Genomic DNA, 57671 nt, shown 5'->3' on the forward strand with positions numbered 1-57671 from the left:
GAGCAGCTGCAGCGCAACATCATTGCCGGCCTGCCGGGCAGTGAAGAGAGCTTTACGCTGGCGCAGTTTCAGCAGGCCCTGGATGCCTACCGGGGCATCGATGCGGCCCAACTGCGCGCGCACCTGATTCTGTTTTTGCAGGCGGTGGTGCCCGTGGCCGAGGAAGTGGGCCTCCACCTGGCCATTCACCCCGACGACCCGCCGTATGCCATCCTGGGCCTGCCCCGGGTGGTGAGCACCGCGTCTGACGTGGCGGCCCTGGCCGAAGCCGTGCCCTCGCGCCACAACGGCCTGTGCTTTTGCACCGGCTCGTTCGGCGTGCGCCCCGACAACGACCTGCCCGCCATGGTGCGCCAGTTTGCCGACCGCATCCATTTCATTCACTTGCGCAGCACCCAGCGCGATGCCGACGGCAACTTCTACGAAGCCAACCACCTGGAAGGCGACGTGGACATGTACGCCGTCATGCGCGAGCTGGTGCAGGTGATGCGCCAGCGCCAGGTAAGCCTGCCCATGCGCCCCGACCACGGCCACCAAATGCTCGACGACCTGCACAAGCGCACCAACCCGGGCTATTCCGCCATCGGCCGCCTGCGGGGCTTGGCGGAGCTGCGCGGCCTGGAGTTAGGGATTTCGCGAGCTTTAGCCGAGCTAGTGTAAATAAGCTAAGCATGCCGGCTGCAGGATAGCAGAGGTAGCTAATAACGGTAAAGCTGGCTGGTTCCTTGTCTTGATATCAAGATTCCCAGGTTCACAAATAGTTGGTTAAACCTTGTCCGCTACTCGGTCCTGTTCACCCCAGACACGTGCAAAATCTGTCAGTAGCCTATCTGACGTCACCTGGATGTAGCGGCGAAAGGATTTGAAGTCTTTGTGCCCGGTGGCTTTCATAACATGAGCTAGCAGTTGAAACTGACGTGACGGTAGCCACTCGCACGGATTGGGTACAGCCTGGGGTACAAACATTCCGTAAAGCACACACGTGACTTCCGCATAGCAACAGGCGTCAGTACCAATAAAAGGCGTGTTTTTGATGGAATAGCAGGTGTTCTATAAGTTTTTTCTATAGTTGGATACGGTATTAGGTACTTGCGTCTCTGTTACAATAAAAAAGCCTCCTACATGGGAGGCTTTTTTATTTAAGTCGTGCGCTGAGCTGAAATCCCAGCTGCTGCGCCCAGCCCCGATTTGAATAGTACCACCAGCGCAGCTACCGGTAGCGGGCTTACGATAAAGTCCAGCAGGTGGCGGCTGAGGCGGTAGGCCCAGGCCGCGTTGCCGGTCAGCTTATTTAGCAGCACCATGGCCACATACATGGCCAGGGCGCCGGCATAGAGCCGTAGTGCCAGCCGCCACTGAGCCGGTGCGGGGAGCAGCAGGCGCAATAGCAGCAGGCAAATGCTGAGGTACAGAACTGCGTAGGTCGCCACCGCGGGCAGGAAGCGTTTCAGAATGCCACCATTTATTCCCTGCTGCAGGGCCTGGGCCTGGCGTTGCAAGCCCACGGCGGCCAGTGCTTTTTGCCAAAACAAGGTGAGTAGCTGCAGTATAGGCTCGTCGTAAATACCTATCAGAAACAACAGGATTACCAGTGCGCCCACGCTAGCCCAATAAGCGGTGCGCGCGGGTTTGGTTGGGCTAAAGCCAAGTTGTTCAAGCACGTGATTTTAGCTTTGGTTACACGTTAGAAAGCTGTGGGGCAGTGGGAACGGCCACCCGCTTGGCCCACAGCATCCACAAGCCAAAGATGAAGCCGTACACGATAAAGGTGAACGTGTAGTGGTGGTTGAAGTCTACCGACTGCTGGGCATAGTGATGATTGATGGCCAGGGCCGCCACCCGCAGCACGTTCAGGCACCAGATAAGCACCATGCCGGCGGGAATAAACCAAAGCTTGCGCTGCCAGGGGCCCGAAAAAGCAGCTACAAATCCACCAAACAGCGCATATAGCACCAAGCCGTTGCAGGGCGCGCCGATTATTACGGCCGGTTGCCCGCTCATCATCACCAGAGAGGCGTTCTGGGGGCTCACTGCCGCTTCAAAACCCAGCAGCCGTAGCAGCGCCACCCCGGCCGCTGTAATCTGATTGCACAAGGCTGCATCGAGCCGGCCGTCGGGGGCCAGCCATTGTTCGTAGCCAAAAAACCAAGCCAGAAATAAGGCTGCCGCAATCAGCAGGAACCGGTACAGGAGCCGGTTACCGGTCGGAGCGGGGCTGGCGGATGCAGTTGTGGGCATAAACTCCAAGGTAAGGGGACTGCAATTTCCAACAAAAAGCGGCTCCTCCTTCCGGAAGAGCCGCTCCTGGTCTGCATATTTATTGGGCTAAACTTTGCGCCGACGGTCGCGCAGGCGCTTTACGCCATAAGCCATACCGCTGGCCAGCAGCAGCGAGATGCCCCCATCAATTGGCACGGCCGTGGGGTCGGGAGGGGTGGCAGGTGTTGGGCCGCCTGTTGGTGGCTCACCTTGAGCTAATGCTAGTGCAGTAGTTGCCAAGACCAGCAATAGGCTCGGCAGCAGAGTTTTTAGAAAAAATGATTTCATACAAGAACGCTAAGGGTGCTAACTGAGGAGGCTGGTATAGCAAATATAGAAACAAAGATAGCCCGTAAATCCGGCTGGATTAGGTGCTTATTCTATATATAAGCAGGCTGGATACTCGACAACTACGCATACAGCGGGGAAGTAGTTTTGGCAGCGCCGCTGGACCGTAAATAAGTGCCGGAATAAAGCCCCGGCAAGGTAGTTGTGGCTGGTTTTAAAATGATGGTTGTGCCGGGTAAGGCCAAGGAAGTAGTGAAACCAGGCTGGGTGCTATGGTTGCTGCACCAAGCACGGCCTTGCTCAAGGCAAGCGTTGGGCAGAGAATGTCTTAGGGTGGGTTTCCGGTTTAGCCCAAGCAGGGCTGCTGCGTGGACATCGGGGCCAGCACGGCGGGTACAGCGGGCTTGTGCCTACCTTGCACATGTCGTTTTGCCCTGCCTATCCATGAATCCCGCTTCTGACGTACCGGTTCCGTCGGCCGGCCCCGCCGACTACCATCCCCTCATTCGCCAGGTTTTTGCCGAGATGGGCAAGGTGGTGGTAGGCCAGCAGCCGCTGCTCACGCGCCTGCTCATCGGCTTGTTTACCGGTGGGCACATCCTGCTCGAAGGCGTGCCGGGACTGGCCAAAACCCTCACCATCTCCACGCTGGCCAAGGTGCTGCACCTGAATTTCCAGCGCGTGCAGTTTACACCTGACCTGCTGCCGTCGGACCTTGTTGGAACCATGATTTACAACCAGAACCAGTCGGTGTTTGAGGTCAAGAAAGGACCGATTTTCGCCAACCTCGTGCTGGCCGATGAAATCAACCGCTCGCCGGCCAAGGTGCAGAGCGCCCTGCTCGAAGCCATGCAGGAAAAGCAGGTCACCATCGGCGAGACCACCTATCCGCTCGACCTGCCGTTTCTGGTGCTGGCCACCCAAAACCCCGTGGAGCAGGAGGGCACCTACCCGCTGCCCGAGGCCCAGGTTGACCGGTTTATGCTGAAGGTGCACGTCGATTACCTCAAGAAGGCCGACGAGTTGGAGGTGATGCGCCGCATGGCCAACCTCAGCTTTGTGGAAGACGTGCAGCCTGTGCTCACGGAAGCCGATATTTTCGGCATCCGGCAGCAAATCAACCAAGTACAGATTTCGGAAACGCTGGAGAAGTACCTGATTGAGCTGGTGTTTGCCACCCGCCGTCCGGCCGACTACGACCTGCCCGAGTTTGCGCAGGCCGTGCAGTTTGGGGCCAGCCCCCGGGCCAGCATTGCCCTGCACCGTGCCTCCAAGGCCGTGGCCTACCTCGAAGGCCGCGACTACGTGCTGCCCGAAGACATCAAAGAAGTAGCCGCCGACGTCCTCAACCACCGCATTCTGCTCACCTACGAAGCCGAAGCCGATGGCATCCGCACGCAGGATTTAATTGAAGCCATTTTACGCAAAGTGCCTATTAGCTAGGCAGGCGGCGGGTTCGTTTCTGCATTCTCATAAAAAAGGGCTAACCGTATGGTCAGCCCTTTTTCAATGAGGAAAATGCCAGGGGTTTTATTCTACCACCACGCGCTTTACCACCAAGTCGGAACCGGTGCTGAGCTGCAGCGAGTACACGCCGGGTGCCAGGCGGCTCACGTCAAAGTCGGCGGCGCCGTTGGCCGGGGAGAGGTTGAGCTGGCGCGTCTGCACCACCTGGCCCAAGGCATTGAGCAGCGTAGCCGAGGCCGCGCGCAGGCTACCAGCGGGCACGTTCAGGGTGAAGCGTTGGTGCGCCGGGTTGGGGTACACGGACACGGTAGCGGCCAGGGCCTCGTTGCGGGTGGCCGTTGCCACGCCGAGGGTTACATCAATTGCCAGCCGCGAATTGAGCGTGGAGGTGTTGATGTCCGTCCAGGTGGTGCCGGTGGTGGTGAAGAAGAACGTGCCGGCCCGCAGCGGCTCTTCCAGCTGGTAGGCCAGCCCAATATTTTCAGCTCCCACGGTTTTGATGCCTACGAAGAAGGGCCCGTTTACCGCAATGTTGGGCACCGTTACTACGTCAGTCACAACGGCGCCGGTGGCTGCCGAGGGGCGGGGCCGGGCCGGCGACGTGTACAGCACGGTGCCAGGCTGGCCGTTGGCGGCCGAATACACAAGCACCTGATACGTGGAGCCAGTCGTGGCCGCCCCCACGAACGTAGGCGTGACCGAAGTGACGGCCGCAGCTCCCGCGCTCCGGTAGCCTACTGCGATTACGCTGCCGGCGGAAGTTACGCCCGCCCCGCCGTCAAACGTCGTCCCGGAAATGTAGCTCAGCGAAGCTGTCGAAATGGTCTGGGTGAAGGTTTGGGAGTTGTTGGAGGCCAGGTCGTCGGCCGGAACCGTTACGGTGAGGGTATTGGTGCCGCTGGCGCCGGCCACGGGGTACGTGAAAGCCACGGTGGTCGAGGCGCCGGCGGCCAGCGTGGCCACGGTCTGCGTGTTGGTGTATGTGGTAGCGCCGCTCACCGTCAGGGTTACCGGCACGTTGGTCAGGGTAGCGGAGCCGGCGTTGGTTATCACGGCCTGCGCCGTCACGGGCGAGCCAAAGCTGCTCGATACCTTGCCCAGCGTGTACAGAACGGTTATGGCCGCGTCTTTGGGTGGCAGGTTCAGGATGCTGGCACAAATGGTAAAGGCGCCTTGCGTATCGCTGGAGCCAACCCCCGACACGAATACATAATACGTGGTGGCCGACGCCAGGCCCCGCAACTCCAAGGGTGGGGCGACGGCATTATTGGCTTGGCCCGACGAGCACCCCACCGATACAAACGGCCCGGCTGCGCCGCCCGTGCTGGAAAACACCCGCACCTGCCCCGCGGGGGCACCGGTAACGGTGATGGTGACGGCGGTGCTGCCTTGCTGGCCGCTCGCGGCAGTGGTGAACTTATACCACACGTCCTTGGGGTTGATGGCCACGCCGCAGCCCGGGTTGCTATACCCCGCGGGGTTCGTGGTGGTGGCGCCCACGTTGGTCCCGTTGGTGGGGGTGCAAGTGGCAGCCAGCGGCAGCGCAATGGCGCCGGCTGGGTCGTCGTTGGCAGGGGGAGGCGCAATGCCGCCGAGCGTAAAGCGGTAGGTGCGCCCGGCGTCTGGCAGGCCGTCTTTGCTTATGTTGTGCGCCTGTTGGCCGTAGTTCTGGTTGATGAAGGTGGTGCTGCTCCACGGGTCGGAGGGCACGCCTTTCAGCGCCAGCGTGACTTGGTTGGCGGCGGTGCTGCTGCCTTTCAGTCCCACGTTAGGAAAGCGGGTGCCCGCTGGGCTTGCCGAAGGCGTGGCCGTGCCGTACACAAACTCAATGTTGCTGTTCTCATACAGCTTGGCCTGGAAGCTGAAGTTGGCATACTGCGACGCCGCCCCGTTGGACACGCCGGCGGGGTCCGATTTGTCGCTCACGTTTTTCCACTGAATCGTGCACACCCGGTTGGGCGCCGTGCCCGTGGTTTGGACCCGATATTCAGCCGCGCTGGTGCCCGCCTGCAAATCGAAGTTGAAGGGCATTATCAAGTTGATGTCGGCCGCCCCAGCGGCGCCCCCGAGGGGGTCGACCCCGACACCGCCGCCAAAATTCTCGTAGTACAGCGCCGCCGTAGAAGGCGGGGTGCTGCCGAGCTTAATCAATCCATTAGTGTTGAGGATGAACTGCGTAAAGGCCGTGCCGTTGTAGTTAAACGTGAAGCCGATATTCTGGGCCGTGGAGTTGGCATCGTCGGCATTGGCCGTGGCGATAATGGTGCCATTGGTCCCCAGGTCTGTGTACGTCCCGGCCACATTCACGGCATTGGCCGCGCCATAGTTCAGGTTTTGGGCGTGCGCCGCAAAGGGCAGCAAGGCCAGCGGCAGCCACCGACTGGCTTTTTTCAGCCGGGCGAGTAAAGGTGTAAACATGAAAAGGAGGAAAAGTGGAGAATAGAAAGACCAGTGAACAGCAGTGAATAACCGATAAGCCCAGCCGCACCGCCGTGCGAAGGGCTGGTTCAAAGCCGTAAGCAAATTACTACATTAAAAGCCAAAGGCATAGCTGTACTATACCGTTATAAGGCGCTAGAAGCGAGAGCTAACGGGCCACGGCGGCTATCGACTGCAGCAAGGTGGCGGCATTTTCGGCCGGGTTGCAGTCGGCTACCGGCACGAACGTGCGGTCGGGCTCGCCGGGCCGTTGGGCTAGCCCATAGGTGTAGGTCTTGTCGTAGTAATCGAGCACCAGCTCCACCATTTGGGCGAAATCGCCGGCCTCGACCGCTGCCAAGGCTTGCTGGGTAGCCAGGCCACCCAGGCGTTTGTGCAGCCGCTCGATGGCCGCGGCCAGTTCCACCGGGTTTTCGGCGCCGTACTCGGCGGCCAGTTTGGCTACGCGGGCGGCGCGGGGCACCTCCAGCACCCAGCGCGGAGCCGTGCGCAGCTGCGCAAACAAGGCGGGCGGAATGGTGAGCCGGCCAATTTGCCGGCTTTCGTCTTCCACCCAGATGGGGGCATCGGTGGGCAGCGCCGCCAGGGCCGCCGCCAAGTTGTTCTCAAACTGCTCCTGGGTGGGCTGGACGGGCTGCCCAATGGCGCCAAAAGCCGAGCCCTTGTGGCTGGCAAGGCCTTCGAGGTCGAGCACCGGCTGGGTGGCCGAGGTGGCCGCCAGGGCGTGCAGCACGTCGGTTTTGCCGCTGCCGGTGAGGCCGCCCAGCACGCGCCACTGGCGCGGCGTGTCGAACGAAGCCAGTACTTCGCGGCGGTACTCCTTGTAGCCCTTGTCCAGCAGGTGCACCTTGAAGCCGGCCAGCTCCAGCAGCCACATCACCGCCCCGCTGCGCATGCCGCCGCGCCAGCAGTGCAGGCGCACTTCCTTGCCCTGAGCCAGCTTCTGGGCTTGTTTGGCCATCGCCGACATCTTCGGCCCAAAGAATTCCAGGCCCAGGTGCACGGCCCGCTCCTGGCTCACCTGCTTGTAGGTGGTGCCAATGCGGGCCCGTTCCTCATCGGTGAATAGCGGCAGGTTGAGCGCGCCCGGCACGTGGCCCTGCGCAAACTCAATGGGGGCCCGCACGTCGAGAATGGGGTAGGGCAGGGCCTGGAACTCGGCCAAAGAAAGACGGGGCATGGTTATAGGAAATGGTTAACAGTGAGCAATTGACAGTGAGTAGATGCAGTGGTCACTGTTAACTGCTCACCGTCAACTGATAACTGATTTAAGCTGACGCTTGTAAAGTTGAACGGTGTTTTCGAGGCCCAGGTAAATGGCATCGCACACCAGCGCATGGCCGATGCTTACTTCGGCCAGCTCGGGCAGTTGCTGCTTGAGCCAGGCCAGGTTGTCGAGGTCGAGGTCGTGGCCGGCGTTCACGCCCAGCCCAAGCTGGCCGGCGTGGGCGGCGGCGGCGCGGTAGGGCGCCACGGCCTGCTCCCGGTCGGTGAGGTATTGCCGGGCATATGCTTCAGTGTACAGCTCAATGCGGTCGGTGCCGGTTGTGGCGGCCGCTTCTACCAAGGCCAGGTCCGGGTCGAGGAAGATGCTGACGCGGCAGCCCAACGCCTTGAGCTCAGCCACAATATCTTGGAGGTAGTCCTGGTGCTTGATGACATCCCAGCCCGCGTTGGACGTGATGGCATCGGGGGCGTCGGGCACCAGCGTCACCTGCTCGGGGCGCACTTCGCGCACTAGGTCCAGGAAATCGGGTGTGGGGTTGCCTTCCACGTTCAGCTCCGTGGTCACGATGGCCTTCAGGTCGCGGACGTCCTGGTAGCGGATGTGGCGCTCGTCGGGCCGCGGGTGCACGGTGATGCCTTCGGCGCCAAACTGCTCAATGTCACGCGCTGCCTGCAGGATATCTGGCCGGTTGTGGCCCCGGGCGTTGCGCAGGGTGGCCAGTTTGTTGATGTTGACGCTGAGCTTGGTCACGGGTGGTTCGGGTATGGAGTGGGAGGAGAGGGCAAAAGCACAACAGTTCAGAAAGGTCCGCTGGTTTTAACTTCCGCGGTGCTGGGCTTACGCTTGCGGGCCGGCTGCCGTAGCTTCGGGGCGAAATTACGCCCACCACGGCCCCCGCTCCGAAGCGCTGCGCGCCGTGGGCCCGTATACCTTGGCCAACCTCAGCAATTTGCCGCTGCGGCTGGCCTGCTGCCACATTCTTTCCCGCACTAACCCGCCAACCCACCACCTTATGCTAAAAGACACCATCGACGCCGCCATCAAGCAAGCCATGCTGGCCAAAGACAAAGTGCGCCTCACCACCCTGCGCAGCATCAAATCGCAGATTATGCTGGCCGAAACCGCCGAAGGAGCCCACGGCGCCGCCCTCACCCCCGAGGCCGAGCTCAAACTGCTCAACAAAGCCGCCAAGCAGCGCCGCGATGCCGCCGCCATTTACAAGGAGCAGTTCCGCTCCGAGCTGGAAGAAAACGAGCTGGCCGAGCTGGCCATCATCGAAGAATTCCTGCCCCAGCAGCTCTCCGAAGCCGATTTGGTGGAGCGCCTCGTGCACATCATCCAGCGCGTAGGCGCCCAGGGCCCTTCCGACTTGGGCAAGGTGATGGGCGTAGCCGCCCGCGAACTCTCGGGCCAGGCCGACGGCAAGCGCATTTCCGATGTGCTCAGCCATTTGCTCAACAATACCAACCTGTAATAAATGAGGAATTGGGAATAAGGAATGAAAAATTAGTCATTGGGCTAATTCGTCATTCCTCATTCCCAATTCCTCATTCAACAATATGACTGCCCTCGATATTCTGCTCCTGCTTCCCTTGGGCATTGGGGCTGTGAAGGGCTACCGGCGCGGACTGGTGCTGGAGGTGGTGTCGCTGTTGGCATTCGTGCTGGCCGTGGTAGGCGGGCTGAGTTTGCTGTCGGCCGCCGTGCCGCTGGTGCGGCACTACGTGGGCAGCGCCTTTGGCATGCTGCCGCTGGTGTCGTTTGCGCTGGTGTTTGTGGCCATTATGTGGGGCGTGCACTTGCTGGGCGGCCTGCTCAAAACGGCGGTGCACCTCACCCCGCTGGGCGTACTCGACAACTTGCTGGGCGCCGCCGCCGGGGTCATCAAATGGGTGGTGGGGCTGAGCTTGCTGCTGCACGGCACCGGGCTGGCGGGGCTGCACTTGTTGTCGCCGGGCCTCGTGGCCGGCTCCCAGGTGTTACCCATTGTGCAGCAGGCCACTCCGCTGGCGCTGCAGCTCACCGGCTACGTGCTGCCCTTCGCCCAGGATTTGCTGGTGCGAATGCGCTCGGCGTTTGTAAAAAGCTAAGCGCTAAAGTTGGGCTAAAAAGAACTCCGGGCGCGAGTGCTTTTTAGCCCAACTTTCGTTTCCCGTTGTGATATGCGTTTGCTGCTGCTCGACAATTTTGATTCCTTCACCTTCACCCTGGCCGACTACCTGCGTCAGCTGGGCGCCGAGGTGCTGGTGCGCCGCAACGACGTGCCGTTAGTTGAGCTGGAGCGGATTGAGTTCGATGGCATCGTGCTTTCGCCGGGGCCCGGCACGCCGGCCCAGGCGGGGGTGATGCCCGCGGTGATACAAGCCTTTTACCAGCGCCTGCCCATGCTGGGCGTGTGCCTGGGCCACCAGGCGTTGGGCCAGTTCTTTGGGGCCCGCGTGGTGCGGGCGGCGCGGCCCATGCACGGCAAAGTAGCCCAGATGCTTTGCGATACTACCGAGCCGCTTTTTGCCGGGTTGCCGGCCACGCAGTGGGTCACGCGCTACCACTCGCTCATTGTCAGCGAGCCGCTGCCGGCCGAGCTTTTGGCCCTGGCCCATACCACCGGCCCCACTCCCGAACTCATGGCCTTGCGCCACCGCACGTTACCGCTTTACGGCGTCCAGTTTCACCCCGAGGCCCTGCTTACTCCCCACGGGTTGGCAATTTTGGCCAATTGGCTCCATTGTTGTATCATTGCCAAAACGCCGGGATTTGACGAGAAACGAGATGGAATTGCGCCGCCAGCACCAGCAAGGGTATGAATACGTAGACGAAGGCCACGGCCCGGTGCTGCTGTTGCTCCATGGCCTGTTTGGTGCCCTGAGCAACTGGCAGGAAGTGGTGCGCGAGTTCGCGCCCGACCACCGCGTCCTCATCCCGCTGCTGCCTGTGTATGACATGCCGTTGAGCCAAGCCGGCGTGCCCGGTCTGGTAAAGTATGTCGAAGGCTTCGTAGCCGCCCTCGGCCTGCCGTCAGACTTCACCGTGCTCGGCAATTCCCTGGGCGGGCACGTGGCGCTGGTATACACCCTTACCAACGCCCAGCGCGTCAACCGCTTGGTGCTCACGGGCAGCAGCGGGCTGTTTGAAAACAGCATGGGGGCTTCGTTTCCCAAGCGCGGCAACTACGCTTACGTGCAGGAGCGGGTCGGCTTTACCTTCTACGACCCTACCGTCGCGACCCAGGAATTGGTGGATGAGGTGTTCAACGTCACCAACTCCAATTCCAAATGCCTCCGCATCATTGCCATTGCCCGCTCTGCGCAACGCCATAATCTGAGCAAGGAGCTGGCCAAAATCACGGTGCCCGTGCTGCTAGTGTGGGGCCTGAACGATACGATTACGCCGCCGCCCGTGGCCCACGAGTTTGCCCGCTTGTTGCCGCACGCCGAATTGCGTTTTCTCGACCACTGCTGCCACGCGCCCATGATGGAGCGCCCCGCCGGCTTCAATGCCTATCTGCGGCGGTTTTTGCGTACAACCGAAACGGCCCCCGCCGTCGCTGCCTAGAAAGCCGGTTATCATTCTGCCGACTCCGCTGTTGTTCTCTACTATCCTGCCACTCCCGCGTGGTCTTTATGCCTTTCCACTATCCTTTCCACCAAGCCCGCTGCTATCTCTTCGACATTCATAATCAATAAGAATATGCCCGCCCTGCTCGCCGAAGACTTACTCAACGAAATGATTCCGCCTCTGAAGGGCACCGATTCGGCGGGCAAAGCAGCGCGCTGGCTCGATGAGTTTCACGTGGCCCAACTGCCCGTGCTCGACAACCGCCACTACCGTGGCCTCGTCACCGAAGCCGACCTGGCGGACTACGAAGACCCCGAAACTCTGCTCTCCGAGCTGCAGCTGGGCTATGCCGACGCGTATGTGCGCCCCGACCAGCACTTTTACCGGGTGATGGAGCTGGCCATTGAAAATAAAATCCAACTGGTGCCCGTTGTGGATGAGCGCCAGGAATACGCCGGGGTCGTGACCATCGCCGATGCGCTCGCCGCCTTTGGGCAGCAGCCGGCCGGTGGCCAGGGCGGCATCATTGTGCTCAGCATGGAGGAACGGGATTATTCCCTCACCCAAATCAGCCGCTACGTAGAGGAAAACAACGCCAAAATCGTCAGTGCCCTCGTGGCTCAGGACGAAGTGGACCCCTACCGCATTCGGCTCACCCTCAAGCTCAACACCGACAACCTTTCCCGCATCACGGCTACGCTGGAGCGGTTTGGCTACGTTGTAACGGCTCAATTTAACGGCACGGCCGTGGCCAACGAAGATGAGCAGGAACGCTACGACGCCCTCCTGCGGTACCTGAGCGTCTAATATCGGGTGCTGGGAATTCTCTTGTCACTAGGGGTGCTGTTGGCCAGTGTGGGCGTTGGGCTGGCTCCGCCCGATACCTTGCCCAAGGCGCTGCGCCCGGTAGTGGCCCCGGCCGATACCTTGGTGCGCATCGTGCCCTGCCCGGGAATAGCGCGCGCGGTGGTTGGTACCATTCTTTTTGGGGGCAATGCCGTTACCAAAGAGCGCATCCTGCGAGCTGAGCTGGATTTTCACGAAGGCGATACCCTTGACCTAGCCGACCTACCCGCCCGCCTCGAGGCCAACCGTAGCCGGTTGTTCAACCTGCAACTGTTTCACGCCGTGGTGGTGCAATCCAGTTGCGCGGGTAGTCGGCTCATTATCGTGTTCGGCGTGCAGGAGCGGTGGTACACCTTCCCGGTGCCCATCCTCTCGCTGGCCGACCGCAACCTGCGCTCCTGGAGCGAGCGCACTGACCGCTGGCGCCGCGTCGACTACGGCGTACACGTAGTGCGCAATAACTTCAGGGGGCGCAACGAGCAGGTTATCGCCAACCTCCAGCTGGGCTTCAACCGCAAGTATGAGCTATTCTATGAAGCCCCGGGCTTGGGCACCCACCGTCGCATCGGCCTTGGGGTAGGGGCGTCCTTCTACCAGAGCCGCACCGTCGATTACATCACGCGGGCCGACCGCCTGGTGCCGTTAGCTTCCGACGACGGCTTTCCGATTCAACGATTTTACGCCACGGCCGGGCTGCGCTTTCGCCATACAGTTCAGTTTCTCACCGCCTTCGATGCTTCTTATCATCGCGAGCGCATCGCGGATTCCATCAACTATTACAACCCCAACTATTACCAAGGCCGCACCCAGCGCGAGTTCCTCGACCTAACCCTTACCAGCACCCGCAACCAGCGCAACACCTTTGCCTACCCGCTCACCGGGCAGTATGCCCAGGCTCGCCTCACGCACCGTGTTTTTTTGGATGGTGCCACGCCCAGCCTCACCACCCTGCGCCTGAGCTACGCCCGTTACCTGGCGCTGGGCCACGGGTTTTACTACACCGCCGGCCTCAGCGGTCAGGCCCGCCTCACCCGCCGCCTTGCCTATGCCGACACCCGGGCGCTGGGCTACGAGGACCTGGTGCGGGGCTACGATGAGTACGTCATCGACGGGCGGCACTACGGGTTGCTGCAGCAAGGCCTGTCTTACCGGCTGTTTCATCCCGAGCCCATTCGGGTGCAGTCCCTCGGCAACCCTAAAATCAATACCATCCCGTTAGCGCTCTACTTGAATATCTTTGCTGATGCCGGCTACGTTGCCGCGCCCAGCACTTTACTCCAAAACCGCTTGCCCAACCATCTGCTCAGCGCTATTGGCCTCGGGCTTCACTTAGTTACTTACTACGACCGGGTGTTTACCGCCGAATATACCTTGAACGGGTTGGGCCAAACCGGCTACTTTTTTCGAGCGGAGTTCCCGATTTAACGCTTTTGGCGGGCATTGACGGTTATTTATTTGTTACGTATTCCTATCCCAGGTGACGTAATTCGCTTCCCTTATCCGCATGAAAATCGCCATTCTCGGCAAGCCGTTCGACGACGAAGCCGCCCCGGCCATTCAGGCATTGCTCGACGACTTGGCCGCGCGCCGGGCCGAAGTGCGCATTGGCGAAGCCTTCCGCACCTTCCTCGACAACCGCCTGCGCCTGCCCGAGGGCACCACCGAATTCCGCCGGGGCGATTCGCTACGCGGGGTCCAGTTCGTCCTGAGCATTGGCGGCGACGGCACCCTGCTCGACACCGTCACCTACGTCGGGAGCCTTCAAATCCCGATTCTGGGCATTCATACCGGGCGGCTGGGCTTCCTCGCCACCATCACGCCCGACCGCATTGCCCAGGCCATCGATGCCTTGTATAAAGGCCATTTCAATATCGAGGAGCGTAGCCTGATACGCGTGGATACCGACCCCGACGTTTTTGGTCAGCTCAACTTTGGCCTGAACGAATTCAGCGTTCTTAAGCGCGACACTTCGTCCATGATTGTCGTTCATACGTACATCGACGGCGAATATCTCAATTCGTATTGGGCTGATGGGCTCGTAGTAGCCACTCCCACAGGCTCTACCGGTTACTCGCTCAGCTGTGGAGGTCCGGTTATGCTGCCCCAGACCAACAATTTTATCATAGCTCCCGTATGTCCCCACAATTTGAACGTGCGTCCTCTTGTGGTGTCAGACCGAAGCGTGATTTCCTTTGAGATTGAAGGCCGTAGCACCAGCTACATGCTTTCGCTCGATTCCCGCTCCCTGCCTGTAGAGGCCTCCGTCCAGATTGCCGTTCGCCGCGAAGCCTTCAATGCCCGCCTTGTAAAACTCAACCATGTAAACTTCCTCAGTACCTTGCGCAGCAAGCTAAACTGGGGCCTTGACCGCCGTAATCCCTCTGGAATTCAATTGTAATTCGGCAATTTCTTATTGAAAAGATATTAGAAAGTTTTTTTAGTTCCTGTTAACGCCTACTTTTGTCACTGTCTGAAACTGCGCACTTTCTGCGCTGCTTACAATACCCGAACTTCGCATCATCATTTTAGCTGCCTTATGAAAAATATTTTCACGTATTCTACGGCCTTTGTGCTCGGTTTGGCCTTGGTGGCTACACCGGATGCCGATGCCCAGCAGTTTAGTAAGCGGAAGCAGTATAACTCCGTGGGCTTCAGCCTTAACGCTGTGAACTATTTCGGCGATGTAACGCCTACCACGAGCTTCACCAGCCTCCGCTTTGGCGCGACGCGCGTAGGTGCTGGTGTTTCTATCACCCGTCGTTTTTACCCGCGTCTTTCAGGCCGGTTCGGCCTTAGCTACGGCCGCATCACAGGCGATGATAACCTGGCCGCTGATGAGCAAGGTTCGGATTCCAGATTCCGCTACAACCGGAACATGAGCTTTCGCAACGATTTGTTTGAAGCTTCTGCAGTTGCAATTTTTGACCTGATCGAAAACCGCAACAACTACCTCAAGCGCCCGGACTTTGTGCCGTATGTATTCGCAGGCGTTGCCGGCTTCTACAACAATCCGAAAGGACTGGTGGGAAAAAACACCTTGGGCCTGTCCGAGGGCCAATACATTGCCTTGGCAGACTTGAAGACCGAAGGGCAAGCTTCCGCTTATAGCAAAACCCAAATTTCGATTCCCTTTGGTGGTGGTATTCGCTACCGCATCAACCGGAACTTTGACGCCAGCTTGGAAATCGGATGGCGCAAAACGTTTACCGACTACATCGATGACGTAGGTGGTAAATTTGCTCCTGTGTCGGCTTTGTCTACACCTGCTGCTCAATACTTTGGGCACTTTATCACCAGAGACCGTACCAATTTCCCCGGCTTTGACGCTCCTGGTGAGATACGTGGCGACAAAGGCAATAAGACCGACTGGTACATCGTTACCGGTGTGACGTTGAACTACATTTTGACGCCCCGCATCAAGAACCCCAAGTTCCGCTAGCCTACCTTGCTGGCTGATTTTTTACTCTACAGTCAGTTTGAATGACGAAGTCAGTTTTCCAAAGCGCACTCCTCGTTTGCCTCATGCAAGCGGGGAGTGCGTTTTTTTGTGCAGATGCTACCGCTCAAAGCACGAGTGAGTTAGGGATAGGAATTGGCGCTACCAATTACCGTGGGGAAATTTCTCCTAACTATCAATTGAAGAATAATCGGCCTGCATTTACGGCCTTCTATCGGCGGGATGTATCGGTGCCCATTACCCTGCGTGGGGCTTTTACAGCGGGCTTACTGCGCGCGGCCGACGACAACGTCACCGGTGTGAATGGCGGCGTGCCGCCGTTGCAGAATTACCGGCAGGCAAATACGAAGGGAAGCCTGTTGGAGGCATCGGCGGTGATGGAGTATAACTTCATGGACTATCACCTCCGCACGAACAAGATTCATTTTACGCCTTACTTGTTCGTGGGGGTTGCCGCATTTTATGCCAATACCACCACGGTAACCAATAATGCGTTGCTCGGCGAAGCGTTCAATCGGAAGGGCTCAATGTTGGGTTTTGCCATACCGGCAGGGGCAGGAATCAAGTATGCGCTTTCACAACACATCAATCTTGGTTTGGAGGCGGGTGTCCGCAAAGCATTCACGGACAATCTGGACCATCTGTCTGACCAAGACCCGCTCTTGGTAAATCCTCATGACCAAGACTGGTACTATTACAGCGGGGTAAGCTTGTCTTATACTTTCTATAAAATCCTCTGCCCCGACCAATATAAAAACAACGAACACCTACTGAAGTAGTAGGCGTCTTGGAGTAATGGCAGGTGAACAGGGGAGAATGGCCCAATCCTGTGGTTTGTTCTCTCCTCTTCCTCGGCTGCTAAATGCAACCATTTCCGTAACTTGCGGGCTCTTTTAGCGAAACCGCAAGAATGACCGGCAAGGCCGAAATAGATACTCATAATATTCCTGCCCACGTGGCTGTTATCATGGATGGTAACGGGCGCTGGGCCAAGCAGCGGGGCGGCTTGCGCGTGTTTGGGCATCAAAGCGCCATCACCGCCGTGCGCGAGACTGTGGAAGAAGCGGCCGAACTCGGCGTGCGCTACCTGACGCTTTATGCCTTCTCGACGGAAAACTGGAACCGGCCTGCCTTGGAGGTAATGGCCTTGATGCAGTTGCTGGTGCATACTATCCGCCAGGAAACGGCTACGTTGCTCAAAAACAGCATTCGTTTAGAAGCCATTGGCGATATCAGCACCCTGCCTAGTAACTGCCAGCGGGAGTTGGCCGAAGCCATGGAGCTGACCAAAGACGGTACCCGCATGACCCTGGTGCTAGCCTTGAGCTACAGCGGTCGTTGGGACTTGACCCAAGCGGCCAAGCGGATGGCCATCGATGTGGCCAGCGGCCAGCTCAAGCCCGCCGATGTAACGGAAGCTACCGTGGCAAGCTACTTGGTAACAGCCAAAATGCCCGACCCGGAACTGCTGATTCGTACTAGTGGTGAGCAGCGCATTAGTAACTTCTTGCTCTGGCAATTAGCTTACACAGAGCTTTATATCACCGATTTGTTGTGGCCGGACTTCCGGAAACAGCATTTTCAGGAGGCCATTCGGGCCTATCAGCGCCGGGAGCGGCGATTTGGCAAAACCAGTGAGCAAATCGCTGTATCTTAATTTTTTGTAATGATAGTTGTGCGTAATTTTTTTGTAAAATGTGTGCTGACGCTGGTGGTGCTAGGAGGCTTGTTGGCCCGCCCGGTGCTGGCACAGCAAGCTACTCCCGGTGGAGCTGGGGAACCCAAACGGTATGAGCTGGGGGGCATCACCGTAAGTGGCGCCCGCTATCTCGACCCCAATACCCTTATCGGACTGACCGGTTTACGCGTGGGGGATGCTATTACGGTGCCAGGCGAAGAAATTGGCAAATCTATCCGGAAGCTGTGGGCTCAAGGTATTCTGGGCGATGTAAGCGTGACCATCGCGCGCATCGAGGGCAACAAAATTTTCCTCGACTACAATCTGAAGGAGCGTCCCCGCTTGTCAAAATTTACTTTTACCGGAATTAAGAAAAGCCAGACGGAGGACCTCACCAAAAAGATTACCCTGATTCGGGGTAAAGTGGTGACGGACGCTTTGCTGAATAACACGCGGACTCAGGTACGCAAGTTCTTCGTAAACAAGGGCTACCTAGATGCTAAGGTGAATATCCTACAAGTGGCCGACTCGTCCTTGTCGAACAGTGTGGCACTGCGCATTGATGTGGATAAGGGGTCAAAAGTGCGCATCCATGATATTGCGTTTGAGGGTAATACTGCGTTTACTGACCGTAAGCTGAAAGGCAAGCTGAAAAAGACCAAAGAACGGAAACCGTATAAATTCCTGACTGCGGGCAAATTCCAGCGTAGCGAATACGAAGAGGATAAAAAGAAGCTGCTTGAATTTTATAATGCTGAGGGATATCGGGATGCCACCATTGTGTCTGACACACTGGTGCGCGATAATGAAGGATTGGCCCTGCGTATTCGGGTTGATGAAGGCCCGAAATACTATTTCCGGCACATCACTTGGAGCGGTAACTACCTCTACGACGATAAGACGCTTGCTAATGTGCTAGGCATCAAGCCCGGCAGCCCGTACAGCAAGGAGATTCTGGATAAGCGGTTGAACTACAACCCAACCGGACAGGATATTTCCTCACTGTACCTTAATGACGGCTATCTGTTCTTCACCATCGACCCGGTAGAGACTAAGGTAGAAGGCGACTCCATCGATATTGAGATGCGCCTGAGCGAAGGCGTGCAAGCGCACATCAAGGATATTAACATTGCGGGCAATACCAAGACCAGCGACCACGTGCTGCGCCGCACTTTGCGCACGCTGCCCGGCGATAAATTCAACCGGGAACTGCTTATCCGTTCGCAGCGGGAGATAGCCACTTTGGGCTATTTTGACCCGGAAAAAATTGGCATCAACCCCGTGCCAAACCCGGTGGATGGCACCGTTGATATTAACTACACTGTCGTTGAAAAGCCTTCCGACCAGGTAACCCTGTCGGGCGGATGGGGCGGCTACGCGGGCTTTATTGGTACGGTAGGCCTGGTTTTCAATAACTTCTCTCTGCGGAAAGCCGGCACGCTGCGCAACTGGACGCCGGTGCCCTCGGGCGACGGCCAACGGTTGGCTCTCAACCTGCAGGCCAACGGCGTGCAGTATCAGGCCTATTCGCTCTCGTTCACGGAGCCCTGGTTGGGCGGACGGCGGCCGAACTCCTTCTCGTTTAGCCTGAACCACAGCATCCAGCGTGCCGGTACCAGTCTGGACGCTTCGACCAGCAGCTTCATTAAGGTAAACAGTGCTACTGTGGGCCTGGGCCGCCAGCTGCGCGTGCCAGATGACTACTTCACGCTCAGCAATTCGCTATCGCTGAGCCAGTACCAGACGCAGAACTATGCGCTACTTCCCGGTTTTGCAACGGGCTATGCCACGAACATTACCTTCAATACCACGCTGGCCCGTAATAGCATCGACAACCCGACTTATACACGGCGCGGCTCTTCTTTGAGCTTGAGCGTTAACCTGACCCCGCCGTATTCGCTGCTCAATCCCAACCATCCCAATACTAGCCAGCTGATTGAATTCCACAAATGGATTTTTGATGCTTCGTGGTTTACGCCCATCGTGGGCAAGCTGGTGCTGAATACCCGCGCCCACTTTGGCTACCTTGGCAACTACAATTCTAACCGCACTATTGGGCCGTTCGAACGGTTTAAGATGGGCGGCGCGGGCCTGGGCTACAACGGCGGCGGCAACTTCCTGGTGGGCACCGACTACGTGGGCTTGCGTGGTTACGATGACCCCAACAGCACGTTCGCCATTCCCACGGCCCAGAACAACCAGTCGGGTGGCATTGCCTTCAACAAGTACGTGCTGGAAATGCGCTACCCAGTTAGCCTTAACCCCGCTGCGACGGTCTATGTACTTGCGTTTGCTGAAGCAGGCAACTCATATGACTCTTATGCCAACTACAACCCCTACAAGCTGTACCGCTCGGCTGGCGTAGGCGCCCGCATCTTCATGTCGGCATTTGGTTTGCTAGGCTTTGACTTTGGCCATGGCTTTGACTCTGTGGTGCCCCCGGTCGGCACTGCTGTGGGCACCAAGCAGGACCCCAACCACTTCCACTTTATTATTGGGCAGCAAATTCGCTAGTTAGGCACTACGCGGGCATCATTTCACGTTTCCTCTCTATGAAGAACCTTCGTTATCTGCTGCTGGCCTTATTGTTGCTTACTGTCGCGTCTGGTGTCCGGGCGCAAAAATTCGGTTGGGTTGATTCGGAGTACATCATGGCCAAAATGCCGGAGTACGCCAAGGCCCAGGCTGAATTGAACACCATCTCAGAAACTTGGCAAAAGGAAATCGAGGCCCAGAAAAAGGACCTTGACAAACTGTACCACAACTACCAGGCAGAAGAAGTGGTGCTGACCGAGCCCATGAAGAAGAAGCGGCAGGACGAAATCCTGAAGAAGGAACAAGACATCAAAGCCTACCAAAACAAGCAGTTTGGCTACGAAGGGCAGCTTTTTAAGAAGCGGCAGGAGCTCAATAAACCTGTCCAGGACAAGGTTTTTGAGGCTGTGGAAAAAGTGGCTAAGAAGAAGCAGTTGGCGGTCGTCTTCGACAAGGCAAGTGATTTGACCATGCTTTATACCAACCCTGCTCACGACTACACCGAATTTGTGCTGGAGGAATTGGGCCTGGGCGCCGAAGACCGCAACCAGCCCGGCCCAAAAGGTGCCGTGAAAACCGTAGCGCCGCCTAAAACTCCGGTGGACCCCAATTTTGAGTCCGATTCGGGTACGCCGGAACCGGCCTCCGGAAACAAGCCAGCACCCAAGCCTACGCGTTCGACCAAGAAGAGCCCGAAGTAATTACCTTTGTCCCAACATTTTTCTGACCTTTTTTCTTTTGATGAACCTCGTGAAAATCTTTCGTCTGACGCTCGCCGCCGCTCTGCTGACCGCCGGAACCCTGGCTGCCACTTCTGCGCAGGCCCAGGCCCCCTTGAAAATTGGCTATACCGACGTGCAGTACGTGTTGGCCCAGATGCCCGAAAGCAAGCAAATTGAATCGGAACTCAAGACGTACAACGACCAGCTTGCGGCTCAGCTGAAAAGCAAAAGCGGCGAATTTGAAACCAAGCTGAAGGCTTACCAGCAGGGTGGTTCTACCATGACGGATGTAGTCAAAGCAGACAAAGAGAAGGAACTGCAGGGCCTGCAACAGTCCATCCAGGAGTTCCAGCGTAGCGCCGAGCAGTCGCTGCAGCAAAAGCAGCAGACTCTGCTGAAGCCAGCACTGGACAAGCTGCAGAAGAACATCGATGCTGTGGCCACTGAAAACGGTTTCACTTACATCTTCAACTCCGATGGTGGCGGAAGCCCCCTGTTGCTGCATGCTCCTAAGGATGGCGATATCTCCGACTTAGTGCTGAAGAAAATGGGCATCACCCCCGGTGCCGCCGCTCCCATCAAATCGGGTCCGGTAGCTACTCCGGCGCCTGCAGCAGCTCCCGCGGCAAGCAAAACCAAAACGAAGACCAAGAAATAAGCGGCACCCGCCCCTTGATAGCAGAAAAGCCGGAGCGTTTGCTCCGGCTTTTTTCATATGTAAACGCCTCAGGTATGATAAGCAATGAATTAGACGCCGAAGAATTAGAGGGCGTTGACCCCGATGAAACCGAAGGCGGCGACGAGCTTTATGAGCACCACCGCATCGTCGTGGACCGGGGGCAGGAGCTGCTGCGCATCGATAAGTTCCTGCAGGCTCGGCTGCGCAACACTTCGCGCAATAAAGTCCAGGAAGCAATTCGTGCCCTGGCAGTGGAAGTAAATGGCGTTCCGGTTAAGCCCAATTATCGGGTGAAGCCGCTGGACACCATTACCATCACGTTGCCCGAGCCGCCGCGCGACGACCGGGTAGTACCCGAGGAAATGGCTTTGGATATCCGGTACGAGGACTCGGAACTGCTCATTGTGAACAAGCCTGCTGGGCTAGTGGTGCACCCGGCATATGGCCATTGGCAGGGCACGCTGGTGAATGGCTTGGCCCACCACCTCGCCAACCTGCCCACGGGCCGGAACGGCGAAATACGACCGGGCTTGGTGCATCGCATCGATAAGGACACGTCGGGCCTGCTGGTGATTGGCAAAACGGAGTTTGCCATGACGCACTTGTCGAACCAGTTTTTCCACCATACCATCCAGCGCAGCTACCTGGCCTTGGTGTGGGGCACGCCGCCCGGCCCAACAGGCACTATTCGGGGCCATATTGGCCGCAGCGTGCGTGACCGCAAGGTACAGGCGGTATACCCGGGTGGGGAGCAAGGCAAGCCCGCTGTGACGCATTATGAGGTGCTCGAAAGCTTTGGCCCGGTAACCCTGGTGCGATGCGTACTCGAGACCGGCCGAACCCACCAGATTCGGGCCCATATGCAGCACATCGGCCACCCGCTCTTTTCGGATGCTACTTATGGGGGCGACCGCATTCGGGTAGGCCAAAATACGGGCAGCTACCGGACGTTTGTCGAGAATGCCTTTCAACTGATGCCACGGCAAGCGTTGCACGCGCGCTCCCTGGGTTTTGTGCACCCTACTTCGGGCAAGCAGATATTCTTTGAGGTGGAACTTCCAGATGATTTTGCCGCGGTACTCGAGAAGTGGCGGGCGTGGGCATCGGCTTCGTAGCTTCTGCGAAATTGTAATGCATAAAAAAGCCCCGACGTATCACGTCGGGGCTTTTTTATGCATCTGCTCGGCTCAACTACTTTTTCTTAACAGTAGTCTTGGTCGTCGTTTTCTTAGCAGTGGTTGTAGCACGGGGCTTTGCCTTCAGGATGCTGATGTTGTTAGCAGCGCCCTTGTTCTCGGGGTCCATGGCCAGCACTTGCTCAAAGTAGCTCAACGCAGCAGCTTTGTCGCCTTTCTGGAAGTTATACACACCGAGGTAACCGTTGGCTTCTACAACGCCTTCCTTGAACTTGGCAGGGTCAGCGCCTTCAGCTTTCGACAGCTCGATGTATTTCTCATAGTAAGGCTTGGCCAAGCCCTGTTTGGCTTCGGGGTCGATGTACGAATTCACTTTGGCGCGGGCCAAGTAGCCGGGAGCATACGTAGGCTTAGCGGTGAGGATGATGTTGTACACGCTATCGGCGCGGGTGTACTGCTTGTCGCCGGTGAGGGCAGTGGCCAAGCGGAACTGGTCCGTGAGGTCGCCTTTGCAGCTGGTCAGTTTGTACTTATAAACGCTAACAGCGCCTTTGTAGTCCTTCTGGTTGGCATAGATAGCTGCCAGGTCGTTCTGCAGGTCGCAGCCTTTGGAAGGGTCTTTGGCAATAATTTGCTTGATAAGCGTAACTGCCTCAGGGCCGTGGCCGGTTTTGCTCATGATTTTGGCCTGGTAAGCGTAGTCTTCAGCGATAAGCTTATCCGCAGGAGCTACTTTCAGATAGGCATCCATCGCCGTGGCAGCACCGGCAAAATCACCGGTTTCATACAACAGGTAGGGCTTTAGACGGTTCATCGTGAGGTTCTTGGGGTCGCTTTGCAACACCTTGTTCACCTCGGCCAATGCCTCGGGATACTTCTTGGTCAGGTACAGGAACGATGCATACTGAGCATCGGTAGCCGGCGACTTCTCGGCTAGGCCAATGTACTTCTGGAAGCTGCTCAGGGCGAGGTCGTACTGGCCGGCGTAGTAGTACATGTCAGCCAGCTCGCGGTAAGCAGGAGCGTAGCTGGGGTCCAGCTCAACGGCTTTGTTCAGGCTCTCCCGGGCAGCGTTGAAGTTGCGCGAACGCACGCTCAGCGCACCTTTTTTGTAATAGGCCTGGGCATAGCTTGGGTTGGTAGCAATGGCACGGTCGTAGCTAGTCATGGCCTCGCCACCGCCTTGGTCCGAATGCAAGAACACGTCGCCGCGAGCAACCATCAGCGCCGGGTCGTCCTTTTTCAGGACGGTCTGGGCAGTATTCAAATAGTTCTGGGCTTTGCTGATGTCCTTCACGTCAGACTCGCCGTAAGCCTGCGCAATCATGGTCAGAACTTTGGCGTCTTTGTTTTTCGTGGCTTTTGCGGCCGCGTCAAACTGAGCTTCGGCTGGGCCCACTTCGCCCTTGGCCAACAGGGCACGCCCGGCCGCTACTTTGCCAAAAGGCGAAGTGCCAGAGGCTCTGTTGAAGTAAAAAGCAGCCGAGTCCGGCATGTCGCGCATCTGGTACAGACGGCCAAGTTCGAAGGCGGCTTCAGGCGAAGAGCCGGGACGCAACATAGCGCGGGCTTCGTTGAAACGACCCAGCTCAATGGCGCGTTGGGCTGTTTGCACGTTTTGGGCGGTGGCTGCCGTAGTGCCGGCTATCATGGCGATAGCAACGAGCAGCGGCTGTTTCCAGGGCTTGAAACTCATAGTAAAAGGGAATGATGAAAAAGCTTGTAGTAAAAGTTGGTACGCGCAAAAGGCGCTTACAGTTTAGGGGTAGTCATGATGCGGGCCTGCATCTGAGCTGGCAACAGACCTGATTTTTGAAATATCAGCTGCCCATTTTTGCCTGCCACGAAGGATGCAAACCCCGTGCCTAATCCCGCGCGCGCCTCCCGGCTAATGACGTAAAGGTTGCGCCGAAGCGGGTAATTCTGCAAATCGGGGTATTGAGCCATTTGCTCCGGCGTCTTCTCGGCCAAGTACACTTGGTAAGGCTGAATGTAATCGTTGGGCTTGGGGTTGGGCCGGGCCGTGATGCTGGCCACGCGCACTTTGTTGGCAAACTTCATGGCGGTCGGGTCGTCCCGGTCAGAAATCCAATTCACCCCCACAATGCCAATGGCATTTGGATGCGTGGAAACATAGTCCAGCAGCCCCGGATTCGATGATGCCGCGAATACCCGCGTAGTCAAGGGTTTGCCGTGCGTCACGGAGTCGCGCACGAAGCGAGCGGTGCTGCTGCGGTTCGCATCGAATACCACGTTGATGGCGGCCAAGCCCTTCTTGCCGCTTACCTGGCTCCAGTTGCTGATTTTCCCGGTGAAGATGTCAGCCAGTTGGGCTACCGTCAACAGCGAGTCCGGGTTGGCGCGGTTCACCACAATGGCCAAGCCATCGATGCCAATGCGTGTGGTGCGCGGGATGATGTTCTGCTTCACAAAATCGGCCTTTTCCTCTGCGTTCAGCTCGCGGGCTACCACGGCCACCTTCACCTTGTCGTTGATGAGGTCCAGCATCACCTTTTCTTCGGGCTGGAAGCTCATCTTAACGTGCGCGTTGGGATAGAGCTTCGAAAACGTGTCTATCTGCGCCTGCAGGATGGGGGCGAAGGTCTCGTCGACGCTCACGGCCACGGTGCCACTGGTGGGTGTGTCCTGTGCCCCCGGTGAGCCGGGCCCATTGCAGGCGGCAACAGTGAAGGCACCGGCCATTACCGCAGCGGCGCCGGTGGTCAGAAGGTGAGCACGCTTAGTCATGGTCGTTGGAAGAAGTGTTTTTACGAAAGTGAGTCTGAAAGCCCCGGCCGAACCGGAGCAATCCGTAAAGGAAGAATACCGTGCCCAATACGCGGCGGGCGGTGGGGCCTAGTTGCAACAGGCCTCCTCCCGCTGGCTGGTCGGCCGACCACCATAGCCAGATGCCTAGTCCTATATATACCAGAGCCATCGCCAGCACAAAGTAACGCACTAGCCGTTGGGGCGACTTGCCGAGCCGTTCTTCGGTCGTTGGAATGTTGAGCATAAACAGGAAAAATTTAAGAATGAATATGTTATAAAACCAACAACCGCCCCCTAAAGGTTCGGCCGGTTAGTAGACTATCCCTGAACCGGTGCACAAAAAAGCCGAAAATTAGCCGCTTTTCATAGCTGCGGCCAACTTTCGGCTTTCGTCACGCGCTTTCCTTTTGGTGCTAGCGGAAGCCTGCGCGCCTATTCGTATTGGAATGTGATGGGCAGCGTGAACCGGACGGGGACCGAATGATGGTTTTGTATGCCGGGCGTCCAAGCAGGCATTTCGCGCACTACCCGGGCCGCCGCTTCTTCCGTACCGTAGCCCAATCCCTTCAGCACCACCACATCGCCAATGGAGCCATCGGCCTGCACCACGAAGGTCACGTAAACCTTGCCCGAAACCTGGGCGGCCAACGCGGCCGCCGGGTAGCGCAAGTGCTTCTGCAAGTAGCGCTGCAGGGCCGAGCGGCCGCCCACGAAGTCGGGCATCACCTCGGCCGTCAGGGCCGGCGCCGGGGCTGGCTCAACTGTTGGCTTTGCGGAGTCTACTCCCGGTGCAGTAGCCGGGCCATTTCCTGCACTAGCCCCGGTTGAGTTCTCGGCTCCCGGCGTGACTGGGCCAGCCTTGCCCACATCCTGTGGCAAGGTTGATTCCACGGTGGGCTTTACCTCAGGGTCGGGCACCACATGGGTTTTAATCTCGGCATGGGGCGTAACCGTGACGGCGGGGTGGCTAGCAGCCGGTGGCAGCACTGGCTTCACTTTCGGCAACTCGTAAATTTTGGGTTGAGCTGGTTCCGACCCAGAAAAAAGTGGGGGCGCCACAACTACCTCCGGCAAGAAGTAGCGAATAGCTAACGGCAGCAGAAACAGCACCGCGCAAGCCGTGACGGCGATGAGCAGCGCCGAGCCTAAATGGCGCTGGTAGGAGCGGCGCAGCTGAAAAGCGCCATAGGCTTGGTTGCGGCCCTCGAAGACGATGTCATCGAGCGAGCCATGAGTGAGGAGCGAGAACATAGAGGCAGCAATGGGTTGAAGTGAGAGAAATCAAACCCAAGCCACGCAGGCGGGGGCCCTCCGCTACTGGCTTGCTCCAGCACAACGACTTGCTGATTTAAATTAGTATGCAAGCATACATAAATCTTGTTGTGCTTGTGGGCGGCATGCCTAAAGAAAAACCCCGGACCGAGCCGTGAGGCCCAATCCGGGGTTTTAGCTGGTTCTGGCTTGCGCCGGAACGTTGCTTTACTGAATCTTAAAGGTAATCGGCACCGTGAACGATACGCTAACAGCGCGGCCGTTCTGCTTGCCGGGGATGAATTTGGGCAGGGTTTTCACCGCCCGAACCGTCTCCTCGTCCAAGCCGGAGCCCAGACCTTTTACCACTTTCACATCCGAAACGTCGCCTTGGGCATTCACCGTGAAGCTAACGAAGATGCGGCCTTCTACTTGGTTGCGAAGAGCCAGCGGAGGGTACTTGGTAGCTTTCTGGATGGCTGATACGATGGCGGCGTTGCCGCCACCGCCGGGCAGCTGGGGCATTTGCTCCACGTAGGTGTAGACTTTGTTCTCTACTACCTCTTCCACTACCTTGTCGCCTTCGCCCGAAAGCTCGGTCAGGTCCGGAGCATCCGTGTTGCCTTTTACGGTTACGGTGGCTACGGTCTTGTCCTTCAGCTCCTCCTGGTCTGGAACCTCTTCCTTCTTCACCTCTTCATCCTTTTTCACCACCGGAGGGGTGAACTTGATGGTGGTGAGCTTGGGGGGCGGGGGTGGCGGAGCCTCGGGGGGCGGGGGCGGGGGTGGCGGCTTGGTCTCGTCCAAAGGAGGAGCGTCCATCAGCACGTTCTCCTGCAGGTTTTTCTTGGGCTCCTTCGGCATCTTATCTTTCAGATACTGCGAAATGAGCGGGAAGAAAATCAGCAGCGAGAATATCGCCGTGGCGATAATCAGTGCCCGGGTGACATGCCGCTGGTACAAGCGACGCAGCACATAAGCACCGTATGCCTTGTTACGGCCCTCAAAAACGATATCGTTTAAGCTGGCCTTGGCAATTTGCGCATTGTCCATCATAGGGCTGATTCTTTAATAAGGTCCAGGTCTTCTTTGGGAGCCTTCACCAGCGCGTATTTCTTCTGGTTCGTGATGTTCATCTCGTCCAGAATATCCACCATGTTTTTATACTTGGCGTCATCGGTTGGCTTGATGAGGATGATGGGTTCTGGCTTCTGGCGCTGGCGGGTCAGCAGGACCTGCCGAATGCCGTTAGCCGAAAAGTTCGTCACCTTCATCTCAGGCTTTGGTACGGTCTTATCATTCGGCGTGTTCAGGCCGAAGTAGTAGTACGCCTTGTTGTCTTTCCCGAGGAGGATGGTCATGGCCTGCGAGGCCTTGATTTTGGTGTCCTCCACGTCGTCGGTCTTCTTCACCGGCATCGTGAGCTGCATCACGTTGGGCTTAGCGAAGGTGGTGGTCAGCATGAAGAAGGTAAGCAGCAGAAAGGCCAAGTCCACCATCGGTGTCATGTCGATTTTGGTCGACATTTTCTTGGCCCGCTTCTTTCCACCCTTGCCACCAGATTGGGCTTTTTGTTGGATTTCTGCCATGGTATTTGCTTAAGTGAATACCATGAAAAACAATTCCTTTGTGTCAGACTCGCAATTAGCGCGAGGCGGCCACAGGCTTGTTCTCCATGTCTGTGATGAGGTTGAAGCGGTTGATGTCCTTCTCCTGGAGCACCTTGATAACCTTCTGCACCGTGGGCACGTCCGCGTTGCCGTCGCCTTTGATGGCGATATAAGTCGGCTTGTGGAAGATGGCTTGGTTGGCACGGCGGGCTTCCAGCACCCAGTCAACCAATTGGTTGTTGAGCGAGTCGAGCGGCACACCGGGTTGCTTGTCGTTCACCTGCTTGCGGTCTTCCTTGGCCATGTCCAGGTAAGAGCCGAGCTGGCTGATGGGCAGTCCAAAGTTGGGCAGGTCCCCAAACTCCTTGGCTTGCGCAGCGGTGAAGTTTACGCCGTACTTGGCGCCGACCCGCTGCAGGGCCTGGATTTTGGTTTGTTTGGCATCGACACCGAAAAACACGCGCTTGTTCTTATCGACGGTGAGCGTGATAACGTTGTTTTCGGGCAGTTTCAGCTCCGAGACGGATGACGGAGTGTCTACCACCACGGATTCCTCGGGGGCAAACTTGGTGGTGAGCATGAAGAACGTCACCAGCAAGAAGGCCAGGTCCACCATCGGCGTCATGTCGAGCGACGGCGAGGTACGGTGCGGTTTTACTTTAGGCATTGCGAGGTGGGGTTAAAAGGGGGCGATTCGCTCCAGAGAACGAATCGCCCCACGTTTTAGTGCATCAGCTTAGTGCCGACAAACGGAATTAAACCGTCTGGGCAGGCTGCGTATTGCCGTGCTGAGCGGCAAAGGTTTGGATGATGCTGAAGCCAGCCTCGTCGATGCTGTAGGTCAGCTCGTCAATCTTGCTCGTGAAGTAGTTGTAGGCAACGATGGCCAGAGCCGAGGTACCAATACCCAGAGCGGTGTTGATGAGAGCTTCCGAGATACCGTTGGCCAGAGCTACGGCGTCGGGGGTGCCGGCCTGCGCCAGAGCGGCGAAGGCGCGAATCATGCCGAATACCGTACCGAGCAGACCTACCAGCGTAGCGATAGAAGCCAGGGTCGAGATGATAACCAGGTTCTTCTCCAGCATAGGCAATTCCAGCGCGGTGCTTTCCTCGATTTCTTTCTGGATGGCCAGGATTTTCTGGTCAGTGGCCATGGTGCGGTCACGGCCCATTTCGTTGTATTTCAGCAGGCCAGCTTTTACCACGTTGGCTACGGAGCCTTTCTGCTGGTCGCAAGCGGCCAGGGCACCGTTGATGTCGTTGGTGTTCAGCTTCTGACGTACGGTGCGTACAAACGCCTCGATGCTCTTCGAGCCTTTGGCTTTGCTGATGGTCAGCATGCGCTCAATCGAGAAGGTGATAACGCAAAGCAGCATCGTCATCAGGATAGGCACGATAAAACCACCTTTGTAAACCACGCCGAGGTAGTCGCCGGGGTTGGGGTTGTTCTCGTTGTTGCCGCCCTGGAAGTGGCTTGCATCACCTAGCACGAACTTATAAACGACAACGCTGACGATGAAGGCTAGGATAATAACCAGGACGGAGAACAGCGAGGCACCACCGCTGCTTTGGGCTTCGGCTTTGGCGGCCGTTGCGGCGGGCCGTGGGCTCGTATTCAAGGCATTTTTCTGTTCCATTGTTCTGGAGTGTTTGGGTTGTTAAATGTGAAGTAGTTGAATTGAGTGGGTAAAGAAAAAGCAAAAAGTTGGTAGGAACGCCAGGGCTAGCAAAAGAACAATCGATAATCCCAAAACGAAAGGACTGGAATGGCACTTATCGAAGTCCAAGCTACGCACGGCGCCGTCTTAGCTGGGCAAACCTAACCAAAAAGCGCGGCCTGACCAAAGAAAACTTGGCCGGAGCCAATAGAAGGGCAATAAAGGTGCGGTAGAAGTGGGACAACGCTAATTGGCGTCTTTGGGTTGGGCTGGGCGTCGTTTTGCCTGTTCCCAATATATATCCATTTGCGCCAAAGTCAGGTCGGCGAGGCGTTCGCCATTGGCCGCAGCAGCACTTTCCAGGTACTGAAAGCGGCTGATAAACTTGCGGTTGGTACGTTCAAGGGCCTCCTCGGGGTTGATGCCAGCAAAGCGGGCAAAATTGACCAGCGAAAACAGCAAATCGCCGAACTCATCGGCTGCTTTTTCGGCGTCCATTTGCTCGGGTCGGCCGTGGCTGTATTCGTTGCCAAATTCTCCTAATTCCTCTTTGACTTTTTCCCAAACTTGCTCGGGTTGCTCCCAATCGAAGCCGGCTCCGCGCGCTTTTTCCTGGATGCGCATGGCCTTTACCAGCGCTGGCAATGACGTGGGCACGCCGCCGAGCACGCCGGTGGTATTGCCTTTTTCCTTCAATTTTAATTGCTCCCAGTTGCGCTTTACGGTATCCTCGTCGTCGGCCTGCACGTCGCCGTAGATGTGAGGATGCCGATAAATCAGCTTTTCGCACTGTGCGTTGAGCACGTCGGCAATGTCGAAGGCGCCTTTTTCGGCGGCGATGCGGGCATAAAAAAGCAAGTGCAGCATCACGTCGCCCAGCTCTTTCTTCAAATCGGGCAGGTCGTCGCGCAGAATCGCGTCACTGATTTCGTACGTTTCCTCAATGGTGAGGTGGCGCAGCGTTTGCAGCGTTTGTTTTTTATCCCAAGGGCATTCGGTGCGCAGGCGGTCCAGAACGTCGAGTAAACGGCCGAAGGCTTCGAGTTGAGCTGGGCGGCGGGCGCTGGTAAGCAGAACACTAGGTGTCGAAGCAGAGTTTTCCATTGTTCCAAAGATAAATGTTGACATCGCCAACCGGTTGCCAGTGCCTAAATTTGGCCTTTCAAAAAACTACCCCGTGACTCTCATAAAATCTATTTCCGGCATTCGTGGCACCATCGGCGGCCCGGTTGGGCAAGGCCTGACTCCTCTCGACGTGGTGAAATATGCCGCTGCGTACGGCTCCTGGGTGAAAACCCAAGCCACCGACAGCAAGCTTATCATCATCGGCCGCGACGCTCGGATTTCCGGCGAAATGGTCAGCCGCCTCGTGGCCGCCACCCTGCAGGGCCTGGGCCTCGACGTGTGCGACCTGGGGCTGAGCACCACGCCCACCGTGGAAATGGCCGTGCCAGCCAAGAAGGCCGCCGGCGGCATCATCCTCACCGCCTCGCACAACCCCAAGCAGTGGAACGCGCTGAAGCTGCTGAATGCCCAGGGCGAATTCATCTCTGAAACCGACGGGCAGCAGGTGCTGGCCTTGGCCGAAAGCGAAGATTTTGAGTTTGCGGCCGTCACGAAATTGGGCCAGTATACCACCGACGCCACCTTCCTCAAGAAGCACATCAAGGCCATTCTGGCCCTACCGCTGGTAGATGTGGAAGCCATTCGGGCCCGCAAATTCCGGGTCGTGGTGGATGCCGTGAATTCTTCGGGTGGCTTTGCCGTGCCGCAACTACTGGAAGCGCTGGGCGTGACCACCGTGGAGAAGCTGCACTGCGAGCCCACCGGCGACTTTGCCCACAACCCCGAGCCCCTGCCCGAGCACCTGCGTGACATTGCCAAGGCGCTGGAGAAAGGCGGCTTCGACCTCGGCATTGTGGTAGACCCCGACGTGGACCGCCTGGCCCTGGTGAGCGAGAACGGCGAAATGTTCGGCGAAGAGTACACGCTGGTGGCCGTGGCCGACTACGTGCTCAAGCAGCTGGGCGGCGGCAACACCGTGAGTAACCTGAGCAGCACCCGCGCCCTGCGCGACGTGACCGAAAAAGCCGGCGGCCAGTACGCCGCTGCCGCCGTGGGCGAGGTGAACGTGGTGACCAAAATGAAGGAAACCAACGCCGTGATTGGCGGCGAGGGCAATGGCGGCATCATCTACCCCGAGCTGCATTATGGTCGCGATGCCTTGGTTGGTATTGCGCTGTTCCTGACGCACTTGGCCAAGTCTGGCCTTAAGATGAGCCAGCTGCGGCGGTCGTATCCGGGCTATTTTATTTCCAAGAATAAAATTGAGCTGACCGCTGAAATCAATACCGACGACGTGTTGGCGCAGATGGAGAAGCGGTATGCCAAGCAGCCCGTGAACACCATCGACGGGGTGAAAATTGAGTTCGACAAGGAGTGGGTGCACCTGCGCAAGTCCAACACCGAGCCCATTATCCGCATCTACGCAGAGTCAGATTCGAACGCCACGGCCGACTATCTGGCTCAGAAAATCATCGGCGACATTAAGGAGATTATTGCTGTAAAGGCGTAAATCTTTGCATGGTAGGCAGAGCGGCGGCTGATTGCCTAGCGTTCCGGTTTCAGCGGCGGGTTGGTTTGGGCTAAAAGTCCGACGTTTGTGTAATGATATCTTGGAAAGGCCGGGCGCACCCACGCCCGGCTTCTTCTGGTCTTACCCTTATTATATGAGTTCAAACCCCTCTTCCGCCCCCGCCTTCGTTTATTTCGACAACGCCGCTACCACCCCGCTCGACCCCGAAGTGCTGGAGGCCATGCTGCCTTTCCTGAGCCAGCACTACGGCAACCCAAGCAGCCTGCACGGGCCGGGCCGGCAAGTACGCGCGGCCATCGAAAATGCCCGCAAGACGGTAGCGCACCTGCTCAATGCCGCGCCGGCCGAAATCTCCTTCACGAGCGGCGGCACCGAGGCCGATAACTACGCGGCTTTTGGCAGCATTCGCACGTTGGGGCTGAAGCACGCCATCACCTCGCCGCTGGAGCACCACGCGGTGCTGCACCCGCTGCAGTCCATGGCCAAAACCGGCGAAATTGAGCTGCATTATGTGCGGCACGATGCCCAGGGGCGGTTAGACCTGGGCCACCTGGAGGAGCTGCTGGCGACGCAGTCTCGCACCTTTGTGAGCCTGATGCACGCCAACAACGAAATTGGCAACCTGAACGACATTGAGGCCATCGGAGACATCTGTGCCCGCCACCAGGCGGTGTTCCACACCGACACGGTGCAGACCATGGGCCACTACCGGCACGACGTCCAGAAGCTGAAAAACCAGTTCCTGGTGGGTTCGGCGCACAAGTTCCATGGGCCGAAGGGTGTGGGCTTTCTCTACACCCGCAGCGGCTTGCAAGTGAGCCCGCTCATTCATGGGGGCTCGCAGGAGCGCAACGTGCGTTCGGGCACCGAAAACGTGTACGGCATTGTGGGGCTGGCCAAGGCCTTGGAAATTGCCATCCGCGACCTGGCGGCGCACCAAGCCCACGTGCAGGGGCTGAAGGACCGGTTCATCGAAAAGCTGCGCGCAGAAATTGACGACGTGCAGTTTAATGGCCTCTCGGCGCAGGCCGACCAGAGCCTGTACACGGTACTGAGCGTGAGCCTGCCGCCGTCGCCCATCAACGAAATGCTGCTCTTTAACCTGGACATAAGCAAGATAGCGGCGTCTGGCGGCTCGGCTTGTACTAGCGGCGCACAGGCGGGCTCACACGTACTCGAAGCCCTGGGCTGCGACCCCGACCGCGCCACGGTGCGCTTCTCGATGAGCAAGATGAACACCGCGGCCGAAGTTGACTACGCCGTGGCCCAACTGGCCAAGCTCTACCGGCCGGTAGCCGCATAGCCAAAATGGCGAAGCCTCCTTAGCTACCATATGGCCGGCTAAGGAGGCTTTTTGGGAGAAAATGGAAGCGTTGGGTGCCAGGGACTACGGCCACGGAAAGTGGAGCTGAAAGGGCCTTGCGCTACGCCGTCCGCGGCCCTTATGGGAGCTTTAAGGCCGAAGCTCAGCCTAACACTGAGGGTGGTTTGTCGTAAGCCGGGAGAGTTTCACCATTCCTTTCTTTGCCATGGACCAGTCCCAATCTTCCACCTCAACCACCGCTTACGGTAATTCTGCGGGTAGCCAAGCGCAGCAGTGGCGCAATCAGGGCAATATGTCGCAGATGCTCAATAAGCTGCCGACTTCGCTAAAAAATTTCGGCAACCAAACGGCCACTACCTTCAACAAGCTGAGCACTACCCAAAAAGTAGTGGGCGGTGCCCTGTTGGTGCTGGGGGCCAGCTACCTCACGCGCCGCGGCAAAAACGGCAAGGGCCAAAGCGCCACGCTGCACGAACTGCTCTACTTTGTCAACGACCGGATTGAAGGCTACCGGCGCGCTGTGGAGGAAAGCAAGGACACGCAGCTGCGCAGCTACTACCAGCAGTTGGTGAGCCAAAGCCAGCAGTTTGCCAATCAGCTCAACGCCTACTTGCGCCAGCAGGGCGGAGACCGCGAAACCGGCACCACCCTCAAAGGCAAGCTATACCGCGGCTGGATGGACGCTAAAGCTGCCATTACCGGCCGCGACGAAAAAGCCATTCTCGGCTCCAATATCTACGGCGAGGAGTGGGCCCTGAAAGCATACGAAGAAGCCCTGCAGGACCAGACCCTCACCGGCCCCATGCGCAGAGCCGTAGAGCACCAATACAGCCAGGCGCAAAGAACCTATCAGGAGCTTAAACGCCTGGAGAGCAACCAAATTTAGTAGGCAACTTATCTCGCCTGACCAGCCCCACGGGGCGTGGCCCAATTGCGGGTCGCGCCCCGTGGGGCTTGGCTTTTGCCAGGGGCTTGAATCGTGGCAATGACGGAGTTCATAGCCTGCGAAGAGGTTGGGCCAAAGAAGGCTAGATATCAGCTCAAATTGATTCAGTGGCACTTTTTGCCCACCACTGAAACATAGGGTAAATTGACTATTTTTCGGTTTGCTTCGTAAGGCAAAGCATCACCCGAAACTCTCTATGGCTGACATCAATATTCAACGCAAAAAATCAGCACCAAGTCCGTGGATTCTGGTGCTGCTGGCAGTCATAGCTTTGGCCGTGGCGGCTTATTTCTTTCTGCGGCAAGAGCCTGCCGATGAACCCGCGCCGCCCAATACCACTGGCATGGAGGCCCTCCCCGCCGACTCGCTGGCCCGCGCCACGCCACCCTCAGCCGATGTGACCGCCGACTCCGCGAACCTGGCGCATGAAGACGACAACTACACCGCCGAAACTCTGGCCGCCCAGGCGGCCGGCAGTCCCGCCGACCCCAACTACGCCGTGAACGGCCTGCGGAAGCTAACCGGTGTGCTGGTGGCCCTGGCCGACCGCGACGACCTGCGCGACCCCACCATCACGGAGCAGCGCGACAACCTGACCAGCGCCACCAACCGCCTGGGCGAAGCCAATACGAGTTTGCGGCCGGGGTTTGTGGCCGCGGCAGGGCTCATTAAAGCCATGCAGCAAAAAGCCTATCCGGAGCTGGAAGGCGCAGCCAACGACCTGGTGAGCCTGGCCGGACAGCTGTCAGGCCGCCACGCCACGCCCGCCGACCAGCAGCAAAACAAGCAATTCCTGACCCAGGCTGCCGCCGCGGTGCGCGTGCTGAGCGAGCCGGCTCACTAACCCTTATTTACAAGAGCCATGGAAACCCCTGTGCTGCGCCGTTTGCGCGACTTAACCGATTTTGAAGTGGCCGATGGCAACCCCGATGTGCGCGGCTGGGCCGTGCGCGGCGGCGATGGCCAGGCCCTGGGCGTGGTGCACGAGCTAATTGTGGAGCCCCAGGCCTTAAAGGTGCGGTACCTGGACATTGAGCTGCACGACCGGTTCAAGCGCGGCAAGCACGAAAACCACATTCTGATGCCAATCGGCGTGGCCTCGCTCGATACCGATGGCGACAATGTGTTTGTGCCCGCGCTCAGCGCCGACACGATTCCGAACTACCCGCCTTACTCCGAAATCCAGATTACCCGCGACTACGAAGAAGCCATGCTCCGGGCCCTGGGCATTGCCCCGGCAGTGGATAATAACCAGTTCTACGACCGGGACTCCTACGATGCGGGCGCGTTCTATCGCCGCCGCGTCTAGCAGACGCACGGCGAACTATTAGTTGCGCCGAATCATGGCTGCCACGGCATCTACCCACTGCGGCTCCGAGTTCAGAGAAGGTACCAGCTGCCAATGCTCGCCGCCTACTTCCTCAAACATCTCCTTGAATTCCTCACCGACTTCGATGGTGGTTTCCAGGCAGTCGGCCACGAAGGCCGGACTGAAGGCCAGCACATTTTTGATGCCTTTGGCGGGCATATCCTTCAAGGCAAAGTCAGTATAGGGCTTGAGCCACGGGTCGCGACCCAGGCGGCTCTGGAACGACACCGTGTACTGGTCGGGGGTAATGCCAAGGCCCGCCGCGACCAGGCGAGAGGTCTCGAAGCACTGGGCGCGGTAGCAGTAACGGTTTTTGTCGTTGAGGGTGTCGCAGCAGCTCCCAAACTGGCAGTAGTTGTGGAAGCTGCCCTTGGTGATGTGCCGCTCCGGAATGCCGTGGTAGCTGAAGACGATATGGTCGTACTGGTGCTTGGCCATCTCGCGCTTGCCCAATTCCACAATGGTGCCGATAAAGCCCGGGTCGTCGGAAAAAGCGCTGATGAAGCTGATGCTGGGCACAATCCACCACTTGCCGATAATCTCCATTACCTTCTCCTGCACCGAGCCGGTACTGGCCGATGCATACTGCGGAAACAGCGGCAACACGAGGATGCGCTCTACGGCCGCTTCACGCAGTTCCTCCAGGGCCTTGGCAATACTAGGCTTCTGGTAGCGCATGCCGAACGCCACCACGTACTCGGGCCCGAGCTCGGCCTGCACTTTTTTCTGCAAATCGAGCCCGTGGTACAGCAGGGGAGAGCCCCGCTCGGTCCAGAGCTGCTGGTAGATTTTGGCCGACTTCGGGGCTCGCAACGGGATGACGATGCCTTGGAACAATGGGTAGTGCACCACGGCGGGCAGGTTGTCAATCACCCGCACGTCGGTCAGAAATTCGTTGAGGTAGCGGCGCACGTCCGGCGTTTTGGGCGAGTCGGGCGTGCCGAGGTTGACGAGCAGGACGCCGATGCGGCGGGAGGGGGCAGCAGGAGAGTTCATTAACAACAAAGTTCAGCAGCAACGTGCGGACTACCGAGACGGACGCACCTAAATAGCGCCGCCGGCGGTCGGTTGCCAGGCAAACAGGTATTGAGCGGCTTGGTTCAGCTCAGCCGCTCCAGGCACGTACCATTAGCTCAATTTGTGGGAATTGAGCCATTCCAAAACCGGAAGGAGCGGGGCAGCTCGAAGCTCCGCCGTCGGGCAGATTTGGGGCCACCGTAGTTTTTGCCCATCAAAATCCGTACCTTTGCGCCCCTGATTATCAAACCCATCCATCGTGAACCCCGAAACTAAACCCCACCGCGCCGGCTTCGTGAGCATCATCGGCAAGCCCAACGTGGGCAAGTCCACGCTCATGAACGCGCTGGTGGGCGAGCGGCTCAGCATCGTCACCAGCAAAGCCCAAACCACCCGCCACCGCATCCTGGGAATTCTCAATGGCGAAGATTTTCAGCTGATTTACTCCGACACGCCGGGCATCATTCAGCCCAAGTACGAGCTGCATAACGCCATGATGTCGTTCGTGTACTCCTCGCTGGAAGACGCCGACGTGGTGCTGTTCGTGACCGACATCTACGAGAAGCACGACGAGGAGCCCGTGGTCGAGCGCCTGCGCAAAATGGTGGACACGCCCATCATTCTCCTGGTCAACAAAATCGACCAGGCCGACCAGGCCGAAGTAGAAGCCAAACTGGCCTACTGGAAAGAGCAGCTACCCAACGCCGCAGAAGTGCTGCCTATCTCGGCCCTCAATGCCTTCGGTACCGATGGCGTGCTACAACTGGTGCTCGAGCGCCTGCCCATCCACCCCGAGTACTACCCCAAAGACGAGCTGACCGACAAGCCCGAGCGCTTTTTTGCCGCCGAAATGGTGCGCGAGAAAATCTTCAAACTCTACAAAAAGGAGATTCCGTACAGCTGCGAGGTCGTTATTGAGGAGTTTAAGGAAGAGGAAACTATTATCCGTATTCGCGGCATTATATACGTAGAGCGGAGCAGCCAGAAAGGCATCATCATCGGCGCGGGCGGCGAGGCGCTGAAGAAAGTAGGCACCTGGGCGCGCGAGGAGATGGAGAAGTTTTTCCAGAAAAAGGTGTTCCTGGAGCTCCACGTCAAAGTCAACGAAAACTGGCGCACCGACCCCAAGGCCTTGAGCCGCTTCGGGTACCAGTAAGTCATCAGACTAATTCAAAACGTCATGCAGAGCGCAGCGAAGCATCTTTGCCGCTTCGTTGAGCCAACTGGATTAGTTGAGCAGCAGAGATGCTTCGCTGCGCTCTGCATGACTGTTCTATTTCAATTCAGAAAAGACTTTTCCGACCATCTTTTATTTAAATAACCCCGGGCACTGCCGAATCTAGGTCGGGTCGGCGGCTGGGGCCACACAACATGTCAACGCAAAACACTATCGCCATCGTGGGGCGGCCCAACGTGGGCAAATCCACGCTATTCAACCGCCTCGTGGGCCAGCGCAAGGCCATTATGGACAACGAGAGCGGCGTAACCCGCGACCGCCACTACGGCTACGGCGACTGGATTGGGAAGAACTTCACCGTGATTGATACGGGTGGTTACGTCCACAATTCGGAAGATATTTTCGAGGGCGAAATCAACAAGCAGGTGAAGCTGGCCATTGAAGAGGCCGATGTCGTCCTGTTTATGGTAGATGCCGATGCCGGCGTGCACGGCCTCGACGAAGAGTTTGCGCACGTGCTGCGCCGCTACATCGGCAAAAAGCCCATCTACCTGGTAGCCAACAAGGCCGACACCAACCTGCGCGCCAACGGCGTGGGCGAGTTCTACTCGCTCGGCCTGGGCGACGGTGAAATCTACGCCATCAGCAGCGCGAACGGCCACGGCACCGGTGAATTGCTGGATGCGGTGGTGAGCCACTTTGAAGACCCAGGCGTGGAAGAGCCCGAGTCGGACATTCCGCGCATTGCCGTGGTGGGCCGCCCCAACGTGGGCAAGTCCAGCCTCGTGAACCTGTTGCTGGGCGAAGACCGCAGCATCGTGACCGAAATCGCCGGTACCACCCGCGATTCGATTTCGGCCCGCTACAATGCCTTCGGCAACGAGTTCATTCTGGTCGACACGGCCGGCTTGCGCCGCAAGGCCAAGGTGAGCGAAGACGTGGAGTTCTACGCCAACATGCGCAGCCTGCGGGCCTTGGAAGAGTGCGACGTCTGCATCGTGATGCTCGACGCCAGCCGTGGCATCGAAGCGCAGGACGTGAACATCATCTCGCTGGCCGACAAGAACCGCAAGGGCATCGTGATTCTGGTGAACAAGTGGGACCTGGTGGAGAACAAGGAAACGAACACGGCCAAGGACTTCGAGGCCAAAATCCTCGAAAAGATTGCGCCGATTTCGTATATCCCCGTCATCTTCATCTCGGTGCTGAACAAGCAGCGGGTGCACAAGGCCATCGAAACGGCCATTGAAGTGTACCACAACAAGCGCCGCAAAATCCCGACTTCCCAGCTCAACGACATCATGTTGAAGGAGATTGAGAAGTACGGCCCGCCGGCACTGAAAGGCAAGATGATTCGCATCAAGTACGCCACGCAGCTGCCCACGCACAACCCGGTATTCGCTTTCTTCTGCAACCTGCCGCAGTACGTACAGGCCAACTACACGCGCTACCTCGAAAACCGAATGCGCGAGCATTTCGACTTTACGGGTGTACCCATCGGCATCGTTTTCCGCAAGAAATAACGCTTGCCGGTGAGGGCAGCACAAACGCTTTTTTCACAGGTTCTTCATAAATATCGATTTGCGTGGGTTACCTTTTTTAAACTGGGGTATAAAGCCCCGAATTCAAGAACTTGCTACCCGCAAGCGCTTGAAGGTTAACTGAATTTAACTCCACACTTTAAATTGACCCCAAGATGAAAAAAGTATTGTTCCTCGCCCTGGCTGCTGCTTCGTTCTCGTTCACCTCTTGCGAAAGCAAGAAAGAAGAGGCTACCGAGCAGGCTGCTGACAACGTAGAAAACGCAGGCGAAGCCAAGGCTGACGCTATGGAAGACAAGGCTGATGCCGTACGTGACTCGGCCGACACCAAGGCTGATGCCATGAAGGACAACGCCGACAAAATGGCTCCTGCTACCGAGACTCCGGCTGAAGAAGTTAAGAAGTAATTCTTAGCCATACGGCACAAAAAAGCCCCGCCAGTAATGGTGGGGCTTTTTTTATTGCTGTTTGGGTTTGCTTAAAGCGTAGTTTCGGGCAAGCCCAGCCGGCGGTTGAGCAAGCCGTCTACTACCTCAAAGAGGCGGCGCGGCTCGTAGGTACGCCACGGCAGGTCGTCGAGCTGGCCCCCGAAGTTGACGTAGTTGTCGACGTTGTACTGCTGCATCTCCCGTTGCACGTGCTCCTGGAAGTTCACGCCCGCAATCCAGCCGTCCTCCACGTCTTCGAACCACTCTTCGTAATAGTCGTCGCCGGAGCCGTGGAAGTTGAACACGTTTTCGCCCACCAGAATAAACTTGCGGATGCCCTCGTGCACCAGCACGTCCACGATGTTGCGCTTCAGCTCCATGATGTCGTTTTCGATGGCATCGTTCCACTCCCCAATAAACTCGAGGATGGCAATGCCGTCTTCGTAGTCGGCAAACAGGATTTTGAAGAAGAGCGTATCCGACCCCAGGCTGTCCCACTGTGGGTGGATGTAGTAGCCGTAAATGGTGTTGGTGTAGGCCTCGAGGCTGTTTTCGGTCTCGAACAACGGCGAACGGGGGTCTTCGCAGGCCGAGTACTGGTCAATCCAGTTGTAATGGGGCTCAATGGTATGCATAGGCGGCAGAAGGCGTTAGGCTCGGAACGCACCTCGGCGCGCTCGGTTTTCCCAACCCACAACAAATTGGGCTGGGTTCTACTAACGCCTAATGCGCCGTGGAGCGTTCCGGGCCGGCGCTAGCGGGCCTGCAGGGCCGCCCGCACGCTGCCGTGTTGCTTCAGCAGCTCAGCCGCTTCGGCTTCGCCAATGCCGAGTTCTTCCATCAACATTCGTTCGCCCCGCTCCACCAGTTTCACGTTGGACAGCTTCATGTCCACCATCTTGTTGCCGCGCACGTAGCCCAGGCGCACAAAGGTGGCCGTGGTGAGCATATTGAGCACCATTTTCTGCGCCGAGCCGGCCTTGAGGCGCGTGCTGCCAGTGATAAACTCTGGGCCGGTCACTACTTCCACCGGGAATTCGGCGGCGGCGGCCACGGCCGAGCCGGCGTTGCACACCACGCAGCCCGTGGCCACGCCCGCGGCCCGCGCTTGCGTGAGTCCGCCTATCACGTAAGGCGTGCGGCCCGAGGCAGCGATGCCCACCAACACGTCCTTGGCGCTGATGTTGTTGGCCTGCAGGTCTTTCCAGGCTTGTTCGGCGTCGTCTTCGGCGCCTTCTACGGCCACCCGAATGGCCGAATCGCCACCGGCCATAATGCCCACCACCATCTCGGCCGGCACGCCAAACGTGGGCGGGCACTCCGAGGCATCAACTACGCCCAGCCGCCCGCTGGTGCCCGCCCCGATATAAAAAAGCCGCCCGCCCGCGCGTAGCCGCGCCACAGTGGCTTCCACCAGCTTTTCAATCTGGGGCAGGGCCTTGGCCACAGTTTCGGGCACCGTGCGGTCGAGCTGGTTCATGCCGGCCAGAATGGCGGCGGTCGGCAGCGTTTCGAGGTTGTTGTATTCGGAGGGCGATTCGGTGGTCATGCGCGGAGTAAGCTAGGCTTGCCGTGAAGCGGAAAAAATCAATGTTCAACAAACAGTAAGCGAAAACTTACGTCTGGAGTTGGCCAATTACCGGAAAATTATCAAATACGTGTGCCGTGTGCGGGGCGTCGTGGTCCAGTTCGGTGGTCAGGTCCTGGCCCGCCCAGTGTTCGTAGTGGTTGCCGCGCCGCCACAGGCGCGAGCGGCTCACGTCGTAAATCTTGCCTTGGTACGCTACCCAGATTTCGTCGCGGTCCTGGCCGTTGCGCAAGGCCAGCTGGTTGCGCGAGTAGGAGGGCAGGAGGAGGGCGTCATCCATCGGCAAAGCTAGCCCAATAATGCCTGCAGCCGAATCCAGCGTTGCGGCAGGTCGCCTTGCGAGGCGTTCATGTAGTCTTCGTAAGTGCAGGGCACCACGCGCTTCACCGCGTTGTCGCCCAGGCGCTCCACTTCCATCCACCACTTGTCGGCGCGGCGCGATTTGTAGAACACCAGCTTGTCGGGGTTGCCGGGTAGCACCACGGTGTAGGTAAGGAAGCGGAACGTGCCAAAGCCCGTTTCGGGACGGCGGTGGTAGAATCCCTCCACGAAGTACCAGAGCATGGTGGCCACGGTAGCGGCGGCCATGCCGTGCGGGTCCTGGTCGGCGCGGTAGCCGTACAGGCCAAAGGAGCTGAGCTGCTCGTTGTGCCCGGCGTACCAGCAGAGCTGCGTGGCTTCTTCGTTGCCCAGGCCGAAAGGGTTGGCCGGGAAGTAGCCGGGCGCGTCCTGCCAGCGCAGCGCCGCGATGTCCACGCTCATGAATTCGGCCTGCCGAATGAGCGGCTCGGCCAGGCGGCGGTCGGCCCGGACTTCGCCCACGCTCATGGTTTCGAAATGCAGCTTTTCGAGGGCAATGAGCACCTCGGGCGGCGTGAGGTATTGCTGGTGGGCTAGGTGGGCCAGGCTGAACACAAAGTTGGGCTCGTGTACCAGCAGGCGGCGCAGGTGGCTGTCTTCGGGCGGCGTGCCGGGGCCGGGCTCGGCCATGTCGGGCCGGGCATCCACCACGGCAAAGCTGATGGCGCGGTCCTGGCTTTCGTAGGCCAAAAACTGGCCGTAGTCGAGGTCGTGGCTGCCGCCCAGCAGCACGGGTACGGTGTTTTCTTCCAGCAGCGCCCCGATGATTTCGCGCAGGCGCTGGTAGGTATCTTCCAGGGTCAGGCCGGGGCGCAGGTTGCCCAAATCCACGAAGCGTACCGAGCCGGTGCCTTTCTGCAGCTGGTAGAAGCGCTGGCGTACTTCGTTGGCGCCGTGGCGGTTGGGGGCCGGTGGGCCGGCGGCGCTGCCCCGCCACTCATCCAGCCCAATCAGGGCCAAGTCGGCGTTGCGCCAGTCGGGGAAGGTTTCGGTAAAACGGGTGGCGTAGGCGGCCAGGGTGGTGGGGGCAGGCACCGCGGCGGTTAGCGTTTCCGGCAGCGGGTCAAAAAACAGGGCCAGGTTCATTGGGGGCGGAAAGGCAAGCGCCCAAAATTACGCAGGAAAAGCCCGCATTGGCTGGCTTTTGGGCCGTTTTTGCGTCTGTATTGGTTTATAGCAGTAAGAGCAGGGTTGTCCATCGCCTAACCGAATGTAGTCTGGCCCGAAAAAAAGCTCTTTATTTAAGCTGAATTTCACTGATACGCTTTATCCAGCCCCACCCATGGACGTTCGTCGCTCCTTCGATATCCTACCGCACCAACTAGCCAATTCGCCCAAAAGCGACGCCTTGGCCGCGAAAATTGGCGGCCAATGGATACCCAAAAGCACCCAGCAGCTGCAGGACGAGGCCAACCTCGTGAGCCTGGGGTTGGTAGCCATTGGGCTGAAGCGCGGCGACAAAGTGGCCATTATCTCGATGAACCGCCCGGAGTGGATGCTTGCCGATTTCGGCATCGCGCAAATTGGCGGCGTGAGCGTGCCCATGTACCCAAGCATCACGGTTGAGGACTACAAGTACATCTTCACCGATGCCGGCGTGCGCGCCGTGTTTGTGGCCGATAAAAAGCTGTACGATAAAGTAAAAGAAGCCACGGCAGGCCTCGACATTCCCGCCGAGAACATCTTCACCTTCGACAAAATCGACGGTGCCCGCCATTTTGAGGAGTTGCTGGAGTTGGGCAAAAAAGGCCAGCCCGCAGCATTAGAGCCCCTGAAGGCCGCCGTGCAGCCCGACGACCTGCTCACCCTCATCTATACAAGCGGCACCACGGGCAGCCCCAAGGGCGTGATGCTCACGCACAACAACATTCTGAGCAACTGCCGCGGCTCGCAACGGTTTGTGCCCGTAAACAAAGAAGACAAAGCCTTGAGCTTCCTGCCGCTGTGCCACATTTTTGAGCGCATGGTGACGTACCTGTACATGATTAACGGGGTGAGCATTTACTACGCCGAGAGCATGGACGTCATTGCCGACAACCTGCGCGAGGTGAAGCCCCAGATTTTCACCACGGTGCCCCGCTTGCTGGAGAAAGTATATGACAAAATCGTGGCCAAAGGGCACGAGTTGGAAGGCATCAAAAAGCAGCTGTTCTTCTGGGCCCTCGATCTGGGCCTGAAGTACGACACCCAGAAAGACCAGGGTTTCCTGTACAACACGCAGCTGGCGCTGGCCAACAAAATCATCTTCAACAAGTGGCGGGAGGCCCTGGGCGGCAATCTGCGCTGCATTGTGAGCGGCGGCGGCGCCTTGCAGCCGCGCCTGGCCCGGGTATTCTGGGCGGCCGGTATCCGCGTGATGGAAGGCTATGGCCTCACCGAAACGTCGCCGGTAATTGCCGTGGGCGGCTACGAGCCCGAAAACAACATGATTGGCACCGTAGGGCCGGTGATTGACAACGTTGAGGTGAAAATTGCGGCCGATGGCGAGATTCTGACCAAATCGGCTTCGGTGATGAAGGGCTACTACAACAAGCCCGACCTCACCGCTGAGGTATTCGACAAGGAAGGCTGGTTCCACACCGGCGACATTGGGGAGCTGGTCAATGGCAAGTTCCTGAAAATCACGGACCGCAAGAAAGAGATGTTCAAAACCTCGGGCGGTAAGTACATCGCCCCGCAGGTGATTGAGGGCAAGCTGAAGGAAGACCCGCTTATTGAGCAGGCCATGGTGGTGGGCGCCGACCAGAAATTCCCTTCGGCGCTGATAGTGCCATCCTTCTCCGACCTGAAGGGCTGGTGCAAGCGCAACGGCGTGCCCGCCAACGTGTCTAACGAGGAACTCATTAAGAATGAGAAAATAGTAGACCTGTACGAAGGCCTGGTGAAGAAGTACAACCAGAGCTTTGCGCAGTGGGAGCAGGTGAAGCGCATTGTGCTGCTGCCCGAGCTCTGGACCGTGGAAAGCGGCGAAATGACGCCTACCATGAAGGTGAAGCGCAAGGTCATCACCGAAAACAACAAGGACCTTATAGAGAGCCTATACCACGTGGCCGAGCGGCGCTAGCCGCCGCTGGCTCAATAGTCAGATAACGCTTAGGACAACGCCGCCGTAAGCAGGTTCGTGGAATTTAATTAGCTGTTGGGGAAGCCGGGACGACCTCCGGCTTCCCCAATTTTTTTTAGCCTAACTGTTATGCAAGCATAACAAAATCTTCGTAAGTTTACCGCTCTTTCAGCTCGCTTATGAAACCCGAAGAAACCGTTGACTACAACATTAAAGTGGCCTGGCACGCCATTTCGCGGATGTACAACACCCAGGCGGCGCAGAACGACATCACGACCAGCATCGGCTTTGTGTTGTTGAACATTGACCAGGAGAAGGGCACGCCGGCCACCAAAATCGCCCCGCTGCTGGGCCTCGAAACCCGCAGCCTGACCCGCATTCTGCGGAGCATGGAGGAAAAAGGCCTCATCTACAAACAGGCCGATTCGGTGGACAAACGCTCGGTGCGCATTTTCCTGACGCCGCTGGGGCTGGAGAAAAAAGAAGTTTCGCGGCAGACCGTGCGACACTTCAACCTGAAGGTGCGGGAGCGCATATCCCAAAGCCAGCTCGACACCTTTTTTAAGGTTACGGCCCAGATAACGAGCATGATTGAAGGCAAAACCCTTTTTGAGGATTTCGTGCTCAAGCCTCTGCGGCACGAAGCCTCGTCTTAGGCGGCCCCGGCTGGCCGCTTTACCTACTACCCACACCACTTTCCCACCTCATCACCCCACCAGAGGATGAATCGAACCATTAAGAAAGTTGCCGTGCTCGGCTCCGGCGTCATGGGCTCGCGCATTGCCTGCCACTTCGCCAACATTGGCGTGCAGGTATTGCTGCTCGACATTGCCCCCAAAGAGCTACTGCCCGACGAAGAGAAAAAAGGCCTGCAGTTGGACGCACCAGCGGTGAAAAATCGCCTGGTGAACGCCGCTCTGCAAGCGGCCATTGCCTCGAACCCGTCGCCGCTCTACCGCAAGGCCGACGCCAGCCGCATCAAAACCGGCAACTTCGACGACAACCTGAAAGACATTGCCAGCTGCGACTGGACCATTGAGGTGGTGGTGGAGCGGCTCGACATCAAAAAGAGCCTGTTTGAGCGCGTGGAGCAGTTTCGCAAGCCCGGCACGCTCATCACCAGCAACACCAGCGGCATCCCGATTCACTTGATGACGGAGGGCCGCTCCGACGATTTCAAGAAGCACTTCTGCGGCACGCACTTCTTCAACCCGCCCCGCTACCTGAAGCTGCTCGAAATCATCCCGACGCCGGACACCGACCCCGCCATCGTGGATTTCCTGCTGCACTACGGCGACCTGTACCTGGGCAAGACCACGGTACTCGCCAAAGACACGCCAGCGTTTATCGCCAACCGTGTGGGCGTGTTCGCCATCATGGACGTGCTGCGCATCATGCAGGAACTGGGCCTGACGGTGGAGGAAGTGGACAAGCTCACCGGCCCAGTGATTGGCCACGCCAAGTCGGCCACCTTCCGCACTTCCGATATCGTGGGGCTGGATACGCTGATGAACGTGGCCAACGGCCTCGCCCAGGGCCTGCCCAACGATGAAGCCAAGGACGTGTTCCAACTGCCCGACTTCCTTAAGAAGATGGGCGAGAACAAGTGGCTGGGTGACAAAACCGGCCAGGGCTTCTACAAGAAAGTAAAAGGCGAAGGCGGCAAGTCGGAAATCCAGGCCTTGGATTTGAACACGCTGGAATACCAGCCCGGCAGCAAGGTGAAGTTTGCCACGCTGGAGCTGACTAAAACCATGGATACTCTGGCGCCGCGCTTCGCGGTGCTGGTGAGCGGCAAGGACAAGGCCGGCGAGTTTTACCGCAAGAGCTTCGGCAGCCTGTTTGCCTACGTTTCGAATCGCATTCCCGAAATCACCGACGCGCTCTACAAGATTGACGACGCGCTCCGCGCTGGCTTCGGCTGGGAAATGGGGCCGTTTGAGACCTGGGATGCGCTGGGGGTGCAGAAGGGAATTGAGCTGATGCAGGCCGAAGGCAAGCAGCCCGCTGCCTGGGTAACGGAGATGCTGGCCGCCGGCCACACCACTTTCTACAAGGTGAACGCCGCCGGCAGCAAGGAGTACTACGATGCCGAAACCAAGAGCTACCAGCCCATCCGCGGCGTGGAGAACTTCATCATTCTCGACAACCTGCGCACCACTGGCAAGGTGCTGTGGAAAAACGCTGGCGCTTCGATAATTGACCTGGGCGACGGCATCCTGAACGTGGAGTTCCACTCCAAGATGAACTCGCTGGGCCAGGACGTTATTCAAGGCCTGCTGAAGGGCGTGGACATGGCCGAAGCTGGCTACCGCGGCCTAGTGGTTGGCAACGACGCGCCGCAGTTTTCGGCCGGTGCCAATCTGGGCCTGGTGTACATGCAGGCGCTGGAGCAGGAGTTTGAAGAACTGAACATGATGATTGCGCAGTTCCAGAACGCCATGATGCGCATGCGCTACAGCAGCATTCCGGTGGTGGGCGCCCCGCACGGCCTAGCACTGGGCGGCGGCTGCGAGCTGAACCTGCACTGCGACCGGGTAGTGGCCGCGGCCGAAACCTACATGGGCCTCGTAGAATTCGGCGTTGGGCTGATTCCAGCTGGCGGCGGCACCAAGGAGATGACCTTGCGCACGGCGGCTAAGTACGAAGAGGGCGAACCCGAATTCAATCTGCTGCGCAACACTTACATGACCATCAGCACGGCCAAGGTTTCGACCTCCGCTGCCGAAGCCTTCGACCTGGGCTTCATGCGCCGGGGCGACGAGATTGTGGTGAACAGCAACCGCGTAATTGCTGCCGCCAAAGCAGCCGCCCTCGACTTGGCCGACGCCGGCTACACCCAGCCCACGCAGAAAACCAACATCAAAGTGCACGGCAAGGGTGCACTGGCCATGTTCAAAACCGGTGTATACGCCATGCAGCAGGGCAACTACATCTCGACCCACGACCAGCTCATCGCCGACAAACTCGCTTATGTGATGTGCGGCGGCGACCTCTCGTCGCCCACCGAAGTGAGCGAGCAGTACCTGCTGGACCTCGAGCGCGAAGCTTTCCTGAGCCTCTGCGGCGAGCGGAAGACGCTGGAGCGGATTCAGAGCATTCTAACCACCGGCAAGCCGCTGCGCAACTAATTCGTTTGTCATGCTGACGAAGGAAGCATCTTATCACGGCTGCTTTCGTCAGAAACCCAACCTACCCGAGCGGTGCGAACGTGATAAGATGCTTCGCAAGCTCAGCATGACAATAAAAACAATATGTCTAACACTGCATATATCGTAGCTGGTTACCGCACGGCCGTGGGCAAAGCCCCCCGTGGTGGCTTCCGCTTTACCCGGCCCGACGACCTGGCGGCCAACGTTATCAAGCACCTGGTAGCCCAAGTGCCGGCCCTCGACCCCACGCGCATCGACGATGTTATCGTCGGCAACGCCGTGCCGGAAGCCGAGCAAGGCCTGCAGATGGGCCGCCTGATTTCGCTGCTGGCTTTGCCCATCAACGTGCCCGGCCTGATTGTGAACCGCTACTGCGGCTCGGGCGTGGAGACCATTGCCATGGCCGTGGGCAAAATCACGGCTGGCATGGCCGACTGCATCATCGCGGGCGGTACCGAGAGCATGAGCATGGTGCCCACCGTGGGCTGGAAAACCGTGCCCAACTACAACCTGGCCATGAAGCACCCCGACTACTACATGGGCATGGGCCTCACGGCCGAGGCGGTGGCCAAGGACTACAACATCAGCCGTCAGGACCAGGACGAATTCTCCTACAACTCGCACCAGAAGGCCATCAAGGCCATTCAGGGCGGCAAGTTTGCCAAGAGCATCGTGCCCGTAACGGTGGAGGAAACCTACGTGGACCAGGCCACCGGCAAGAAGAAAAGCCGCTCCTACGTGGTGGATACCGACGAAGGCCCGCGCGCCGATACCTCGGTAGAAGCTCTGGGCAAGCTGCGCCCCGTGTTCGCGGCCAACGGCACCGTCACGGCCGGTAATTCCTCGCAAACCTCCGACGGCGCGGCATTTGTGCTGGTGATGTCGGAGCGCATGGTGAAGGAATTGAACCTGGAGCCCATTGCCCGCATGGTGAACTACGCCTCCGAAGGCGTAGACCCACGCATCATGGGCATGGGCCCTATCAAAGCCGTGCCGAAAGCGCTGAAGCAAGCCGGCCTCAAGCTCGATGACATCGACCTGATTGAGCTAAACGAAGCGTTTGCCTCGCAGTCGCTGGCCGTAGTGCGTGAGCTGGGCATCGACCCGGAGAAGCTGAACGTGAACGGCGGCGCCATTGCCTTGGGCCATCCGTTGGGCTGCTCCGGTGCCAAGCTCAGCATCCAGCTGTTCGACGAGCTGCGCGAGCGTGGCAAGAAGTACGGCATGGTCACGGCCTGTGTGGGCGGCGGCCAGGGCGTGGCAGGCATCTACGAACTGCTGAAATAGAAAAGATTCTTGCAGAAAGCCGGCTGTTTGGTTGAGCTAAACAAAGCCTGCCAAATGGCTTGATTTTCTGAGAACCAGCACCAGCTTCCCTAGTGTTTTACAACAAAGAAAGCCCCGCTCATCCGGGGTTTTCTTTACCCAAAGTAGTAGGCGTGCCTAACAAATTTGCCCGATTTTTCTTACCTTTTACCCCACCTAACCTAATTACCACCCGTCATGGAAGTAACGCAGAAAGCGCCCCTCAAGGGCGGTGAATTCATAATCAAGCCAACCGCTGCGCAGGACGTTTTCACGCCAGCCGATTTTACTGAAGAGCAGAACTACATGCACCAAACCTGCCTGGACTTTGTCGGGACGGAGGTGCAGCCGCTGCTGGAGCGCCTCGACAACCACGAGGAAGGCCTGATGCGTGGCCTTATGGAAAAAGCAGGCCACCTGGGCCTGTTCGGCGTGAGCGTGCCCGAGCAGTTTGGTGGGCTGGACATGGACTTTCCCACGGCGCTACGCGTGACCGAGGGGGTAGGCGGGGGCCACTCGTTCCCGGTGGCATTTGCGGCGCACACCGGCATTGCCCTGCTGCCCATTCTGTACTTTGGCAACGAAGAGCAGAAAGCCAAGTACCTGCCCGGCCTCACCAGCGGCGAGCTAATGGGCGCGTACTGCCTCACCGAGCCCGGCTCTGGCTCCGACGCCCTGGGCGCCAAGACCAAGGCCGTGCTCAACGCCGAAGGCACGCACTACGTGCTCAACGGCCAGAAAATGTGGATTACCAACGCCGGCTTTGCCGACGTGTTCATCGTGTTTGCTCAGATTGACGGCGACAAGTTCACCGGCTTCATCGTGGAGAAAAACACGCCCGGCCTCAGCCTCGGCAACGAGGAGCACAAGATGGGCATCCAGGGCAGCAGCACCCGGCAGGTGTTCTTCGCCGATGCTCCCGTACCGAAAGAAAACGTGCTGGGCGAGATTGGCAAAGGCCACCTCATTGCCTTCAACGTGCTGAACATCGGCCGCATCAAGCTGGCCGCGGCCTGCCTGGGCGCCACCAAAATGGCCGCAACGCTGAGCGTGAAGTACGCCAACGAGCGGGTGCAGTTCAAGATGCCGATTGCCAAGTTTGGTGCCATTCGCTACAAGCTGGCGCAGCAGGCCATCCGCATCTACGCCGTGGAGTCGGCCATTTACCGCGCCGGTTCCGACATCTACCGCATGGAGCAGCAGCTCATGGCCGAAGGCAAAGGCGCCAACGAGGCCCTGCTGGGCGCGGCCCGCGAGTTTGCCGTGGAATGCGCTATCCTGAAAGTGGAAGGCTCGGAAGTGCTCGACTACGTGGTAGACGAAGGCGTGCAGATTTATGGCGGCTACGGCTTCTCGGCCGACTACCCCATGGACCGCGCCTACCGCGACTCGCGCATCAACCGCATTTTTGAAGGCACCAACGAAATCAACCGGCTCCTGGCCGTCGACATGATTTTGAAGAAAGGCCTGAAAGGCGAAATTGACCTGATGGGTCCGGCCATGGCCGTGCAGCAGGAGCTGCTGAGCATCCCGAGCCTGAGCCAGGAGGAAGAAACCGGCCTGTTCAGCAAGGAGTTCAAGACCATTGCCAACCTGAAGAAGGCGGTGCTGATGGTAGCCGGCACGGCCGTGCAGAAATACGCCGCCACCCTGGCCAAGGAGCAGGAACTGCTCATGAACATCGCCGACATGGCCATTAAGGTCTACACGGCCGAGAGCACCTTGTTGCGCGTGGAAAAGGAAGCGGGCACCAAGGGTGCCGAAGCCCTCTCGGTGCAAGCCGACATGGCCCGCGTGTACCTCACCGACACCGTGGACACGGTGGAGAAAGCCGGCAAAGACGCCATCGGCAGCATGTGCGAAGGCGATGAGCAGCGCTTGCTGACCATGGGCCTGAAGCGCTTCACCAAAACCGAGCTGCTGAATGTGCGCGATGCCCGTCGCCGCGTAGCTGCGGTTCTCATTGAGGCCAACGAGTACGCTTTCTAATCCTTGATTTTCTGTGCATAAAGAAGGCCGCTCCTGGAACCAGGAGCGGCCTTCTTTATGGGCAATAGCGGAGTTGAGCTATTTCACCACGATTTTTTCCAGCTGCAGGGCCGCCGATTTTTTGCTTGGCCGGCTCACGGCAATGATGGTTTTCTCGCCGAGCCAGGTGGTGAAGTCCTTCACGTAGGCCAGGCTTTTGTCGTCGGCCACATTCAGCTTCAGTCGCTCAGGAGGGCTCACTACGCCGGTTTGGGTATTGATGCGGCGCAGGTAGAGGTCCGATTTCTTGTTGATGGTTTCCAGGGTAAGCACCTGCACGGTGCTGCCAAAAACTGCCGCCCGAAACCCGATGCCCGTGTAGGCGTCCACGGCCGGGGCCACTTGGTCTTTCGCCACGATGCTGTGCCAAGTGGGCTGGCCGTACTCATTGTAGCCGAACACGTGCAGCTCGCGCGCATGCACGGGGGCTTCGCTGCCGCCTTCCTCAAAGTGTTTTTCGGCCACCACCACCAGCTGCTTTTCCGGGGTCAGCAGCAGCTCGCCCAGGTACACGTCGTCGAGGCGCTTTACATCGATACCGCTCGACTTGCTCACCTCGGCCAGGTAGGCGGGCGTGAAGCGAAACTCCGGCGAGAACTTCATGTCGCCGGCACCGCTGAAATCGTACTTCACCACCTTTAGGCTGTAATACTCGCCGGTCTGGTAGTCGGCGCACAGCGCGGCTGCATACAGGCTGCCATCGTTCAGCACCTTAAACTGGGCATCGCGGATGGTGACGGACTTGCCGCCGAACGTGCCGCCCACCGGCACCCCCAGCACCTTTATTTCAGTTGAACTTCCGGCCGGGTAGCGGCGCACGGTCAGCTTCTTCATGTGGTCGCTGATTAGCGTCACGTACTGGGTGCCGTCGTTGGCCACGTGCACCGACGGCGAGAAGAAGTCGCCCAAGTCGCGAAAGTCGTAAGCTTTTTCCTGCAGTTGGGCTAGGTTTTGGTCAAATAGAGTAGCAGCAATGCTCTTCACCTGCTGCTCGCGCGCCAAGTAGCGGAAGGCCACCAGCCGCGTGCCATCGGGGGAGATAGACACCCCCGGCCGGCGGTCGCGGGCCGGGGCCGTCATCACCACTTTGGCCGCGCCTTTCTGGCCGCTTTGCAGGTTCACGGCCACCACGCTCAGGTTTTGGCTGCTTTCGTCCTTGTGGTGCAGCACCACCAGCGCCTGCTGGGGGCCGCGCCCAAACGCTTCCAGGGTTTCCCCGGGGTTCACCGGAATGGTGGTGCTCCACTGCTTTTTAAGGTCGGCATCGTAGCGCTCCACAGCATAGCCGCCTGCGCTTTGGTGCGCCAGAATCACGAAGCCGGTGCCATCGGTCAGGGGCAGGGTCTTTTGGGGTACCCGCATGTCGTAGCGGTCGGTGCCCTGCTCGGGGAGGTAGCTGAACGGGGCCGATTTTACTTTCTGAGCCAGGGCCGGGCTGGCGTTGCCCATTAGTGCCCAGCCCAGTAGCCCCGCCAGCAATACTCGATGCAACATAAAATTTGGTTTTGTTTAAAGTAGGAGTAGGCAAAATGTGTTTGCCTGTCGTGGTCAAAAGTACCCATTCAAGCCTTGGCCAGCCGCAGTTGGGCCAGTTGCGGCACTAAAATTGAGCCGGGATAATAAAAAGATATTATTAAGCATAACACTAGTGGTTTCTCCTACGTACAGGGACTCCATTCCCTTACTGTCCACCTTTATAGAGCATTAAAGGGATATAATATTCTCTTAACGGTTCAACTTAAATTCGACGTGCTACGGCCCTATTTCGTCGTGCATTTAGCCTAGTCTGCCCACCTCAACCTAACAAAATTTACCCTCTACCGTACCTTCGCAGTCCCAAGACGTTATAGAAATTATGAAATCACTGCTCAAATTTACTCTTCTATCTGCCCTCATTATCAGTGGCAAACTTGCCAAACAATCGTCCCCGGTTGCTGTGGCACAAAGTGTAGAAACGACGACTTCCCCCGACACTACTGTAGTGTTTGTTCATCAAGTAACTAGCACTGAGCCAGCCAAGCCTGCCCAAGACACAGTCCAGCCCCAACAAAACGGCCCCAGTCTCCTAGCCAATTTGTTCTAGACAAAAAACGTGACTCCTAACAGAGTCCTTTTTTTTGCCCTGTCGGATATTATAGAATTAGAATATTATAAAAACCCTTAACTAATCCTGCTCCAGTTTACGGCTGATGCCGGCAAGCTTTCGATGTGGCGCCGGATGTTCCCATTATTAGGGTTTACCAAGTCGGGGTCTTCTGACAGCAAAGCCTGGGCTGCGGCCCGGCTTTCGCTCAGAATGCGGCCGTCTTTGGCGAGGTCTGCAATCAGCAAATCGAGCACGCCGCTCTGCTGGGTGCCCATTAGGTCGCCCGGTCCGCGCAGCTTCAGGTCGATGTCGGCTATTTCGAAGCCGTTGTTGGTGCGCACCATCGTTTCGAGGCGGGTGCGGGCGTCTTTGCTCAGTTTGAATCCCGTCATCAGGATGCAGTAGCTCTGGTCGGCGCCGCGGCCTACCCGTCCACGCAGCTGGTGCAGCTGCGAGAGGCCAAACCGCTCGGCCGATTCTATCACCATCACCGAGGCGTTGGGCACGTTCACGCCTACCTCAATCACGGTGGTGGCCACCATAATCTGGGTTTCCTTGTTGATGAAGCGCTGCATCTCGAAGTCCTTCTCCTCGGCCTTCATGCGTCCGTGCACGATGCTGATTTGGAACTCCGGAAAGGCCCGCGACACGCTCTCGTAGCCGTCGGTCAGGTCCTTGTAATCCATCGTTTCCGATTCTTCAATCAGCGGGTACACAATGTAGACCTGTCGGCCCAGCTTCACCTGGTCCCGGATGAACTCAAACACCTTCAGCCGGTTGGCGTCGTAGCGGTGCACGGTCACAATGGGCTTGCGGCCGGCGGGCAGCTCGTCAATTACGCTCACGTCGAGGTCGCCGTACAGCGTCATAGCCAGCGTGCGCGGAATGGGCGTGGCCGTCATCACCAGCACGTGCGGGATGACGTGCGGGTTCTTCTGCCAGAGCTTCGAGCGCTGCGCCACTCCAAAGCGGTGCTGCTCGTCCATGATAGTCAGGCCCAGGTTGCGGAACTGCACCACGTCTTCGAGCAGGGCGTGGGTGCCCACCAGCATGTGCATGGTTCCGTTGCGCAGGGCCTCGTGCAACACCCGCCGCTCGGCCGTGCGCGTGCTGCCCGTGAGCTTGCCAATGCTGATGCCCAGGGCATCGGCGTACACCTTCAGGCCGGTGTAATGCTGGTCGGCCAAGATTTCGGTGGGAGCCATAATGCAGCTCTGCGCGCCGTTGTCGGCGGCCATGAGCATGGCGATGAAGGCCACAATGGTTTTGCCAGAGCCCACGTCGCCTTGCAGCAGCCGGTTCATCTGCTGGCCGGCGCAAAAGTCCTGGTAGATGTCGTGGATAACGCGCTTCTGCGCCCCAGTCAGGTCAAACGTGAGGTGGTTTTTGTAGAAGTCTACCAGCGTGGGGACCTGATTGAAAATCTGCCCAGCCAGGGTCACCTTGCGCTGGTCGCGCTGGCGCAGCAACTTGAGCTGCACGTAGAACAACTCCTCAAACTTGAGCCGGAATTTGGCCGCCGCCAGCAGGTCCGGGCTCTGCGGAAAGTGAATCTGCTGCAACGCCTGGGCCTTGCTCATCAGCCCATAGTGCTCAATGAGCGCCGGCGAGAGCGACTCCACGACGTGCGACTGCGCCAGCTTGAGCAACTCGGCCACCATTCGCATAATGGCCTTGCTGTCGATGCGGTGGTAGTTTTTGAGCTTTTCTGACGTGTTGTATACCGGCTGCAAAAAGCTCTGCCCGGGCTTGGCTTCCGTTACTTCTTCCAGCTCAGGGTGGGCCATCTGCGGCCGGCCGTTGAACATGGTGGGCTTGCCGAAGACGATGTACTCCTGGTTGTTCTTGGTGTACTGCTGCACCCACTTCACGCCCTTGAACCACACCAGCTCCAACTCGCCGGTGCCGTCGCCCACTTTTGCAGTGAGGCGTTGCTTGGGCCCTTCGCCTATTAGTTCTTTGCCACGCAGCATGCCCTTCACCTGCACGTAAGGCAAGTCGTCGTGCAGGTCGGCCACGTTGTACACCTGTGTTCGGTCCAGGTACCGGAACGGATAGCGCTGAATCAGGTCACCGTAAGTAAACAGCCCCAGCTCTTTGCCCAGCAATTGGGCCCGCTGGGTGCTGCCCACCGTGCGCAAAAACTCAAGCCGGGTATTGAAGAAATTACTCATCTTTCCATTTATCAATCAACATTTATCATTTAACAAATTGACTGATATGCACCAATCCAGGGGCATCAGCGTGTTAAATGTTAATTGATAAATGTTAAATGAAGCCTATTTATATCTAAGCGTATTAAGCATTCGCACTATGTCCGTCTTCACGTACTCTATCACCGGGGCCAGGGAGTCGTTGGCCGTAGCCGTCTGGAAGTACAGGGCCCCGCGCAGGAAATGCTTGGTGCTATCGGTGGTGTAAAACTGAAACTGGCTGGGCACCTCGCCTTGCAGCTCAAACACCGAAGCCCGAATGCCGCTCGGAGTTTTCAGAATCCGCTCGTCGATAGCCGTGGCCTTGATTTCGTGCTTGCCGGTGAGCTTGCGGGCGTCCTCCATCATCTTGTTGTAGAGGCGCCGGTCGCGCTGCACGTCCATATAGGTTATCTGCACGTTGGCGTGCAGCTTGGGGTAGTACACGTTAATCCAATGCGGCTGGGCCATGTAGGACGAATCGCGCTTTACCACCGCTTGCGTGGAGTACTCAAAAGTATACGGGTGGTTGCCCGGCAGCATGCGGTAGCGGTGCGCCGGCAAATCGATGCGGTTGTAGCCCTTGGGCTTAGGCGTAAAATCGGGCGCCGACGAGCAGCTCGCCAGCAGCACCAGCGCTACTACCAAGGCAGGAAGTTTTTTCAGTATCGAAATCACGTAATCTAATCTAAAGAAGCGGCGCGTCCGCATCGGAAAGGGCCCAAGGCGTCAAAGGTAACCTTTGGCCCGTGCTGGTCGCAACGTAAAAAGCCCCGGGCTAGTGCCGGGGCTTTTCCTGAAAAACGTTGTTTCGCCACTAAAACGGCAGTTGGTCCATCTCCGGTTCCTGCCGGAAGCTTTGCTGAGGCTCGGCAGCAGCCGGAGCATTGGCATCGCCAGCGGCTCCCTGCGGCCGGCCGCCCAGCATCGAAATCTCATCGGCGATGATTTCGGTAATGTAGCGCGTCTGCTGGTCTTTGTCCTGGTACTGGCGGGTGCGCAGCTTGCCTTCGATGTACACTTGCTGGCCCTTCTTCAGGTACTTGTCAGCCATGTCGGCCAAGCCGCGCCACGCCGAGATGTTGTGCCATTCGGTGCGCTCCACCCGGTTGCCCTGCTTGTCCTTATAATAGTCGTTGGTAGCGAGGGTGAAATGAGCCACGCTCACACCGCCTTCCAAATGGCGCACTTCGGGGTCTTTGCCTAGGTTGCCTACCAAAATCACTTTGTTCACTCCGGCCATATTATTGCTCGTTAGGAAATACAGAATCGAAAAAGCCACCCGGCCTTTTCTTGCTCAAAGATAACAGATTAAATTGAGTTGAGCCAAGGAATTGCTAAAAAAATAAGCAGGTTTAGCTAATATAAATAGGCAGAGCTGACTCACGCATTCTGGCTGCAATAGTTAGCAATCAACTTGGGCTTGGGCAGAGCCTCGATTTCATTGGCAGAGTAGGCACGGAGCCCTAAGTCCCGCAGCGTGGTTTCGGGCAGGGGTTGAGCTAATACCAGAGGATGGAAGCGCGCCTCCAGTTTTTGGTGGCTCAAGACATGGCGGTAGGCCGAGCTGGGTTCGGAGGCCTGGCTGGTGTCGAGGCGCACGCCCAGCGCATCGAGGTGGCGCATCAGCTCCGCGGGTGGGAGCTCCGCCACGGTGGTTTCGGTCATGGCGAAGTCGTAGAGCCCTTGCCAGATATCTTTCTCCCGCCGCTCGCGCAGGTACGTCTGCTCGCCGTGGCGCAGCACGAAGTAATGGAAGTAGCGGGTGCGCGAGGCCTTTGCCTTGCTCTTTACCGGCAGTAAGGCTACCTGGCCGTGCTGAAACGCCCAGCACTGGCTTTGCAAGGGGCAAAACAGGCAATCGGGCTTGAGAGGCGTGCATTGAATGGCCCCAAACTCCATAATGGCCTGGTTGAAATCG

54 protein-coding genes (1 of these 54 running past the window's edge) are annotated in these 57671 nt (G+C 58.1%); 29 read left to right on the forward strand and 25 right to left on the reverse strand.

Features of this window, described 5'->3' with window-relative positions; all coding sequences use genetic code 11:
- Positions 1–660: mannonate dehydratase (gene uxuA / locus LJ738_RS18030; protein WP_227787758.1), on the forward strand; the 660-nt coding region annotated here is incomplete at its 5' end.
- Between the two features lie 479 nt (positions 661–1139).
- On the opposite strand, the gene LJ738_RS18035 is transcribed toward uxuA, so the two are convergent.
- From LJ738_RS18035 to LJ738_RS18045, 3 genes are all read right to left on the reverse strand, one after another.
- Positions 1140–1661, reverse strand: coding sequence for an XrtX-associated membrane protein (locus tag LJ738_RS18035; protein ID WP_227787759.1), 522 nt, complete (start codon positions 1659–1661; stop codon positions 1140–1142).
- A gap of 16 nt (positions 1662–1677) precedes the next feature.
- Positions 1678–2238: an exosortase X gene (gene xrtX, locus LJ738_RS18040; RefSeq protein WP_227787760.1), complete on the reverse strand. Its 561-nt coding sequence runs from the start codon at positions 2236–2238 to the stop codon at positions 1678–1680.
- Positions 2239–2325: 87 nt separating this feature from the next.
- Positions 2326–2547, reverse strand: a complete 222-nt coding sequence (locus tag LJ738_RS18045; RefSeq protein ID WP_227787761.1) for a PID-CTERM protein-sorting domain-containing protein — start codon at positions 2545–2547, stop codon at positions 2326–2328.
- A 444-nt stretch (positions 2548–2991) separates the two neighbouring features.
- Here LJ738_RS18045 and LJ738_RS18050 point away from each other — a divergent pair, with 444 nt between their 5' ends.
- On the forward strand, positions 2992–3990 hold the full coding sequence (locus tag LJ738_RS18050) for an AAA family ATPase (RefSeq protein WP_227787762.1): 999 nt from the start codon (positions 2992–2994) through the stop codon (positions 3988–3990).
- Positions 3991–4077: 87 nt separating this feature from the next.
- Here LJ738_RS18050 and LJ738_RS18055 read toward each other — a convergent pair whose 3' ends face one another.
- The 3 genes from LJ738_RS18055 to LJ738_RS18065 all read right to left on the reverse strand — a co-directional run bounded on the left by LJ738_RS18055 (position 4078) and on the right by LJ738_RS18065 (position 8431).
- Entirely contained in the window at positions 4078–6432 is a 2355-nt protein-coding gene (locus LJ738_RS18055; RefSeq protein WP_227787763.1) for a T9SS type A sorting domain-containing protein, read from the reverse strand.
- 169 nt (positions 6433–6601) lie between these two features.
- Positions 6602–7633 (reverse strand): tRNA 2-selenouridine(34) synthase MnmH, encoded by a 1032-nt coding sequence (gene mnmH / locus LJ738_RS18060; protein ID WP_227787764.1) that lies wholly within the window; start codon positions 7631–7633, stop codon positions 6602–6604.
- A 72-nt stretch (positions 7634–7705) separates the two neighbouring features.
- On the reverse strand, positions 7706–8431 hold the full coding sequence (locus LJ738_RS18065) for a pyridoxine 5'-phosphate synthase (protein ID WP_227787765.1): 726 nt from the start codon (positions 8429–8431) through the stop codon (positions 7706–7708).
- Between the two features lie 262 nt (positions 8432–8693).
- On the opposite strand from LJ738_RS18065, the gene LJ738_RS18070 reads away from it, so the two are divergent.
- The 14 genes from LJ738_RS18070 to LJ738_RS18135 all read left to right on the forward strand — a co-directional run bounded on the left by LJ738_RS18070 (position 8694) and on the right by LJ738_RS18135 (position 22268).
- On the forward strand, positions 8694–9155 hold the full coding sequence (locus LJ738_RS18070; RefSeq protein WP_068189393.1) for a GatB/YqeY domain-containing protein: 462 nt from the start codon (positions 8694–8696) through the stop codon (positions 9153–9155).
- 85 nt (positions 9156–9240) lie between these two features.
- Complete coding sequence (locus LJ738_RS18075; protein WP_227787766.1) at positions 9241–9771, forward strand: CvpA family protein; 531 nt, start codon at positions 9241–9243, stop codon at positions 9769–9771.
- Positions 9772–9843: 72 nt separating this feature from the next.
- Positions 9844–10485: an anthranilate synthase component II gene (locus tag LJ738_RS18080; protein WP_227787767.1), complete on the forward strand. Its 642-nt coding sequence runs from the start codon at positions 9844–9846 to the stop codon at positions 10483–10485.
- Positions 10451–11233: an alpha/beta fold hydrolase gene (locus tag LJ738_RS18085; RefSeq protein WP_227787768.1), complete on the forward strand. Its 783-nt coding sequence runs from the start codon at positions 10451–10453 to the stop codon at positions 11231–11233. The genes LJ738_RS18080 and LJ738_RS18085 overlap by 35 nt, the downstream gene beginning before the upstream one ends.
- 135 nt (positions 11234–11368) lie before the next feature.
- The gene (locus LJ738_RS18090) at positions 11369–12043 is read left to right on the forward strand and encodes a CBS domain-containing protein (RefSeq protein WP_068189375.1); all 675 of its coding nucleotides are present in this window, start codon (positions 11369–11371) and stop codon (positions 12041–12043) included.
- 33 nt (positions 12044–12076) lie between these two features.
- Positions 12077–13507, forward strand: a complete 1431-nt coding sequence (locus LJ738_RS18095) for a POTRA domain-containing protein (RefSeq protein ID WP_227787769.1) — start codon at positions 12077–12079, stop codon at positions 13505–13507.
- 79 nt (positions 13508–13586) lie between these two features.
- Positions 13587–14480, forward strand: coding sequence for an NAD kinase (locus LJ738_RS18100; protein ID WP_068189361.1), 894 nt, complete (start codon positions 13587–13589; stop codon positions 14478–14480).
- Positions 14481–14618: 138 nt separating this feature from the next.
- A complete protein-coding gene (locus LJ738_RS18105) occupies positions 14619–15521 on the forward strand; it encodes a DUF6089 family protein (protein WP_227787770.1) in 903 nt (300 codons plus the stop codon).
- 41 nt (positions 15522–15562) lie between these two features.
- Positions 15563–16318, forward strand: a complete 756-nt coding sequence (porG, locus tag LJ738_RS18110) for a type IX secretion system protein PorG (RefSeq protein WP_227787771.1) — start codon at positions 15563–15565, stop codon at positions 16316–16318.
- A gap of 131 nt (positions 16319–16449) precedes the next feature.
- Positions 16450–17196 (forward strand): undecaprenyl pyrophosphate synthase, encoded by a 747-nt coding sequence (gene uppS / locus LJ738_RS18115; protein WP_227787772.1) that lies wholly within the window; start codon positions 16450–16452, stop codon positions 17194–17196.
- 9 nt (positions 17197–17205) lie between these two features.
- On the forward strand, positions 17206–19731 hold the full coding sequence (gene bamA / locus LJ738_RS18120) for an outer membrane protein assembly factor BamA (RefSeq protein WP_410779927.1): 2526 nt from the start codon (positions 17206–17208) through the stop codon (positions 19729–19731).
- A gap of 38 nt (positions 19732–19769) precedes the next feature.
- Positions 19770–20453 carry an OmpH/Skp family outer membrane protein gene (locus tag LJ738_RS18125; RefSeq protein WP_227787774.1) on the forward strand — a complete coding sequence of 228 codons (684 nt, stop codon included), beginning with the start codon at positions 19770–19772 and terminating at the stop codon, positions 20451–20453.
- A gap of 49 nt (positions 20454–20502) precedes the next feature.
- Positions 20503–21132 carry an OmpH/Skp family outer membrane protein gene (locus LJ738_RS18130; RefSeq protein ID WP_227787775.1) on the forward strand — a complete coding sequence of 210 codons (630 nt, stop codon included), beginning with the start codon at positions 20503–20505 and terminating at the stop codon, positions 21130–21132.
- A 74-nt stretch (positions 21133–21206) separates the two neighbouring features.
- The gene (locus LJ738_RS18135; protein WP_227787776.1) at positions 21207–22268 is read left to right on the forward strand and encodes an RluA family pseudouridine synthase; all 1062 of its coding nucleotides are present in this window, start codon (positions 21207–21209) and stop codon (positions 22266–22268) included.
- A 76-nt stretch (positions 22269–22344) separates the two neighbouring features.
- On the opposite strand, the gene LJ738_RS18140 is transcribed toward LJ738_RS18135, so the two are convergent.
- The 9 genes from LJ738_RS18140 to mazG form a co-directional block, all read right to left on the reverse strand.
- Entirely contained in the window at positions 22345–23985 is a 1641-nt protein-coding gene (locus tag LJ738_RS18140) for a tetratricopeptide repeat protein (protein ID WP_227787777.1), read from the reverse strand.
- Between the two features lie 56 nt (positions 23986–24041).
- On the reverse strand, positions 24042–25037 hold the full coding sequence (locus LJ738_RS18145) for a PstS family phosphate ABC transporter substrate-binding protein (protein WP_227787778.1): 996 nt from the start codon (positions 25035–25037) through the stop codon (positions 24042–24044).
- A complete protein-coding gene (locus tag LJ738_RS18150) occupies positions 25030–25302 on the reverse strand; it encodes a hypothetical protein (RefSeq protein ID WP_227787779.1) in 273 nt (90 codons plus the stop codon). The genes LJ738_RS18145 and LJ738_RS18150 overlap by 8 nt, the downstream gene beginning before the upstream one ends.
- A gap of 188 nt (positions 25303–25490) precedes the next feature.
- Positions 25491–26309: an energy transducer TonB gene (locus LJ738_RS18155; RefSeq protein WP_227787780.1), complete on the reverse strand. Its 819-nt coding sequence runs from the start codon at positions 26307–26309 to the stop codon at positions 25491–25493.
- 228 nt (positions 26310–26537) lie between these two features.
- Positions 26538–27365: an energy transducer TonB gene (locus tag LJ738_RS18160; protein WP_302718036.1), complete on the reverse strand. Its 828-nt coding sequence runs from the start codon at positions 27363–27365 to the stop codon at positions 26538–26540.
- A complete protein-coding gene (locus LJ738_RS18165) occupies positions 27362–27898 on the reverse strand; it encodes an ExbD/TolR family protein (protein ID WP_227787782.1) in 537 nt (178 codons plus the stop codon). Before LJ738_RS18165 ends, LJ738_RS18160 begins: the two co-directional genes overlap by 4 nt.
- Before the next feature lie 55 nt (positions 27899–27953).
- Positions 27954–28586 carry an ExbD/TolR family protein gene (locus LJ738_RS18170; protein ID WP_068189312.1) on the reverse strand — a complete coding sequence of 211 codons (633 nt, stop codon included), beginning with the start codon at positions 28584–28586 and terminating at the stop codon, positions 27954–27956.
- An 88-nt stretch (positions 28587–28674) separates the two neighbouring features.
- Entirely contained in the window at positions 28675–29556 is an 882-nt protein-coding gene (locus LJ738_RS18175; RefSeq protein ID WP_068189308.1) for a MotA/TolQ/ExbB proton channel family protein, read from the reverse strand.
- 267 nt (positions 29557–29823) lie between these two features.
- Positions 29824–30681: a nucleoside triphosphate pyrophosphohydrolase gene (mazG, locus tag LJ738_RS18180; protein WP_227787783.1), complete on the reverse strand. Its 858-nt coding sequence runs from the start codon at positions 30679–30681 to the stop codon at positions 29824–29826.
- Positions 30682–30754: 73 nt separating this feature from the next.
- Here mazG and glmM point away from each other — a divergent pair, with 73 nt between their 5' ends.
- The 5 genes from glmM to LJ738_RS18205 all read left to right on the forward strand — a co-directional run bounded on the left by glmM (position 30755) and on the right by LJ738_RS18205 (position 35752).
- Positions 30755–32152, forward strand: a complete 1398-nt coding sequence (glmM, locus tag LJ738_RS18185) for a phosphoglucosamine mutase (protein ID WP_068198102.1) — start codon at positions 30755–30757, stop codon at positions 32150–32152.
- 154 nt (positions 32153–32306) lie between these two features.
- Complete coding sequence (locus tag LJ738_RS18190) at positions 32307–33476, forward strand: cysteine desulfurase family protein (protein WP_227787784.1); 1170 nt, start codon at positions 32307–32309, stop codon at positions 33474–33476.
- Between the two features lie 313 nt (positions 33477–33789).
- Complete coding sequence (locus LJ738_RS18195; RefSeq protein ID WP_227787785.1) at positions 33790–34383, forward strand: ferritin-like domain-containing protein; 594 nt, start codon at positions 33790–33792, stop codon at positions 34381–34383.
- A gap of 256 nt (positions 34384–34639) precedes the next feature.
- Entirely contained in the window at positions 34640–35287 is a 648-nt protein-coding gene (locus LJ738_RS18200; protein ID WP_227787786.1) for a hypothetical protein, read from the forward strand.
- A gap of 18 nt (positions 35288–35305) precedes the next feature.
- Positions 35306–35752: a PRC-barrel domain-containing protein gene (locus LJ738_RS18205; protein ID WP_227787787.1), complete on the forward strand. Its 447-nt coding sequence runs from the start codon at positions 35306–35308 to the stop codon at positions 35750–35752.
- 18 nt (positions 35753–35770) lie between these two features.
- Here LJ738_RS18205 and hemH read toward each other — a convergent pair whose 3' ends face one another.
- Entirely contained in the window at positions 35771–36808 is a 1038-nt protein-coding gene (hemH, locus tag LJ738_RS18210) for a ferrochelatase (protein WP_227787788.1), read from the reverse strand.
- Positions 36809–37088: 280 nt separating this feature from the next.
- On the opposite strand from hemH, the gene era reads away from it, so the two are divergent.
- The 3 genes from era (at position 37089) to LJ738_RS18225 (ending at position 39954) form a co-directional block, all read left to right on the forward strand.
- Positions 37089–37985: a GTPase Era gene (era, locus tag LJ738_RS18215; RefSeq protein WP_227787789.1), complete on the forward strand. Its 897-nt coding sequence runs from the start codon at positions 37089–37091 to the stop codon at positions 37983–37985.
- 215 nt (positions 37986–38200) lie between these two features.
- The gene (gene der, locus LJ738_RS18220; RefSeq protein WP_227787790.1) at positions 38201–39529 is read left to right on the forward strand and encodes a ribosome biogenesis GTPase Der; all 1329 of its coding nucleotides are present in this window, start codon (positions 38201–38203) and stop codon (positions 39527–39529) included.
- 173 nt (positions 39530–39702) lie between these two features.
- Positions 39703–39954, forward strand: a complete 252-nt coding sequence (locus LJ738_RS18225; protein WP_227787791.1) for a hypothetical protein — start codon at positions 39703–39705, stop codon at positions 39952–39954.
- Between the two features lie 71 nt (positions 39955–40025).
- Here the strand turns inward: LJ738_RS18225 and LJ738_RS18230 are convergent, their stop codons facing one another.
- The 4 genes from LJ738_RS18230 to LJ738_RS18245 all read right to left on the reverse strand — a co-directional run bounded on the left by LJ738_RS18230 (position 40026) and on the right by LJ738_RS18245 (position 43009).
- Entirely contained in the window at positions 40026–40610 is a 585-nt protein-coding gene (locus LJ738_RS18230; protein WP_227787792.1) for a hypothetical protein, read from the reverse strand.
- A 119-nt stretch (positions 40611–40729) separates the two neighbouring features.
- Positions 40730–41524, reverse strand: a complete 795-nt coding sequence (gene murQ / locus LJ738_RS18235) for an N-acetylmuramic acid 6-phosphate etherase (RefSeq protein ID WP_227787793.1) — start codon at positions 41522–41524, stop codon at positions 40730–40732.
- Positions 41525–41591: 67 nt separating this feature from the next.
- Positions 41592–41843 (reverse strand): cytochrome b5 domain-containing protein, encoded by a 252-nt coding sequence (locus LJ738_RS18240; RefSeq protein ID WP_227787794.1) that lies wholly within the window; start codon positions 41841–41843, stop codon positions 41592–41594.
- Positions 41844–41851: 8 nt separating this feature from the next.
- Positions 41852–43009 (reverse strand): arginase family protein, encoded by a 1158-nt coding sequence (locus LJ738_RS18245; protein WP_068189265.1) that lies wholly within the window; start codon positions 43007–43009, stop codon positions 41852–41854.
- Positions 43010–43205: 196 nt separating this feature from the next.
- Between LJ738_RS18245 and LJ738_RS18250 the strand changes: the two genes are divergently transcribed.
- From LJ738_RS18250 to LJ738_RS18270, 5 genes are all read left to right on the forward strand, one after another.
- Positions 43206–44987, forward strand: coding sequence for an AMP-dependent synthetase/ligase (locus tag LJ738_RS18250; RefSeq protein WP_227787795.1), 1782 nt, complete (start codon positions 43206–43208; stop codon positions 44985–44987).
- A gap of 179 nt (positions 44988–45166) precedes the next feature.
- Positions 45167–45643, forward strand: coding sequence for a MarR family winged helix-turn-helix transcriptional regulator (locus tag LJ738_RS18255; protein ID WP_227787796.1), 477 nt, complete (start codon positions 45167–45169; stop codon positions 45641–45643).
- Positions 45644–45709: 66 nt separating this feature from the next.
- A complete protein-coding gene (locus tag LJ738_RS18260; protein ID WP_227787797.1) occupies positions 45710–48118 on the forward strand; it encodes a 3-hydroxyacyl-CoA dehydrogenase/enoyl-CoA hydratase family protein in 2409 nt (802 codons plus the stop codon).
- A gap of 123 nt (positions 48119–48241) precedes the next feature.
- Entirely contained in the window at positions 48242–49426 is a 1185-nt protein-coding gene (locus LJ738_RS18265; protein WP_227787798.1) for an acetyl-CoA C-acyltransferase, read from the forward strand.
- 216 nt (positions 49427–49642) lie between these two features.
- Positions 49643–51433, forward strand: coding sequence for an acyl-CoA dehydrogenase FadE (locus LJ738_RS18270; RefSeq protein ID WP_227787799.1), 1791 nt, complete (start codon positions 49643–49645; stop codon positions 51431–51433).
- Between the two features lie 78 nt (positions 51434–51511).
- Here the strand turns inward: LJ738_RS18270 and LJ738_RS18275 are convergent, their stop codons facing one another.
- The 5 genes from LJ738_RS18275 to mutY form a co-directional block, all read right to left on the reverse strand.
- Positions 51512–52966 carry a hypothetical protein gene (locus LJ738_RS18275; protein WP_227787800.1) on the reverse strand — a complete coding sequence of 485 codons (1455 nt, stop codon included), beginning with the start codon at positions 52964–52966 and terminating at the stop codon, positions 51512–51514.
- A 666-nt stretch (positions 52967–53632) separates the two neighbouring features.
- Complete coding sequence (gene recG / locus LJ738_RS18280; RefSeq protein ID WP_227787801.1) at positions 53633–55732, reverse strand: ATP-dependent DNA helicase RecG; 2100 nt, start codon at positions 55730–55732, stop codon at positions 53633–53635.
- Positions 55733–55837: 105 nt separating this feature from the next.
- Entirely contained in the window at positions 55838–56425 is a 588-nt protein-coding gene (gldD, locus tag LJ738_RS18285; protein WP_227787817.1) for a gliding motility lipoprotein GldD, read from the reverse strand.
- Between the two features lie 142 nt (positions 56426–56567).
- The gene (locus LJ738_RS18290) at positions 56568–56993 is read right to left on the reverse strand and encodes a single-stranded DNA-binding protein (protein ID WP_227787802.1); all 426 of its coding nucleotides are present in this window, start codon (positions 56991–56993) and stop codon (positions 56568–56570) included.
- A 140-nt stretch (positions 56994–57133) separates the two neighbouring features.
- On the reverse strand, positions 57134–57671 hold the end of the coding sequence (gene mutY, locus LJ738_RS18295) for an A/G-specific adenine glycosylase (RefSeq protein ID WP_262907733.1). The gene runs 545 nt beyond the window's last position; the window shows 538 of its 1083 coding nt (coding positions 546–1083); the start codon falls outside the window, past its right edge — the gene reads right to left on this strand; it ends in the stop codon at positions 57134–57136.

Source organism: Hymenobacter plasmatis, from assembly GCF_020711255.1.
Classification (GTDB): Bacteria; Bacteroidota; Bacteroidia; order Cytophagales; family Hymenobacteraceae; genus Hymenobacter.

Bases quoted from the DNA above. Each gene is read 5' to 3' on its own strand.
- xrtX (WP_227787760.1), bottom strand. From the start codon at position 2,238: ATGCCCACAACTGCATCCGCCAGCCCCGCTCCGACCGGTAACCGGCTC.
- LJ738_RS18045 (WP_227787761.1), bottom strand. From the start codon at position 2,547: ATGAAATCATTTTTTCTAAAAACTCTGCTGCCGAGCCTATTGCTGGTC.
- LJ738_RS18050 (WP_227787762.1), top strand. From the start codon at position 2,992: ATGAATCCCGCTTCTGACGTACCGGTTCCGTCGGCCGGCCCCGCCGAC.
- LJ738_RS18055 (WP_227787763.1), bottom strand. From the start codon at position 6,432: ATGTTTACACCTTTACTCGCCCGGCTGAAAAAAGCCAGTCGGTGGCTG.
- mnmH (WP_227787764.1), bottom strand. From the start codon at position 7,633: ATGCCCCGTCTTTCTTTGGCCGAGTTCCAGGCCCTGCCCTACCCCATT.
- LJ738_RS18070 (WP_068189393.1), top strand. From the start codon at position 8,694: ATGCTAAAAGACACCATCGACGCCGCCATCAAGCAAGCCATGCTGGCC.
- LJ738_RS18075 (WP_227787766.1), top strand. From the start codon at position 9,241: ATGACTGCCCTCGATATTCTGCTCCTGCTTCCCTTGGGCATTGGGGCT.
- LJ738_RS18080 (WP_227787767.1), top strand. From the start codon at position 9,844: ATGCGTTTGCTGCTGCTCGACAATTTTGATTCCTTCACCTTCACCCTG.
- LJ738_RS18085 (WP_227787768.1), top strand. From the start codon at position 10,451: ATGGAATTGCGCCGCCAGCACCAGCAAGGGTATGAATACGTAGACGAA.
- LJ738_RS18090 (WP_068189375.1), top strand. From the start codon at position 11,369: ATGCCCGCCCTGCTCGCCGAAGACTTACTCAACGAAATGATTCCGCCT.
- LJ738_RS18100 (WP_068189361.1), top strand. From the start codon at position 13,587: ATGAAAATCGCCATTCTCGGCAAGCCGTTCGACGACGAAGCCGCCCCG.
- LJ738_RS18105 (WP_227787770.1), top strand. From the start codon at position 14,619: ATGAAAAATATTTTCACGTATTCTACGGCCTTTGTGCTCGGTTTGGCC.
- porG (WP_227787771.1), top strand. From the start codon at position 15,563: ATGACGAAGTCAGTTTTCCAAAGCGCACTCCTCGTTTGCCTCATGCAA.
- uppS (WP_227787772.1), top strand. From the start codon at position 16,450: ATGACCGGCAAGGCCGAAATAGATACTCATAATATTCCTGCCCACGTG.
- bamA (WP_410779927.1), top strand. From the start codon at position 17,206: ATGATAGTTGTGCGTAATTTTTTTGTAAAATGTGTGCTGACGCTGGTG.
- LJ738_RS18125 (WP_227787774.1), top strand. From the start codon at position 19,770: ATGAAGAACCTTCGTTATCTGCTGCTGGCCTTATTGTTGCTTACTGTC.
- LJ738_RS18135 (WP_227787776.1), top strand. From the start codon at position 21,207: ATGATAAGCAATGAATTAGACGCCGAAGAATTAGAGGGCGTTGACCCC.
- LJ738_RS18140 (WP_227787777.1), bottom strand. From the start codon at position 23,985: ATGAGTTTCAAGCCCTGGAAACAGCCGCTGCTCGTTGCTATCGCCATG.
- LJ738_RS18145 (WP_227787778.1), bottom strand. From the start codon at position 25,037: ATGACTAAGCGTGCTCACCTTCTGACCACCGGCGCCGCTGCGGTAATG.
- LJ738_RS18150 (WP_227787779.1), bottom strand. From the start codon at position 25,302: ATGCTCAACATTCCAACGACCGAAGAACGGCTCGGCAAGTCGCCCCAA.
- LJ738_RS18155 (WP_227787780.1), bottom strand. From the start codon at position 26,309: ATGTTCTCGCTCCTCACTCATGGCTCGCTCGATGACATCGTCTTCGAG.
- LJ738_RS18160 (WP_302718036.1), bottom strand. From the start codon at position 27,365: ATGATGGACAATGCGCAAATTGCCAAGGCCAGCTTAAACGATATCGTT.
- LJ738_RS18165 (WP_227787782.1), bottom strand. From the start codon at position 27,898: ATGGCAGAAATCCAACAAAAAGCCCAATCTGGTGGCAAGGGTGGAAAG.
- LJ738_RS18170 (WP_068189312.1), bottom strand. From the start codon at position 28,586: ATGCCTAAAGTAAAACCGCACCGTACCTCGCCGTCGCTCGACATGACG.
- LJ738_RS18175 (WP_068189308.1), bottom strand. From the start codon at position 29,556: ATGGAACAGAAAAATGCCTTGAATACGAGCCCACGGCCCGCCGCAACG.
- mazG (WP_227787783.1), bottom strand. From the start codon at position 30,681: ATGGAAAACTCTGCTTCGACACCTAGTGTTCTGCTTACCAGCGCCCGC.
- LJ738_RS18190 (WP_227787784.1), top strand. From the start codon at position 32,307: ATGAGTTCAAACCCCTCTTCCGCCCCCGCCTTCGTTTATTTCGACAAC.
- LJ738_RS18195 (WP_227787785.1), top strand. From the start codon at position 33,790: ATGTCGCAGATGCTCAATAAGCTGCCGACTTCGCTAAAAAATTTCGGC.
- LJ738_RS18200 (WP_227787786.1), top strand. From the start codon at position 34,640: ATGGCTGACATCAATATTCAACGCAAAAAATCAGCACCAAGTCCGTGG.
- LJ738_RS18205 (WP_227787787.1), top strand. From the start codon at position 35,306: ATGGAAACCCCTGTGCTGCGCCGTTTGCGCGACTTAACCGATTTTGAA.
- hemH (WP_227787788.1), bottom strand. From the start codon at position 36,808: ATGAACTCTCCTGCTGCCCCCTCCCGCCGCATCGGCGTCCTGCTCGTC.
- der (WP_227787790.1), top strand. From the start codon at position 38,201: ATGTCAACGCAAAACACTATCGCCATCGTGGGGCGGCCCAACGTGGGC.
- LJ738_RS18225 (WP_227787791.1), top strand. From the start codon at position 39,703: ATGAAAAAAGTATTGTTCCTCGCCCTGGCTGCTGCTTCGTTCTCGTTC.
- LJ738_RS18230 (WP_227787792.1), bottom strand. From the start codon at position 40,610: ATGCATACCATTGAGCCCCATTACAACTGGATTGACCAGTACTCGGCC.
- murQ (WP_227787793.1), bottom strand. From the start codon at position 41,524: ATGACCACCGAATCGCCCTCCGAATACAACAACCTCGAAACGCTGCCG.
- LJ738_RS18240 (WP_227787794.1), bottom strand. From the start codon at position 41,843: ATGGATGACGCCCTCCTCCTGCCCTCCTACTCGCGCAACCAGCTGGCC.
- LJ738_RS18245 (WP_068189265.1), bottom strand. From the start codon at position 43,009: ATGAACCTGGCCCTGTTTTTTGACCCGCTGCCGGAAACGCTAACCGCC.
- LJ738_RS18250 (WP_227787795.1), top strand. From the start codon at position 43,206: ATGGACGTTCGTCGCTCCTTCGATATCCTACCGCACCAACTAGCCAAT.
- LJ738_RS18255 (WP_227787796.1), top strand. From the start codon at position 45,167: ATGAAACCCGAAGAAACCGTTGACTACAACATTAAAGTGGCCTGGCAC.
- LJ738_RS18260 (WP_227787797.1), top strand. From the start codon at position 45,710: ATGAATCGAACCATTAAGAAAGTTGCCGTGCTCGGCTCCGGCGTCATG.
- LJ738_RS18265 (WP_227787798.1), top strand. From the start codon at position 48,242: ATGTCTAACACTGCATATATCGTAGCTGGTTACCGCACGGCCGTGGGC.
- LJ738_RS18270 (WP_227787799.1), top strand. From the start codon at position 49,643: ATGGAAGTAACGCAGAAAGCGCCCCTCAAGGGCGGTGAATTCATAATC.
- LJ738_RS18275 (WP_227787800.1), bottom strand. From the start codon at position 52,966: ATGTTGCATCGAGTATTGCTGGCGGGGCTACTGGGCTGGGCACTAATG.
- recG (WP_227787801.1), bottom strand. From the start codon at position 55,732: ATGAGTAATTTCTTCAATACCCGGCTTGAGTTTTTGCGCACGGTGGGC.
- LJ738_RS18290 (WP_227787802.1), bottom strand. From the start codon at position 56,993: ATGGCCGGAGTGAACAAAGTGATTTTGGTAGGCAACCTAGGCAAAGAC.